The sequence below is a fragment of the Kitasatospora sp. NPDC001309 genome (assembly GCF_042896295.1).
Classification (GTDB): domain Bacteria; phylum Actinomycetota; class Actinomycetes; order Streptomycetales; family Streptomycetaceae; genus Kitasatospora.
This window is the reverse complement of the sequence record NZ_JBIAXC010000026.1, coordinates 1-55,795: the sequence shown is the minus strand read 5'-3', so window position 1 is coordinate 55,795 and position 55,795 is coordinate 1. Positions and strand designations below refer to the sequence as shown.

The 55,795-nt window shown below is 73.0% G+C and carries 53 protein-coding genes and 3 pseudogenes (1 of these 56 cut by a window edge); 21 read left to right on the top strand and 35 right to left on the bottom strand.

The window, feature by feature from the left end:
• From ACFY2K_RS24780 to ACFY2K_RS24770, 3 genes are all read right to left on the bottom strand, one after another.
• Positions 1–1,370, bottom strand: the 5' portion of a protein-coding gene (locus tag ACFY2K_RS24780) for a SpoIIE family protein phosphatase (protein ID WP_387714087.1). Its footprint begins 1,195 nt before the window's first position; only the first 1,370 of its 2,565 coding nucleotides appear in the window; the start codon lies at positions 1,368–1,370; its stop codon lies beyond the left edge, outside the window.
• A 43-nt stretch (positions 1,371–1,413) separates the two neighbouring features.
• Positions 1,414–4,806, bottom strand: coding sequence for a HAMP domain-containing protein (locus ACFY2K_RS24775; RefSeq protein WP_380529828.1), 3,393 nt, complete (start codon positions 4,804–4,806; stop codon positions 1,414–1,416).
• 442 nt (positions 4,807–5,248) lie between these two features.
• On the bottom strand, positions 5,249–5,419 hold the full coding sequence (locus tag ACFY2K_RS24770; protein ID WP_380529829.1) for a hydrophobic protein: 171 nt from the start codon (positions 5,417–5,419) through the stop codon (positions 5,249–5,251).
• A gap of 221 nt (positions 5,420–5,640) precedes the next feature.
• Here ACFY2K_RS24770 and ACFY2K_RS24765 point away from each other — a divergent pair, with 221 nt between their 5' ends.
• From ACFY2K_RS24765 to ACFY2K_RS24750, 4 genes are all read left to right on the top strand, one after another.
• Positions 5,641–7,191, top strand: coding sequence for a threonine/serine exporter family protein (locus tag ACFY2K_RS24765; protein ID WP_387714082.1), 1,551 nt, complete (start codon positions 5,641–5,643; stop codon positions 7,189–7,191).
• A 68-nt stretch (positions 7,192–7,259) separates the two neighbouring features.
• Positions 7,260–8,195, top strand: coding sequence for a GDSL-type esterase/lipase family protein (locus tag ACFY2K_RS24760; protein WP_380528861.1), 936 nt, complete (start codon positions 7,260–7,262; stop codon positions 8,193–8,195).
• A 296-nt stretch (positions 8,196–8,491) separates the two neighbouring features.
• Positions 8,492–8,752 carry a GlsB/YeaQ/YmgE family stress response membrane protein gene (locus ACFY2K_RS24755; RefSeq protein WP_387714079.1) on the top strand — a complete coding sequence of 87 codons (261 nt, stop codon included), beginning with the start codon at positions 8,492–8,494 and terminating at the stop codon, positions 8,750–8,752.
• An 89-nt stretch (positions 8,753–8,841) separates the two neighbouring features.
• A complete protein-coding gene (locus tag ACFY2K_RS24750; RefSeq protein ID WP_387714076.1) occupies positions 8,842–9,525 on the top strand; it encodes a class I SAM-dependent methyltransferase in 684 nt (227 codons plus the stop codon).
• Positions 9,526–9,536: 11 nt separating this feature from the next.
• Here the strand turns inward: ACFY2K_RS24750 and ACFY2K_RS24745 are convergent, their stop codons facing one another.
• Both ACFY2K_RS24745 and ACFY2K_RS24740 read right to left on the bottom strand, forming a co-directional pair.
• Positions 9,537–10,286, bottom strand: coding sequence for a helix-turn-helix domain-containing protein (locus ACFY2K_RS24745; RefSeq protein WP_387714073.1), 750 nt, complete (start codon positions 10,284–10,286; stop codon positions 9,537–9,539).
• Complete coding sequence (locus ACFY2K_RS24740) at positions 10,283–10,792, bottom strand: hypothetical protein (protein WP_387714070.1); 510 nt, start codon at positions 10,790–10,792, stop codon at positions 10,283–10,285. The genes ACFY2K_RS24745 and ACFY2K_RS24740 overlap by 4 nt, the downstream gene beginning before the upstream one ends.
• Positions 10,793–11,016: 224 nt before the next feature.
• Here ACFY2K_RS24740 and ACFY2K_RS24735 point away from each other — a divergent pair, with 224 nt between their 5' ends.
• Positions 11,017–12,066: a hypothetical protein gene (locus ACFY2K_RS24735; protein WP_387714067.1), complete on the top strand. Its 1,050-nt coding sequence runs from the start codon at positions 11,017–11,019 to the stop codon at positions 12,064–12,066.
• A gap of 134 nt (positions 12,067–12,200) precedes the next feature.
• Here the strand turns inward: ACFY2K_RS24735 and ACFY2K_RS24730 are convergent, their stop codons facing one another.
• Both ACFY2K_RS24730 and ACFY2K_RS24725 read right to left on the bottom strand, forming a co-directional pair.
• Complete coding sequence (locus ACFY2K_RS24730; protein WP_387714064.1) at positions 12,201–12,614, bottom strand: cupin domain-containing protein; 414 nt, start codon at positions 12,612–12,614, stop codon at positions 12,201–12,203.
• Complete coding sequence (locus ACFY2K_RS24725; protein WP_387714061.1) at positions 12,611–14,119, bottom strand: MFS transporter; 1,509 nt, start codon at positions 14,117–14,119, stop codon at positions 12,611–12,613. The genes ACFY2K_RS24730 and ACFY2K_RS24725 overlap by 4 nt, the downstream gene beginning before the upstream one ends.
• A 91-nt stretch (positions 14,120–14,210) precedes the next feature.
• Between ACFY2K_RS24725 and ACFY2K_RS24720 the strand changes: the two genes are divergently transcribed.
• Positions 14,211–14,882, top strand: coding sequence for a TetR/AcrR family transcriptional regulator (locus ACFY2K_RS24720; protein ID WP_380588033.1), 672 nt, complete (start codon positions 14,211–14,213; stop codon positions 14,880–14,882).
• A gap of 89 nt (positions 14,883–14,971) precedes the next feature.
• Here the strand turns inward: ACFY2K_RS24720 and ACFY2K_RS24715 are convergent, their stop codons facing one another.
• Both ACFY2K_RS24715 and ACFY2K_RS24710 read right to left on the bottom strand, forming a co-directional pair.
• The gene (locus ACFY2K_RS24715; RefSeq protein ID WP_387714200.1) at positions 14,972–15,433 is read right to left on the bottom strand and encodes a carboxymuconolactone decarboxylase family protein; all 462 of its coding nucleotides are present in this window, start codon (positions 15,431–15,433) and stop codon (positions 14,972–14,974) included.
• 177 nt (positions 15,434–15,610) lie between these two features.
• Positions 15,611–16,756 (bottom strand): MFS transporter, encoded by a 1,146-nt coding sequence (locus tag ACFY2K_RS24710; protein ID WP_387714058.1) that lies wholly within the window; start codon positions 16,754–16,756, stop codon positions 15,611–15,613.
• Between the two features lie 259 nt (positions 16,757–17,015).
• Between ACFY2K_RS24710 and ACFY2K_RS24705 the strand changes: the two genes are divergently transcribed.
• A complete protein-coding gene (locus ACFY2K_RS24705) occupies positions 17,016–17,510 on the top strand; it encodes a MerR family transcriptional regulator (protein WP_387714055.1) in 495 nt (164 codons plus the stop codon).
• A gap of 113 nt (positions 17,511–17,623) precedes the next feature.
• Positions 17,624–18,529: a universal stress protein gene (locus tag ACFY2K_RS24700; protein WP_387714052.1), complete on the top strand. Its 906-nt coding sequence runs from the start codon at positions 17,624–17,626 to the stop codon at positions 18,527–18,529.
• Positions 18,530–18,599: 70 nt separating this feature from the next.
• Here ACFY2K_RS24700 and ACFY2K_RS24695 read toward each other — a convergent pair whose 3' ends face one another.
• Together ACFY2K_RS24695 and ACFY2K_RS24690 are read right to left on the bottom strand one after the other, a co-directional pair.
• Positions 18,600–19,256 (bottom strand): response regulator, encoded by a 657-nt coding sequence (locus tag ACFY2K_RS24695; RefSeq protein ID WP_380528875.1) that lies wholly within the window; start codon positions 19,254–19,256, stop codon positions 18,600–18,602.
• A 58-nt stretch (positions 19,257–19,314) separates the two neighbouring features.
• On the bottom strand, positions 19,315–20,325 hold the full coding sequence (locus ACFY2K_RS24690) for a sensor histidine kinase (RefSeq protein WP_380528841.1): 1,011 nt from the start codon (positions 20,323–20,325) through the stop codon (positions 19,315–19,317).
• Between the two features lie 303 nt (positions 20,326–20,628).
• Here ACFY2K_RS24690 and ACFY2K_RS24685 point away from each other — a divergent pair, with 303 nt between their 5' ends.
• The 7 genes and pseudogenes from ACFY2K_RS24685 (at position 20,629) to ACFY2K_RS24655 (ending at position 26,149) form a co-directional block, all read left to right on the top strand.
• A complete protein-coding gene (locus tag ACFY2K_RS24685) occupies positions 20,629–21,384 on the top strand; it encodes an ABC transporter ATP-binding protein (protein WP_380588015.1) in 756 nt (251 codons plus the stop codon).
• Positions 21,381–22,721, top strand: a complete 1,341-nt coding sequence (locus ACFY2K_RS24680) for an FtsX-like permease family protein (protein WP_387714048.1) — start codon at positions 21,381–21,383, stop codon at positions 22,719–22,721. The genes ACFY2K_RS24685 and ACFY2K_RS24680 overlap by 4 nt, the downstream gene beginning before the upstream one ends.
• A gap of 288 nt (positions 22,722–23,009) precedes the next feature.
• Positions 23,010–24,500 (top strand): D-alanyl-D-alanine carboxypeptidase/D-alanyl-D-alanine-endopeptidase, encoded by a 1,491-nt coding sequence (gene dacB, locus ACFY2K_RS24675; RefSeq protein WP_387714045.1) that lies wholly within the window; start codon positions 23,010–23,012, stop codon positions 24,498–24,500.
• Positions 24,497–25,084 (top strand): annotated as a pseudogene (locus ACFY2K_RS24670) (SMI1/KNR4 family protein); the annotation flags it as partial. The gene dacB and the pseudogene ACFY2K_RS24670, both read left to right, overlap by 4 nt.
• Positions 25,058–25,321 carry a histone-like nucleoid-structuring protein Lsr2 gene (locus ACFY2K_RS24665; protein ID WP_387714197.1) on the top strand — a complete coding sequence of 88 codons (264 nt, stop codon included), beginning with the start codon at positions 25,058–25,060 and terminating at the stop codon, positions 25,319–25,321. The pseudogene ACFY2K_RS24670 and the gene ACFY2K_RS24665, both read left to right, overlap by 27 nt.
• Before the next feature lie 171 nt (positions 25,322–25,492).
• Positions 25,493–25,630 (top strand): annotated as a pseudogene (locus tag ACFY2K_RS24660) (AAA family ATPase); the annotation flags it as partial.
• A gap of 63 nt (positions 25,631–25,693) precedes the next feature.
• Positions 25,694–26,149, top strand: a complete 456-nt coding sequence (locus ACFY2K_RS24655; protein WP_380528834.1) for a hypothetical protein — start codon at positions 25,694–25,696, stop codon at positions 26,147–26,149.
• A 300-nt stretch (positions 26,150–26,449) separates the two neighbouring features.
• On the opposite strand, the gene ACFY2K_RS24650 is transcribed toward ACFY2K_RS24655, so the two are convergent.
• The 12 genes and pseudogenes from ACFY2K_RS24650 to ACFY2K_RS24595 all read right to left on the bottom strand — a co-directional run bounded on the left by ACFY2K_RS24650 (position 26,450) and on the right by ACFY2K_RS24595 (position 35,645).
• Positions 26,450–26,629 (bottom strand): hypothetical protein, encoded by a 180-nt coding sequence (locus ACFY2K_RS24650; protein ID WP_380528832.1) that lies wholly within the window; start codon positions 26,627–26,629, stop codon positions 26,450–26,452.
• A 327-nt stretch (positions 26,630–26,956) separates the two neighbouring features.
• Positions 26,957–27,580, bottom strand: a complete 624-nt coding sequence (locus tag ACFY2K_RS24645; protein ID WP_387714041.1) for a hypothetical protein — start codon at positions 27,578–27,580, stop codon at positions 26,957–26,959.
• Positions 27,581–28,224: 644 nt separating this feature from the next.
• Positions 28,225–29,397: an enhanced intracellular survival protein Eis gene (gene eis, locus ACFY2K_RS24640; protein WP_380588006.1), complete on the bottom strand. Its 1,173-nt coding sequence runs from the start codon at positions 29,395–29,397 to the stop codon at positions 28,225–28,227.
• Between the two features lie 11 nt (positions 29,398–29,408).
• On the bottom strand, positions 29,409–29,942 hold the full coding sequence (locus ACFY2K_RS24635) for a MaoC family dehydratase (RefSeq protein ID WP_380588003.1): 534 nt from the start codon (positions 29,940–29,942) through the stop codon (positions 29,409–29,411).
• Positions 29,939–30,796 (bottom strand): HpcH/HpaI aldolase/citrate lyase family protein, encoded by an 858-nt coding sequence (locus ACFY2K_RS24630; protein WP_387714037.1) that lies wholly within the window; start codon positions 30,794–30,796, stop codon positions 29,939–29,941. The genes ACFY2K_RS24635 and ACFY2K_RS24630 overlap by 4 nt, the downstream gene beginning before the upstream one ends.
• Positions 30,797–30,804: 8 nt before the next feature.
• Entirely contained in the window at positions 30,805–31,008 is a 204-nt protein-coding gene (locus tag ACFY2K_RS24625) for an acyl carrier protein (RefSeq protein WP_380642648.1), read from the bottom strand.
• A 63-nt stretch (positions 31,009–31,071) separates the two neighbouring features.
• Positions 31,072–32,061: pseudogene (gene dmpG, locus ACFY2K_RS24620) on the bottom strand (4-hydroxy-2-oxovalerate aldolase); the annotation flags it as partial.
• An 8-nt stretch (positions 32,062–32,069) separates the two neighbouring features.
• Complete coding sequence (locus tag ACFY2K_RS24615; protein WP_387714034.1) at positions 32,070–32,804, bottom strand: acetaldehyde dehydrogenase (acetylating); 735 nt, start codon at positions 32,802–32,804, stop codon at positions 32,070–32,072.
• Positions 32,805–32,996: 192 nt separating this feature from the next.
• Complete coding sequence (locus tag ACFY2K_RS24610; protein WP_380587995.1) at positions 32,997–33,800, bottom strand: 2-keto-4-pentenoate hydratase; 804 nt, start codon at positions 33,798–33,800, stop codon at positions 32,997–32,999.
• Complete coding sequence (locus ACFY2K_RS24605; protein ID WP_380528820.1) at positions 33,793–34,560, bottom strand: NUDIX hydrolase; 768 nt, start codon at positions 34,558–34,560, stop codon at positions 33,793–33,795. The genes ACFY2K_RS24610 and ACFY2K_RS24605 overlap by 8 nt, the downstream gene beginning before the upstream one ends.
• Positions 34,557–35,057 (bottom strand): hypothetical protein, encoded by a 501-nt coding sequence (locus ACFY2K_RS24600; protein WP_387714031.1) that lies wholly within the window; start codon positions 35,055–35,057, stop codon positions 34,557–34,559. The genes ACFY2K_RS24605 and ACFY2K_RS24600 overlap by 4 nt, the downstream gene beginning before the upstream one ends.
• Positions 35,058–35,099: 42 nt before the next feature.
• On the bottom strand, positions 35,100–35,645 hold the full coding sequence (locus tag ACFY2K_RS24595; protein WP_380528816.1) for an ATP-binding protein: 546 nt from the start codon (positions 35,643–35,645) through the stop codon (positions 35,100–35,102).
• Between the two features lie 183 nt (positions 35,646–35,828).
• Here ACFY2K_RS24595 and ACFY2K_RS24590 point away from each other — a divergent pair, with 183 nt between their 5' ends.
• Both ACFY2K_RS24590 and ACFY2K_RS24585 read left to right on the top strand, forming a co-directional pair.
• A complete protein-coding gene (locus tag ACFY2K_RS24590; protein ID WP_387714028.1) occupies positions 35,829–37,205 on the top strand; it encodes a Tat pathway signal protein in 1,377 nt (458 codons plus the stop codon).
• Between the two features lie 42 nt (positions 37,206–37,247).
• The gene (locus ACFY2K_RS24585) at positions 37,248–37,736 is read left to right on the top strand and encodes an SAM-dependent methyltransferase (RefSeq protein WP_387714025.1); all 489 of its coding nucleotides are present in this window, start codon (positions 37,248–37,250) and stop codon (positions 37,734–37,736) included.
• Positions 37,737–38,055: 319 nt separating this feature from the next.
• Here the strand turns inward: ACFY2K_RS24585 and ACFY2K_RS24580 are convergent, their stop codons facing one another.
• The 7 genes from ACFY2K_RS24580 to ACFY2K_RS24550 all read right to left on the bottom strand — a co-directional run bounded on the left by ACFY2K_RS24580 (position 38,056) and on the right by ACFY2K_RS24550 (position 44,710).
• A complete protein-coding gene (locus ACFY2K_RS24580) occupies positions 38,056–38,496 on the bottom strand; it encodes a hypothetical protein (RefSeq protein WP_387714022.1) in 441 nt (146 codons plus the stop codon).
• A gap of 175 nt (positions 38,497–38,671) precedes the next feature.
• Positions 38,672–39,592, bottom strand: a complete 921-nt coding sequence (locus tag ACFY2K_RS24575; protein ID WP_387714019.1) for a helix-turn-helix transcriptional regulator — start codon at positions 39,590–39,592, stop codon at positions 38,672–38,674.
• Positions 39,593–39,601: 9 nt separating this feature from the next.
• A complete protein-coding gene (locus tag ACFY2K_RS24570; protein WP_380644826.1) occupies positions 39,602–40,426 on the bottom strand; it encodes an SDR family oxidoreductase in 825 nt (274 codons plus the stop codon).
• A 229-nt stretch (positions 40,427–40,655) separates the two neighbouring features.
• The gene (locus tag ACFY2K_RS24565) at positions 40,656–41,381 is read right to left on the bottom strand and encodes a siderophore-interacting protein (RefSeq protein ID WP_387714016.1); all 726 of its coding nucleotides are present in this window, start codon (positions 41,379–41,381) and stop codon (positions 40,656–40,658) included.
• 69 nt (positions 41,382–41,450) lie between these two features.
• Positions 41,451–42,623 carry a CopD family protein gene (locus tag ACFY2K_RS24560; RefSeq protein WP_387714013.1) on the bottom strand — a complete coding sequence of 391 codons (1,173 nt, stop codon included), beginning with the start codon at positions 42,621–42,623 and terminating at the stop codon, positions 41,451–41,453.
• A gap of 87 nt (positions 42,624–42,710) precedes the next feature.
• Complete coding sequence (locus ACFY2K_RS24555) at positions 42,711–43,235, bottom strand: MarR family winged helix-turn-helix transcriptional regulator (protein ID WP_387714010.1); 525 nt, start codon at positions 43,233–43,235, stop codon at positions 42,711–42,713.
• Positions 43,235–44,710, bottom strand: a complete 1,476-nt coding sequence (locus tag ACFY2K_RS24550; protein ID WP_387714007.1) for an MFS transporter — start codon at positions 44,708–44,710, stop codon at positions 43,235–43,237. The genes ACFY2K_RS24555 and ACFY2K_RS24550 overlap by 1 nt, the downstream gene beginning before the upstream one ends.
• A 222-nt stretch (positions 44,711–44,932) precedes the next feature.
• Here ACFY2K_RS24550 and ACFY2K_RS24545 point away from each other — a divergent pair, with 222 nt between their 5' ends.
• Complete coding sequence (locus tag ACFY2K_RS24545) at positions 44,933–46,162, top strand: hypothetical protein (protein WP_387714004.1); 1,230 nt, start codon at positions 44,933–44,935, stop codon at positions 46,160–46,162.
• Positions 46,163–46,255: 93 nt separating this feature from the next.
• Here the strand turns inward: ACFY2K_RS24545 and ACFY2K_RS24540 are convergent, their stop codons facing one another.
• The gene (locus tag ACFY2K_RS24540) at positions 46,256–46,825 is read right to left on the bottom strand and encodes a TetR/AcrR family transcriptional regulator (protein WP_380644820.1); all 570 of its coding nucleotides are present in this window, start codon (positions 46,823–46,825) and stop codon (positions 46,256–46,258) included.
• Positions 46,826–46,905: 80 nt separating this feature from the next.
• Between ACFY2K_RS24540 and ACFY2K_RS24535 the strand changes: the two genes are divergently transcribed.
• Together ACFY2K_RS24535 and ACFY2K_RS24530 are read left to right on the top strand one after the other, a co-directional pair.
• Positions 46,906–47,391 carry an FBP domain-containing protein gene (locus ACFY2K_RS24535; RefSeq protein WP_387714001.1) on the top strand — a complete coding sequence of 162 codons (486 nt, stop codon included), beginning with the start codon at positions 46,906–46,908 and terminating at the stop codon, positions 47,389–47,391.
• Positions 47,392–47,617: 226 nt separating this feature from the next.
• Complete coding sequence (locus ACFY2K_RS24530; protein WP_387713998.1) at positions 47,618–49,144, top strand: FMN-binding glutamate synthase family protein; 1,527 nt, start codon at positions 47,618–47,620, stop codon at positions 49,142–49,144.
• A 137-nt stretch (positions 49,145–49,281) separates the two neighbouring features.
• Here the strand turns inward: ACFY2K_RS24530 and galT are convergent, their stop codons facing one another.
• Complete coding sequence (gene galT, locus ACFY2K_RS24525) at positions 49,282–50,385, bottom strand: galactose-1-phosphate uridylyltransferase (protein WP_380644816.1); 1,104 nt, start codon at positions 50,383–50,385, stop codon at positions 49,282–49,284.
• A 257-nt stretch (positions 50,386–50,642) separates the two neighbouring features.
• On the opposite strand from galT, the gene galK reads away from it, so the two are divergent.
• Positions 50,643–51,785 (top strand): galactokinase, encoded by a 1,143-nt coding sequence (gene galK, locus ACFY2K_RS24520; protein ID WP_387713995.1) that lies wholly within the window; start codon positions 50,643–50,645, stop codon positions 51,783–51,785.
• 67 nt (positions 51,786–51,852) lie between these two features.
• Here galK and ACFY2K_RS24515 read toward each other — a convergent pair whose 3' ends face one another.
• The 3 genes from ACFY2K_RS24515 to ACFY2K_RS24505 all read right to left on the bottom strand — a co-directional run bounded on the left by ACFY2K_RS24515 (position 51,853) and on the right by ACFY2K_RS24505 (position 55,612).
• On the bottom strand, positions 51,853–52,659 hold the full coding sequence (locus ACFY2K_RS24515; protein WP_380407961.1) for a DeoR/GlpR family DNA-binding transcription regulator: 807 nt from the start codon (positions 52,657–52,659) through the stop codon (positions 51,853–51,855).
• 272 nt (positions 52,660–52,931) lie between these two features.
• Positions 52,932–53,972, bottom strand: a complete 1,041-nt coding sequence (locus ACFY2K_RS24510; RefSeq protein WP_387713991.1) for an ABC transporter permease — start codon at positions 53,970–53,972, stop codon at positions 52,932–52,934.
• Positions 53,969–55,612, bottom strand: a complete 1,644-nt coding sequence (locus ACFY2K_RS24505) for a sugar ABC transporter ATP-binding protein (RefSeq protein ID WP_387713988.1) — start codon at positions 55,610–55,612, stop codon at positions 53,969–53,971. Before ACFY2K_RS24505 ends, ACFY2K_RS24510 begins: the two co-directional genes overlap by 4 nt.
• Positions 55,613–55,795: the final 183 nt, after the last annotated feature.

Below are 55,795 nucleotides of genomic sequence, written 5' to 3'. Positions count from 1 at the left end.
GTGCCGTGCCGGCTGATGCCCACCTGGGCCCGGGCGGTCAGCGGCACCCCGTCGACCAGGGCGGCCAGCCGCATGTCCTGGGTACGGAAGGGCTCGCCGGTGGCGAAGACGTGCTCGACCATCTCGGCCAGACCGCCCGGTGCGGCCGCCAGCGGGTAGGCCTCCAGCAGTCGGCGACCCACGATGGCCACCGTCGGCCGGCCGGCGAAGTCCGCGAAGGACGGGTTGACGTGCCGGATCACGAACCGGGGCGGGAGTCCGTCGTGGTCCGGGGCGAGCCGCAGGACCAGGCAGGGGTCGAACAGTCCGTCGGCCAGCTGCCGCAGTTCGTCGAACTGGGCGTCCGCGGGATCGGTGGCGGAGAACTCCCGTCCGTCCCAGGACTCCAGGGTGGCGGCGGCCACCTCGGCGAGCGCCTCGAACTGCCGTTGCAGGGGCTGGGAGCGCTCGGGGAGTTCCTCGTTCCAGCAGAGCTCCAGCACGCCGATCAGCCGGCCGCCGACCCCGGCCGGCACGGCCAGCCGACCGCCGCGGACGTCGTGCTGGCCGATCGAGGGCAGCGAGGCGTCGGCGAGCACGGGGTAGGCGACGGTGCCTCGTTCGTCCAGCGCCCGGCGGGCCGGCGTGGGCACGCCCGGGGGTACGTGGCGCCAGCGGCGGGCCTCCTCCGGCTGGAACCCGGCGCTGCCCGCGAGGGAGAGCGAGAGGTCGGGATGGGCGGCCCAGACGGCCACCGCGGCCACGCCGAGCGGCCGCAGGGCGTGCTCCAGCATGGAGCGGGCCGCGCTCTCGGCGTCGCCGCCCGCGACAGTGTCGGCCTCGATGCTGCGCAGCCGGCGGGCGACCGGGTCCGTGGTACGGACGGCCGTACCGGCGACGAAGTCGCGGGCGAGTGCGGAGATCCGGTCGGCCGCGACCTGGTTGACCAGGTCGGCGGCCAGCGCCAGGGTGGTCACCCCGGCCTGCTCGGCGAGGCCCTCCAGCTGGCGGGCGGCCTCGGTGGGGCCGCAGCGCAGCCGTTCCACCAGGACGCCGACGGCCAGCTCGACCACGGCGCGGCCCGCCGAGTCGGCCTGGGCCTGGTCGAGTTCCCGGCGCAGCCACTCCACCGTGCTGGCGAGCCGGCCCATGGCGGTCGCCGTCGGGTCCGGGTCCGGGTCCGGGTCCGGGTCCGGGTCCGGGCCGCCCGGGGCTGCCGGGCGGGCCGTCGGTTCCGGACCGTACGACGGGGACGCCTCGCCGGGCGGGGCTGCGTCGCCGACCGGCTGCGGACCGGCCGGGGTGCGCTGGGCGCCGACCCTGGGCAGGACGGTGGCCGGGTCCGCCGCCCGAGCGCGATCGGCTGCGGGCTGCTCCGGTGGGTGCTGCACGGTGGTGGGCTCCTGGGTCGTGGACGGCGGCTCCGGACGGCGGCTACCGGGTGAGGTGGTGGGTGATCCGGTTGATCACCTCGTCCGCGTCCACCGGCTTGGTGATGTAGTCGCTCGCCCCTGCGGCCAGGCTCTTCTCCCGGTCGCCGAGCATCGCCTTGGCGGTCACGGCGATGATCGGCAGCCCCTCGTGCTCGGGCATCGCGCGGATCGCCGCGGTGGCCGTGTACCCGTCCATCTCGGGCATCATCACGTCCATCAGGATGACGTCGATGCCGGGGTGGGCGGTCAGCGACTCCAGGGCGGCGCGCCCGTTCTCGGCCTGGAGGACCCGCATCCCGTGCAGTTCCAGGATGCTGGTGATCGCGTACAGGTTGCGGTCGTCGTCGTCGACCACCAGCGCCGTACGCCCGGCGAGGGCCGGCCCGGTGGCGGGGCTCCAGGCCTGGACCCGGTCCCCGTCGCGGACCGACGGGAGCGCGCCGCCGGGGTGGTCGGCGCTCATGTGGAGGGCGATCCGCTCGCGCAGTTCGTCGAGGCTGGCGAGCAGTTCCAGCGGTCGCCCGCCTGGGCGGGTGACCGCGTCCGGGTGCTGGACGGCGACGCTCCGGTTGTTGTGCGCCAGCACCGGCACGGTGTGCAGCGCCGGGTCGCCCTCCATCTCGGACAGCAGGGTCGCTGCCGTGCCGTCCGGTAGGTCCAGTTCCAGGACGACGCAGTGGCAGGGGGCGGTGGCCAGCGCGGTGGCGGCTTCCTGGGCACCGACGGCGGTGATGATCTCGACCTCCCGGTGCCCGGCGGAGTAGCGGGCGAGGTCGGCGACGGCGTTCTCCGCCACCAGGGTCAGCAGCCCGCTGGGCCGCCCCTCGACCACCAGGAGCCGACGCGGCCGGCCCGCGGACGAGCGGTCGGCCGGTTCGTGGGCCTGGTCCGCGGCGGGCCGTGCGCAGACGCCGTCGTTCGGCTCCACGGCCGCCGTCGGGGCCTCGGGGACGGCGACCTCCGCGTGGACCACGGGCAGGTAGAGGGTGAAGACGCTGCCCCGGCCCAGGCTGCTCTCGACGGTGATCGCGCCGCCGAGCAGGTAGGCGATCTCCCGGCTGATGGACAGTCCGAGGCCGGTTCCGCCGTACTTGCGGCTGGTGGTGCCGTCGGCCTGCTGGAAGGCCCCGAACACGGTCTCCAGGTGCTGGGGCGCGATGCCGATCCCCGAGTCGGTGACCCGGAAGGCGAGCACCGGCACGCCGCGCCGTACGCCGTCGGGGAGTTCGGCCGCGGTGGCGGGCTCGATCCGCAGCTCGACCCGGCCGTGCTCGGTGAACTTGACGGCGTTGGACAGCAGGTTGCGCAGCACCTGCCGCAAGCGGTAGTCGTCGGTGCGCAGTTCGCCGGGGACCCCGTTGGCGGTGCGGACCGCGAAGGCGAGGTTCTTCTGCCCGGTCATCGGGCGGAAGGTGGCCTCGACGTAGTCCAACAGGGTCTGCAGCGGTACCGCGTCGACGCTGAGGTCCATCTTCCCGGCCTCGACCTTGGACAGGTCGAGGATGTCGTTGATCAGCTGGAGCAGGTCGGAGCCGGCCGAGTGGATGATGCCGGCGTACTCGACCTGCTTGGCGCTCAGGTTGCGGGTGGGGTTCTGCGCCAGCAACTGGGCGAGGATCAGCAGGCTGTTGAGCGGGGTCCGCAGTTCGTGGCTCATGTTGGCGAGGAACTCGGACTTGTACTTCGAGGCGAGGGTCAGCTGGTGGGCACGCTCCTCCAGCTCCTGGCGGGCCTGCTCGATCTCCAGGTTCTTGGTCTCGATGTCCCGGTTCTGGGCGGCCAGCAGCTCCGCCTTGTCCTCCAGTTCGGCGTTGGAGAACTGGAGCTCCTCCTGCCGGGCCTGCAACTCGGCCGACCGGGCCTGGAGTTCGGCGGTGAGCCGCTGGGACTCGCCGAGCAGCTCGTCCGTCCGGGCGTTGGCGATGATGGTGTTCACGTTGACGCCGATGGTCTCCATCAGCTGGTCCAGGAAGTCCCGGTGGACCTGGGTGAACGGCAGTACGGAGGCCAGCTCGATGACGCCGAGGACCTGCCCCTCGACCACGATCGGCAGCACGATGAGCGACAGCGACTCGGTGCGGCCGAGGCCGGAGGAGGCGGCCAGGTAGCCGGGCGGCAGGGCGCCCACCGCGATGGTCCGCCGGCTGCGCGCCGCCTGGCCGACGAAGGACTCGCCCAGCCGGAAGCGGGTGGGCCGCTCGCCGTCGGGGAACGCGTAGGAGCCGACCAGTTGGAGCACCGTCCCCCCGCCGCCGTCCTCGGCGAGGTAGAACGCGCCGCACTGGGCGCCGACCAGCGGGGCGAGTTCGTCCATCACGGACTCGGCGACGACGCCCAGGTCGCGTCGGCCCTGCATCAGCGCGGAGAACCGGGCCAGGTTGGTCTTCAACCAGTCCTGTTCCTCGTTGGCGCGGGTCGTCTCGCGCAGCGACTCGACCATGAAGTTGACGTTGTCCTTGAGGTCGGCGACCTCGCCGGAGGCATCCACGGTGATCGAGCGGGTCAGGTCGCCGGCCGCGACGGCGCTGGTGACCTCGGCGATCGCCCGGACCTGCCGGGTCAGGTTGCCCGCCAGCTCGTTGACGTTCTCGGTGAGCCGCTTCCAGGTGCCGGAGACGCCCCCGACCTTGGCCTGCCCGCCGAGCCGGCCCTCGGTGCCGACCTCCCGGGCCACCCGGGTCACCTCGTCGGCGAAGGAGGAGAGCTGGTCGACCATCGTGTTGATGGTCTCCTTCAACTCCAGGATCTCCCCGCGCGCGGTGACGGTGATCTTCTGCGAGAGGTCGCCCTCGGCCACCGCGGTGGCCACCTGGGCGATCGCACGGACCTGGCCGGTGAGGTTGCCCGCCATGGAGTTCACCGAGTCGGTGAGGTCCCGCCACGTCCCCGAGACGCCCTCGACCTTGGCCTGCCCGCCGAGCCGGCCCTCGGTGCCGACCTCCCGGGCCACCCGGGTCACCTCCCCGGCGAAGGAGGAGAGCTGGTCGACCATCGTGTTGACGGTGTTCTTCAACTCCAGGATCTCGCCCCGGGCGTCGACCTCGATCTTCTGCGTGAGGTCGCCGCGGGCCACCGCCGTGGTCACCTGGGCGATCCCGCGCACCTGGAAGGTGAGATTGCCGGCCATCGCGTTGACCGAGTCGGTGAGGTCCGCCCAGGTGCCCGACACGCCCGGCACCTTGGCCTGCCCGCCGAGCCGGCCCTCGGTGCCGACCTCCCGGGCGACCCGGGTCACCTCCGAGGTGAAGTGCGACAGCTGGTCGACCATCCCGTTGAACACCGAGGCGATCTCGCCCAGCAACCCGTGCTCGTCGTCGGGCAGCTTCGTGCTGAAGTCACCGTCCCGGACGGCCGTCAACCCGGCGAGCAGCTGGCGCAGTTCGGGCTCGTTCACCAATGCCGTCTCCGGCTCGCCCGCTGGGCGCTGCCGTGGGCCGTCGGTCGTGGTCGGGACAGCCATCGAACGTCGCCTCCGTAGAACGCGGGGCCTCGGCCCGGCATCCGGTCGTGAACACCGCCGGGCGGACCGGACGTGGCCGGTCCGCGCTCCGGGTGCGGTGGGTACCCCGACGGAGGCTACCCCAGCGGCCGTTCCGCCGGGAACGGCCGCCACCAGGCCGGGAGAAGCCGCCGGAGACGCCGGCCCGGCCCTCCACCGGACCTCCACGCGACCGGGGCGCACCACCCCGTCGGGCGGGGGTACCGGAGGTCCCGTCATACCGTCGCACGGGAGCCGCTGCGGGCCCGCCCGCCTGGGCGCAAGGACAACGGGGCCGCCCGACCGGACGGCCCCTCGGCGCGGAGCGGCCGACCGCCGCCGGCCGCTCCGTGAGCGGCTACCAGCGGTACCAACGGCCCCGCGCGCCGGTCGACGAGGTCCCTCGGGCGACGAAGCCGAGCAACCAGACGACCAGCACGATGACGGCTGCCCACCAGAGCACCTTGAGAGCGAAGCCGGCACCGAACAGGATCAGTGCGAGCAGAAGCACCAACAGCAGCGGGAGCATGTCCGGCCTCCTCGGTCGGGGTTGTGTGCCCGGCCTTCTGCCCCCGGATCGCGAAAGAATGCCCCGGTTCGCGACATGCCCGGGCACCCACCCGACAGCCGACTCCGTCAGGGCGCGCGGATCTTTCCGCACTCCGGGTGTGACGTTCACGAAGTGATGGCCTTGGGTAGTCGAATGGAAGCCGAAAGTAGCCGAATCTGGGGGGTGGTCAGGGAGCGACGATGCCGGAACACGAGGAGAGCGGTGCGCGGGCCGACACGGGCGGGCCGAGCGCGCCGGACGGGCCGCGGGTGCCGCCGCAGGGCGGACCGGGCGCAACGGAGGAGGGCGATCCCCTCTCCGGAAGACCGCCCCGGCCCGCGGGCGGCGCGGTCCGCTGGCCGGAGCAGATGCTGCCGCTGCTGCGTTCGCCGAACTCCGCCCACCCGGCGGCCGGGCACGGCGAGGAGGAGGACGAGGGTGCGGCCGATCCGGGGCCCGCCGTGGTCGCCGCCGTGCTCGGACTGACCCTGCTGGTCGGCGAGTTGATGCTGACCTGCGGTGAGGGCGCCGAGGACGTCGAAGCGGCCATGCTCGCCGTGGCGCGAACGTACCGGGTCCGTCCCTGCGACCCCCAGGTCGCCTTCACCCGGGTCGCGATCTCCTACCTACCGGGGCAGGGCGACCCGCCGGTGACGGCCGAGCGCTTCGTCCGCCGCCCCACCGGGGACTACGCCGGGCTGGCCGCGCTGTTCCGGCTGGTCACCGAGATCACCGCGGGCGGGCTCGCCGTGGACGACGCCCACCGACGACTGCGCGCCGTGCGCCGGCACTGCCGCCACTACCCGGCCTGGGTCCTGGTGCTCTCCTCCGGACTGCTGGCCGGCGTCGCCACCCTGCTGGTCGGCGGCCGGGCCGACGCCCGGGCCTGGCTGGTGTTCGTGAGCGCCGTGGTCACCACCATGGTGGGCGGTCTGCTGGCCGCCCGGGTCGAACGGCACGACCTGCCGGAGTTCTACCGGATCGCGGCCGCCGCGACCCCGGCCGCGGTGGTCGGCATCCTGATGTCCTTCAACCACCTGCAGCTGCGCGGCTCGGTGGTGATCACCGGCGGGCTGTACGCGCTGCTGCCCGGCTGGCCGATGGTCGCGGCCGTGCAGGACGGCCTCGCGGGCTTCTACCTCACCGCCGCCGCCCGGCTGCTGGAGGTGCTGTACCTCCTGGCGGGCGTGGTCGTCGGGGTGATGACCGTGCTGTACATCGGGGTCAACAACGGCGCCGACCTGGCCGCCCAGAGCGACCCGGCCGCCCCCGCCAACCCGCCGCTGCAACTCGCGGCCGCCGTCCTGCTCGCGCTGACCTTCGCGGTGCTGCTCAACACCGAGCCGGCCACCCTGCCGGCCGTCCTGGTCAACAGCGCCGCGGGCTGGACCACATACTCCGTGCTGGCCGACGCGGGCGCGGAGCCGATCATGGCCACCGGACTGGCCGCCGTCCTGGTCGGCCTGTCCGGCCAGCTGATGGCCCGCCACCGGGGCAGCTCGGTGCTGCCGTACGTCACGGCGGCCCTGGGGTCGCTGCTGCCCGGTTCGCTGCTGTACTTCGGGCTGCTCGCCTTCGTCCGCGGCGAACCGGAGGCCGGGCTCAGCGGCCTCGGGCACGCCACCGCCACCGCGCTGTCCCTCGCCATCGGCGTCAACCTGGGCCGGGAGGCGGCCCGCCTCTTCCTCCCGGCCCGGCCGTCCACCCCGGCCGCCCCGGCCGCCCGCCACCGGGGCCGCCACCGACGCTGAGCCACGCCCGAGGCGTGTGGGAGAGTGAGTTGATCATTCCGAGTGAAGTGAAAGGCCACGGCGTCACGGTGACCGAGTCCCAGCCCCACCTCCTGTTCTCCTTCGGCACGCTGCTGGACCGGCAGGTCCAGACCGCCCTCTTCGGGCGCACCGTCGCTACCACCCCGGCCGCCCTGGCCGGGTACGCGACCAGGCCCCTCGCCATCACCGACGAGGCCGTCATCGCCACCAGCGGCCAGGACGTGCACCTGACCCTGGAACGCAGGCTCGGCAGCACGGTCGAGGGCGCCGTCCTGCGGCTGACCGACGAGGAGCTGGCCGCGGCCGACGCGTACGAGGTCGCCGACTACGCCCGGCGACAGGTCCTGCTCACCTCGGGCGAGACCGCCTGGGCCTACCTGGACGCGAACCCGCTACGCTCGGCGGCACGCATCGTCATCGTCGGCGACAGCATCGCCTACGGGCGCTGCGACCCCCAGGGCGGCTGGACCGGGCACCTGGCGGCGGCCCACATCGCGGCGAACGAGACCCAGAACCGGGTCTTCAACCTCGCCGTCCCCGGCAGCACCCTGGCGGACGTCAGCGCGCAGACCCCCGCGCTCCTACCTCCCCGTCACCCGGACACGCTGATCGTGGCGGCGGGGATCAACGACTCCGCCGTGCCGCTCGCCGGGCCCGGCGACGGCCACGACGGGCTCGCCCACCTCACCGCCCACCTCGACTCGCTGGCCGCGACCGCCCGGCGGCACAACGCCCGCCTGGTCGTCGTCGGGCCGGTCTGGCTCGACGAGACCCGCACCGGCGACTACGAGGGCCTGCGCTTCACCACGGACCGGGCGCTCGCCCTGCGCACGGCCCTGCGGGCCTGGTGCGCGGACCACCACCTCGACTTCCTCGACCTGTGGGAGCCGCTCCGCGACCAGCCCCACCTGCTCGTCGACGGCCTGCACCCCGACGCGGCGGGACACAAGGAACTCCACCGGCACCTGGACGCCCTCGGCTGACCGTCCAACGGGCCCGTGCGTCCCCCGGGACGCACGGGCCGCCCGGCCGCCGGGTGCGGTCGTCACGGTGGCCGGGCTCTGAACTGTCGGCGGCGGCCCGAACGGCGGCCCCGAGGGGAGGAGGCCGTGCCGTCCGGGCCGTTCCCTGCCGACCCGTTCCTCGTGTGACCCCGATCCGGCCGGCCAAACCCCCCGGCCCGAAACTCAGGGCGACGGGCATGACGTCCCAAGGACGGGGCAGACGGCGGGCGTTGGCGAAGAACGACGAAGAACGACAACGACCCGAAGGAGAGACCATGACGATTCTGTGGGCCCTGGTCGCGGGACTGGTGGTAGGCCTGCTGGCGAAGCTCGTGCTGCCCGGCCGCCAGCCCGTGCCCCTGTGGCTGACCATCCTGGTCGGCGCGGCCGGAGCGGTGCTCGGCAATGCCGCCACCTCGTACTTCGGAGTGCGGCACACCGGCGGGATCGACTGGATCCGGCACCTGCTCCAGGTCGGCGTGGCCGCGGTGCTGATCGCGCTGGTCTCCCCCGCCTACGCGGGCCGGCGCCGCTGACCCGCGGCGGCCGCTCCCCCGCGCTGCCGGCGTGGTGGGCGAGCGATTCGTTCAAGACCTCACGGCGACCGCCCCCGAGACTGGCCCTCATGACCGATCGCGCCTTCACCCCCGCCGCCGGCCGCCTCGCCCCGCTGCGCCTCTACGACCCCATCGTCTCCCCCACCCGCGAACGCCTCTGGCGCAGCCTGCTCGCCATGCACGCGGCCCCGCGCCCCGAGGACGTGATCGTCGACGTCGGCTGCGGCACCGGCTCGCTGGCCCTGCTCCTCAACCGCGTCGAGCCGCGTGCCCGCGTCATCGGCGTCGATCCCGACCCGGGCACGCTCGAACTGGCCCGCCGCAAGGCCGCCGCCACCGGCCCCGGCTCCGACTCCGGCCCCGCGCCGGTCCCCGGCCCCGAGTGGCTGACCGGCATGGGCGACGCCGTCGCCGATCTGGTCGGCACCGGGGCCGCCGACACCGTCGTCTCCAGCCTCGTCCTGCACCAGTGCCCCGTCCCCATGAAGCGGGCCGTCCTCGCGTCCGTGCACGCGGCGCTGCGCCCCGGCGGCAAGCTGGTGATCGCCGACTACGGGCGCCAGCGCACGACGGCCATGCGCCTGGCCTTCCGCATCGTGCAGTTGGCGGACGGCAAGGAGGACACCCAGCCGAACGCGGACGGCATCCTGCCGCGGCTGATCGCCGAGGCCGGGTTCCACGGCGTGCGCGAGGCCGAGACGGTCGCGACGGTCACCGGTTCGATGTCGATCTACGTGGCCCACCGCGGGTAGGCCGGGCGCGCCTAGGCCCACCGCGCGTAGGCCGGAAGCGAGCAGGCCGCCGGGCGCGAACCGCTCGGGCCCGGCGACCTTCGGCCCGGGCCCGAGGCGCGCAGCACCGGCAGCACCTGCGACGGCGTGAGCCCGGTCATCTCCCGCATCTGCCGGGTGAAGTGCGCCTGGTCCGCGAAGCCGCCCGCGACCGCCGCCTCGGCGAGCGTGCACCCCTCGCCCAACGCGTCGGCCGCGCGGGCCAGCCGTAGCCAGATCCGCCAGCGCGCCAGCGGCACCCCCAACTGCCGCCGGGCCAGCGCCCGTAGCCGCTGCGGCGAGAGCCCGACCTGCGCGGCCAGCCCCGGCAGCGCGACCCGGTCGCCCGCGAGCGCCTCCATCGCCGCCCGCAGCCGGGCGTCCACCTCGGCCGACGGCAGCACCCCGGACGGACGGACGTCCTCCTCCGTCAACTCCCGCCACCGGGGCGCCACCCGGACACCGTCGACCTGCTCCGCCCGCAGGCGGTCCGCGAACACGCAGCGCGGGCCGACGTAGAACACCAGCACCCGGCGGGTCGGCGCCATCCGGTGCCGCACCATCGGCGCCACCACCACCGCCTCACCCCGGTGCCTGACCCCGGCGCCGTCCGCGATCGTCACCTCGCCGCCCGGCGCCGCCACGGCGACCTGGAACGCGGCGTGCCGGTGCGGCGCACTGTCCGCCAGCGGCCCCTGGTACAGCGCGTAGCCCGGCCCCACGACGAAGCGCGGCTCCGTCAACCGCGCACGCCGGGACCGGCGCCGAGGCGGCCGAGCATCGCCATCACGGTGATCCGCATCTGCTTGTCGTTCGTCACCGCGCAGTGGGCCTCGACGCCCCGCTCGTCCGGTTCCTCGGTCGGGTCGACCAGGCCCAGCCGGATCAGGTCGACGGCGTACTCCCGGCACCGGGCGTAGCTCTCCGCGGCACTCACCGCCTCGACGTGGTCGATGCGGCTCGGATCCCCGGCGCGCAGCAGCGCCGGGGTCGGTACGGGCCCCAGCACCTCCCCGAGCCACTCCGAGACCCTCTCCCGGGAACTGCCGCGCTCCAGTTCCGAAGCGGACGCGGCGGTGAGCGCCAGGTGGACGAGGAGCAGCCCGAACCATCGGGCGACCTCGGCCGGAGGGGTGTCCTCACCCGCCGGCGGCATCACCGCCTGGTACAGCCCGGCCACGTCATCGGCACTCACGGCGGCGATGACGGCCTTGACGGCGCTGCCGAGCGCAGCCTCGTCGGTGCTCACGTCAGTGGTCCTCCCCACAATCGGCAGCCGCCAACTTACCGCCTCCGCCCGGGGATCGGCGCGACCCGGCGATCGTTCACCCCCCGGGCCGGACGCGCGTGCGAGGAGCAGCGGAAACCCGGACGGTCCTTCGATGCGCACACCGTTCACGGCTCCGTACCCGAACGGTACGATCTTCACCGAACGCACACCTGTGCGAAGAAGTTCCGTGGAGAAGCAGGTACATGTCCCACCCGTTCGTCATCGTCCCCCTCGTCATCCTCCTCGTCAGGCTGGGCCTCTGGCTCAACAAGCGCCGCAAGGCCTCCAGGGGGCTCGAAGCGGCCGCGGCGGGTCTGGTGCCGCGCGCCGAACTGGTCGAGGTGGGCGACGAACCCACCAACCCGGCGGCGCGGGCGGCGCTGGACGCGGCCAGGGCCGGGGACTGGCGCCCGGCCGCCGCCCACCTCTCGGGCGGCGACGGCGACTGGAGCACCCGCTACTCCCGGATGGGCCCGTTCAGCCGCCTCGCGGCCACCGACGACGGCTGGCTCCGGGACTGGCGCGAGGAGCAGCCGGACAACCCCCAGGCCGCCCAGGTGCACACCGAGGCGCTGGTCAAGCGGGCGTGGCAGATCCGCACCGCGAAGTACGCCTCGCAGGTGACCCGCGAGCAGGCCATGGGCTTCCACCAGGTGCTGCAGGAGGCCGAGGAGGTGTCGTACGAGGCGGTCCGGCTCGCCCCGGCCGGGGACCCGAACGCCTGGGTGGCACAGCAGTCGATCGCGATGGGCCAGGGCTGGTCGCACGAGCGCTACCGCGCGCTGTGGGCCGAGATCGTGGCCCGCGAGCCCCACCACATCGGCGCGCACACCTCCGCCCTGCAGTACTGGTGCGAGAAGTGGCTCGGCAGCAACGAGTTGATGCACGAGTTCGCCGACAAGGCGATCGCCGGCGCACCGGCCGGCAGCCTGCTGACAGCACTCAAGCTGCGGGCGTACTGGGAGCAGATCCTGCGCGACAGGTCCGCCTCCTCGCTCTACCGTTCCCCCGCCTACACGGCCGCCGTGGACGCGGCCCTGCTCGACCTGGCGGCCGCCGATCCCGCCCACCCCGGCATCGTCGCGGCGCGCGGCTGGATCGGCCACGCCCTGATCGAGAACGGGCGCCCGGCGCAGGCCCTGGACCTCTTCCGCGGGATGGGCCGGGAGATCGCCGGCCCGTGGCTGTACTACGGGAACCCGGCCGCCGTCTTCGACTCCGCCCGCACCAAGGCCGCCCGCGCCGCAGTCTGACGATCCGTCATCCGACCCGGACGCCGCAGGTTGCCACACGACGGCCCTCCACCCCACGGGCGGAGGGCCGTCGCCGCGTTCCAGTAACCCTCCCGGGATCCGCGCCGCGGCTACCGGCCACCCCGGCCCGGCGGTCAGCCCTCGGCGCCCCGCCGCTCCAACCGGGTCCCCGCCCGCAGCGTGATCGACATCAGGTCGCTGGGGCCGTCGAGTTCGAGCCGGTGCCAGCGGCCGCGCGGGACGACCACGGCGCTCCCGGCCGCCAGCCGCACCAACTCCTCGGCCGCTCCGGGCTCGACCGGCCGGAAGAAGACCCGGGCACCGCCGGCCAGGCAGCACACCGCCTCCTCCGCCTCCGGGTGCATCTCCCAGTGGTCGGCGTGCACGTCGGCGTCGGTCTCCACGTGGAACGCCGCGACCTGCCAGGCGCCCTCGGTGCCGGCACCACCGCCGGCCATCCGCCGTTCGGTGGACCGCAGTTCGCCGTCGGGGCGGAAGTGCAGCGCCGAGGCGAACAGGTCGACGACGGCGATCGGGGTGGTGGTCATGAGGAGGTTCCTTCCAGTCGGAGTTCTTCGTGGCGTTCCCCGGCGACGAGCGGACGCCCCTCGGGCACACCGGGCCGCCGCCGGGGCAGGACGGTGACGGCGACGACCGCCGCCAGCGCGAACAGCACGGCGCCGGCGGCCAGCCCGAGGGCGTACCCGGCGTCCAAGGCGGCCCGGCCGGTGGCCGATCCGGCGGTCGAGCCGGCAGTCGATCCGGTAGTCGAGGCAGCGGCCGAGGCGGTGCGGTGGGCGGCGAGGGTGGCCAGGGCCGCCAGCCCGACGCAGCCGCCGAGTTGGCGCGAGCTGCTGAGCAGGCCGGAGGCCGCCCCGGCCTCGCGGGGTGCGACACCGGTGGTCGCGGCGGCGGCGACGGGGGCCAGCACCAGCCCGGTGCCGAGGCTGGTGACCAGGGACGGGCCCAGGACGTCGCCGAGGAACCCGCCGTCCGGGCTGATCAGCGCGAACCAGCCCAGCCCGGCGGCGGCCAGTACGGCCCCGGGCACCAGGGCCACCCGCGGGCTGCGGTGCGCGGTGATCCGGGTCGCGAGCAGCGAGCCCGCCACCAGCCCGGCGGAGAACGGCAGGAACGCGGCCCCGGTGGCGGCGGCGCCCAGGCCGAGCACCTGCTGGAGGTGGAGCGAGACGAAGTAGAAGGCCGCGAACTGCCCGGCGGCGGCCAGGAACACCAGCACGTTCGCCCCGGCGACCCAGCGACTGCGCAGCAGCCCGAGCCGCAACAGCGGTGCGGGGGAACGGAGTTCGGTGACCACGAAGGCGACCAGCAGCGCGACGGCAGCGCCCAGCGCGGCCAGGGTGGCCGGCGAGCCCCACCCCCGGCTCTCGGTCCGGACGACGCCGAACACCAGCAGCCCGACTCCCCCGGTGGCCAGCACCGCGCCGAGCACGTCCAGCCGTTCCCGCCGGACGGGCTGCGCCCCGGCCCCGATCCCCCGGGGCAGCAGCGCGAGCGCCGTCGCCACGATCGGCAGGTTGACCAGCATGACCCAGCGCCAGCTGGCGTACTCGGTCAGCACCCCGCCGGCCAGCACTCCCAGCGCGCCCCCGGCGGCGTTGGCGGCGCTCCACACCCCCAGGGCGCGGACCCGCCGGGGGCCCTCGGGGAAGGCGGTGGTGAGCATCGCCAGCGCGGCGGGAGCGGCCGCCGCGGCGCCCACGCCCTGCCCGGCCCGGGCGGCGACCAGCTGCCACGGGTGCTGGGCCAGCCCGCCCGCGAGCGAGCAGAGCCCGAAGACGGCCAGCCCCAGCACCAGCAACCGCCGCCGCCCGTACAGGTCGCAGGCGCGGCCGCCCAGCAGTAACAGCCCGCCGAAGGTGAGCGCGTAGACGTGGACGACCCAGGAGAGGTCGAGCGGGGCGAAGCCCAGGCCGTCGCGGATCGCGGGCAGCGCGACGTTGACCACCGACATGTCGAGGGCGAAGACGAACTGGGCGACGGTGACCGCCGCGAGCACCAGGCCGGGTCGGCCTCGCGAGTTTCTGTACATGTAAGGAAAGTACCCTCGGAGGCTCTCCCCTGTCGAGCCGCACAGGGCGGGCGAGGCACCACGGACCCCCCGGACGGGGCATGATGAGGGCATGCAGCAGCCCTCCCCCACTCCCCGCAAGGCCACCGGCCGTCCTCCCCGCATCTCCCGGGAGGAGGTCGTCGAGACGGCCCGCCGGATCGTGGCCGAGGAGGGCGTCGAGCGACTGACCATGCGCCGCCTGGCCACCGACATCGGCAGCACCCCGATGGCGCTCTACCACCACGTGCGCAACAAGGAGGAGTTGCTCGTCCTGCTGCTCGACGACTACGCCGCCCGCACCCTCCACCCGGTCGAACTCCCGGCCGACCCGCGCGAGCGCGTCCTCACCGCGGCCGCCGCGATCCATGACGCGCTCGCCGCCTGCCCCTGGATCGTCGAAGTCCTGGCCGCCGACGACCTGTTCTCCACCCACGCCCTCTGGTTCGTCGAGCAGATCGTCGACGGACTGGTCGACTGCGGCCTGACCCCGGAACGCGCCGCCCAGGGCTACCGCGCGATCTGGTACTACACCGCCGGGGAGATCGTGGTCCGCACCACCGCCGCCAGGCGCCGCACCGCCGACGACCGCCCCACCTACCGCGAGCAGGTCTTCGCCGGCCTCGACCCGGCCGTCCACCCCCGCCTGGCCCAGGTCGCCGGCCACTGGGAGGCCCTCACCGCCCAGGACACCTACCGCGACGGACTGCGCGCCCTGGTCTCCGGCCTCCTCGCCGCCGGCTGAAACACGGCCGCACGCTGAAACACGGGACCGGCCCGCCGGGCGAAACGCCCGACGGGCCGGTCCCGGGCCGGAGTTCAGACCCTCGGAGTTCAGGACCAGGGGTCGGTGAACGCCTTCCCGGGGACAGGCTTGGCGATCAGCGCGATCGCCGTGAAGAAGTTCACCTGGCCGATCGCCAGCATCAGCGTGGCCAGCGCCTTCTCGTCGTAGTGCGCGGCGACCTCGGCGTACAGCTCGTCCGACACCCGCTCGCCGTCCGGGTTCGGCCGCAGGACGGCGTCCACCAACGCCAGGGCCGCCCGCTCGGGTGCGGTCAGGTACGGCGAGTCCTGCCAGCTGGCCACCGAGGTGATCCGCTCCTCCGACTCACCGGCCTTGCGCAGGAACCCGGTGTGCAGGACGGTCAGGTAGGTGCTGCCGGCGAGCTGCCCGGCCCGCAGCTGGACCAGGCTGACGGTGCCGCGCGGGAGCGAGCGGTTGCCGACCGCCCGGAACAACGCGGCCGACACGTCGGCGAGTTCGGGGACCAGCGCGCTCGGGTCGGTGGCCATCCGGGGGCGCAGCGGGATCTCGGCGGTGATCGAGCGGGCAGTGCGGTCGGCGCGGTCGGTGCTCGGGTCGGTGCTCAGGTCGGTGCTCATGGTCGTGTTCCTCTCAGGTGTCCGGTGTGCTCTCACCGACCCGACGGATCCCGGCGCCCGAGTGTGACAGCGCGACGAGAAAATCCTTCAACCGCGCTCCCCACCGCGCCCACCGCCGTACCCCCCGTCGTGCCCCGCCCGCATGCTCAGCACCGCGCCCACCAGCAGCAGGCCGATCAGCGCGAGCAGCGGAACCGTCCACGCCCCGGTGGAGCCGTGCAGGACGGCGAGCAGCGCCGGGCCCGCCGCGGAGATCAGGTAGCCGCCGGTCTGGGCCATCGTGGACAGCGCCGCGACGTGGTCGTGGTCGGTACCCCGGCGAGTGAACAGCACCCCGGCCAGGGCCTGCCCGCCACCCATGCCGATGCCGAGGATCCCGGCCCAGACCGGCGCCCCGGCGGCGGGGGCGAGCAGCAGGCCGAGCAGACCGAGCACGCAGACCGCGACCACCCCGAGGATGTGCGGACGCTGGTTCCGGCGGGCGGCGGCCAGGACGGGCGCGAGGAAGCCGCCGACGGCGAGGCCGAGGATCATCACGGCCTGGTCGGTGCCGGCGGTGGTCCGGCTCACGCCCGCGCCGACCAGGATGGTGGGCAGCCAGGCCAGGGTGGCGTAGAAGACCAGGGTCTGGATGCCGAAGTAGGCGGTCAGGCTCCAGGCCAGCGCCGTCCGGCCGACCGGCCGCCGCACCACGGGGGCGACCGCCGACGGGGAAGGCCGCGGGCCCCGCAGCTGCGGGGCCGTACCCACCACGGCGAGCACCGCCGGGACGACGGCGAGCGCGATCGCCGCCTCCCAGGACCACGCGCCCGCGACGGGCGCGACCAGCGCGGCCACCACGGCCGAACCGGCGCCCATGGACAGCGCGTAGACGCCCATCATGGTGCCGATCCGCCGGGGCGCGAAGCGGGTCCGGACGAACACCGGGATCAGCACGTTGACCACCGCCACCGCGGCGGCCACCAACGCCGTCCCCACGTACAGTCCGGGCATCCCCAGCGTCCGCACGACCGCCCCGCCGACCAGCAGCACGCTCGCCCAGAACAACCCGCGCTCCTCGCCGAGCCGCCGCCGGGCCAGCGCGCCCAGCGGCGCGAACAGGCCCATGCAGAGCGGGGGTATCAGCGCCAGCACGGTGACGGTGCCCGCGCCCCAGCCGGCCACCGGGGCGAGCGGGCCGACCTGCCCGAAGGCGACCCGGCTGTTGAGGCTGAGCAGGACGAAGCCGAGCACCAGCAGCGCACCGGAGGCCGGCGCCGCGCGAGTCGGCGTCGGTGTCGCTTCCCCTGTCCCTGGCGGTGTCGGTGTGGTCGTGCTGACCGTTGCGGCGGTCGGAGAAGGCATGGGCGGATACCCTTCGCATCACGGAAGTTAGGCTTGCCTAAGCGTTCTCGCTCAAGTGCGCTTGAGTGCAAGCGGGCGGTGCAAGCGGACGGTGCGAGCGGGCGGTGCGAGCGACTGCGCAAGCGGCGAGCCCGGAAAGGAACCACGGATGTCCGACCTCCACTCCATCACCGAGGTCTCGGCGGCCTTCGGCCTCTCCGTCCCCGCCCTGCGCTACTACGAGGAGTGCGGCCTGGTCACCCCCACCACCCGCCGCGGCCGGGTCCGCTACTACGACCGCGCGGCCCTGGAACGCCTCGCCCTGGTCCAGCTCTGGCACGTGGACGGCATGATCCCGGTGGCCGGCACCAGCGCCGTCCTCGCCACCGCACAGGCCGCCGAACGCCGGGCCCTGCTGGAGGCCCAGCGCGCCGGGATGCTGGCCCGCGCCCGCCGTCTGGAGCACGCCGCGGCCGTCCTGACCCACATGCTCAACTGCCACCGCGACCAGCCGCTCACCTGCCCCACCACGCTCGCCCACATCCACGCCCGGGTCGACGCCGCCCTCACCGGCGAACCCCTCGCCGACGGCTTCCTCCCGCCCCTCTCGGACCCGACCCCCTCGGACCCGACCCCCTCGGACCCGGCCCCGCAGCAGGCCTGAGCGCCCCGGGAGGTGCCGTCCCCGCCCACCGCCGATACTGGGGTCGCAGTCCCGAGGCGGCCCCGGCGGCCGGGTACGGCCCTCCCCGCGCCGCGGAACCCGAGGAGCTCCCCGTGTCCGAACCCCCGCCGGCCGGCGCCACCGGCCCCGGCCCCGTCGACCCCACCGGCCCCACCGGCCCGGTGGTCGTCGGTTTCGACGGCTCCCCCGAGAGCCTCACCGCCACCGAGTGGGCCGCCCACGAGGCGCAGCGCCGCGCCGTCCCCCTGGAGGTCCTGGAGGCCTGGCCCTGGCCCAAGCGGGACGTGGTCGGCAGCGACCAGACCTACCACCGCGCCCTGGCCCACCTCGCCGAGCGCGAGTCCGCCCTGACCGCCCTGGTGCCCGGCCTCCCCGTCGCCTCCGCCGCCGTGTCCGCCGACCCGGTCGAGGCCCTGGAGGCCGCCTCGCACCGCGCCGCCCTCCTCGTCCTCGGCTCCCGCGGGCTCGGCACCCTGCGCGGCTTCCTGGTCGGCTCGGTCAGCCAGGAGGTGCTGCGCCGCTCCGCCTGCCCGGTCGTCCTGGTCCGCGCCGACCACGACGAACCGGACGGCCCGGTCACCGTCGGCCTCGACCTGACCCACCCCGCCGAGGAGGTGCTGGAGTTCGCGTTCCGGGCCGCCGCCCTGCGCTCCGCTCCCCTACGCGTCGTCCACGTCTGGTCCCCGCCGGCCGGCAGCGAGTACATGGCCTTCGACGCCATCGGCGGCCTGGAGCGCGAGGTCTCCGGCGTCGAACGGGACGGCCTCACCTCCGCCCTGGCCCCGCTCCGGAGCCGCAACCCCGACGTCGAGGTCACCACCGACCTGGTCCGCGGCAAGCCCGCCGTCGAACTCGTCGACGCGGCCGCCACCGCCCGCCTCCTGGTCGTCGGCCGCCGCCTGCGCCACCTCCCCCTCCGCCACCACCACCTCGGCCCCGTCGCCCACGCCGCCATCCACCACGTCCACTGCCCCCTCGCCGTCATCCCCTACGGCTGACCACCGGCGACCACCCGCGACCTCCGCAAGCCGACGACAGCGCCGCGCCACGCGCAACGGCGTCGAAGTCCTAGTTGTATGCGAACCAGGTCAGGATGGCCTTCACCCGCCGGTTGTCCTCGCCGGAGGGCATGCCGAGTTTCAGGAAGACGTTCCCCACGTGTTTGGCCACGGCGGCGCCCGAGAGGAACAGCTCCGCCGCGATCTCCGCGTTGGAGCGGCCTTCGGCCATGAGGGCGAGCACCTCCTGTTCGCGGGTCGTGAGCCGGGCGAGCGGGCCCCGGGGCGGGTCGGCGCGGGTGACGTGGCGAACCACCTCGGGGTCGATCACCACTCCGCCGTCGGCGACCGTCTCGACGGCCCGCAGGAAGTCCGCCACTCTGCCCACCTTCTCCTTGAGCAGGTAGCCGACCGCCCCGTCGGCGCCCGGGCCGTTCAGGAGTTCGCGCACGTACGGGCCCGTGACGTAGGCGGAGAGGACCAGGACCGGCAGGTCCTGGTGCCGCGACCGGATGTCGATCGCGGCCCGGAGTCCGTCGTCGGTGTTCCCGGGCGGCATGCGGACGTCCGTGATCACCAGGTCGGGGGCGGCTCCGGCGGCGGCGAGTTCGTCGACGGCGGCGACCAGTTCGTCGGCGTCCTCGCATTCGCGGATCACGTCATGGGCACTGGAAACCAGGATCTCCCGGATTCCGGCGCGAATCAGCAGACTGTCGTCCGCCAGGATGATTCTCACAATCGATTTCCCATCGCTTTTCCCGGTCGAATTCCTTCGTCGAATTCCGTCACCACGGGGGTTGGGCCGGGGCGGATGCCACGACCTCCGTTCCGCCGCCCGGCGGGCTGATGATTTCGAGGTTCCCACCGACGCTCCGCATCCGCTCACGCAGCCCGGAGAGCCCGGATCCGGTGCTGATCCGCGCGCCGCCGGCGCCGTCGTCGCCCACCCGGACGCGGACGCCGCCCTCGGTGCACCGCAGCTCGATCCGGGCGCGGCCGACGCCCGCGTGCTTGGCGATGTTCGTCAGGGCCTCGGAGACCGTGAAGTACACGGCCGCGGCGATCGGCGAGGAGAGCCGGGCGTCCGTACCGGTGCTGGTCAGTTCGACCTGCAACGGTGATCTGGCCACCAGTTCCCGGACGGCGGCGACGAGACCGAGATCGCTCAGTTCGCTGGGGTGGATGTCGCGCACCGTCTCCCTCAGCCGTTCGAGCGCGCGCTCGGCCTGGGCCTGGGCCTGGCGGGCCAGCTGGACGATCCGTTCCTGGTCGGTGGCCGTCGCCGCGGCCTCCAGGATTCCCAGGCGCATGACGAGCGCGACGAGTTCCTGCTGGGCGCCGTCGTGCAGGTCGCGCTCGATGCGCCGGCGCTCGTTCTCGAAGGCCGCCGTCAGCGAGGCCCGGCTGACCCGGAGTTCCTCCAGTTTCGCGAGCAGGTCGGGGTTGCGGCTCCCCGAGAAGGCCCGCAGGAGCAGGTCGCGGAGCAGGGAGACGCCGGCCAGCGCGCCCACGGTGACCGCACCGAGGGCGAATCCCGCGGGCACCGCCACAAGGGTTTCCCACAGGGCGGCCGGGGTGAACGGGCCGACTTCCGCGGCGATGCCGAAACCCCAGAGGACGGGGGAGAAGACCAGTGCCAGCGCGCCGAAGAATCCGAAGAAGCCCACCAGCAGCGAGAGCGCGGACAGGAGCGCGGCGGTGACGAACACCGGGAGGTCGGTCCGCCACACCGACCGTGTCCGCAGCCGACCGGCGACCCACTGCGGCCAGCTGCGGTCGGCGGGTCGCAGCGGCATCGTCCGGACTCCGCACCACTGCGCCCTGGAGCGGTCCAGTTCGGCCACCACCGGAACCGAGACCGGCGCAGCGAGAACGGAAATCAGGAGAATCGGAAAGGTGGCCGCTGCGACGAATTCGGTCAGCAGTCTCCGGGCAACACGAATCTGCGCCATGATCAATATTTTCGCACAGTTCGGATCGGTCGGGCGGTAGATCCAGGTCTACCTCCGAGAGCAGTGCAGGCTCCCGTGCACTCCACTGCCCGGCCCTGCTTTCCTTGATTCATGCCATTTTCCACTACCACTGCCACTACCACTCCCGTGCCGTGCATTCGTCTGCACGGCCTTCGGACGGAATTCCCCATTCCCGGCCGCCGGGGCGAGACGACGCGCGTCCTGCACGACATCGACCTGGAGATTCCCGAAGGCCGGCTGACCGCCGTCGTCGGCCCCTCCGGTTCGGGCAAGTCGACGCTCCTGCTCTGCACGGCCGGGCTGGAGCCGGCGACCGCGGGGTCCGTCGAGATCCTCGGGACGGACGTCCGCTCGCTCAGCCCCCGCAAGCAGGCCGCGTTCCGCAGCGAGAACATCGGCTTCGTCTTCCAGGAGTACAACCTCGTCAGCTCGCTGACGGTCGAGGACAACATCGCCCTGCCGGCGCGGCTCGCCGGCCGCCGGGTGCCCAGGGCTCGGGTCGAGGACGCCATGGCGCGGCTCGGCATCGCCAAGCACGCTCGGCGACGCCCCGACCGCCTCTCCGGCGGCGAGCGCCAGCGCGTCGCGGTGGCCCGGGTGCTGGCGAACCGGCCGCGGATCGTCTTCGCCGACGAGCCGACGGGTGCGCTCGACCTCAAGTCGGGTCATGTGGTGCTCGACTGGCTGCAGGCGCTCCCCGCGCAAGGGAGCACCGTCCTCATGGTCACCCACGACCCCCATGCGGCCGCGCGGGCCGACCAGGTCGTGGTGATGGGGTCCGGGCGGGTACACGCCGTCATCCCCGGTGGCGACTCCCGCGCGGTGGGCGACGCCGTCCTCGCCGCGCAGTCGGCGGACGAGGCGGGCGGGGAGCAGTCGTGATCCGGCTCGTGCTGTCGGACATCCGCCGGCAGGCGTCGATGTGGTGGTGGACGCTCCTGTGCGCCACGGTCGGCGCGGCGTGCTCGGCGGGCTCGGCCATCGCGATGTTCACCGCCGTCTCGGCGGCGCGGGCGGCGGGTGACGCACGGATGGTCTCCGCGTCGATCGCCCTCGGCGGCAACATCGTCTTCTTCACCGTGCTCGCCGCCGTGGGCATCGTCGCCTCCGCGGTCGGTCTGACGCTGACGACCCAGCGGCGCGAGCACGCCCTGTGGGTGATCCTCGGGATTCCGCGCCACCGGGTCAGGTTCGTCCTGCGGACGGAGACGGTGCTGCTGGGCGCGGTGGCCGGCGCGCTGGCCGCACCGCTCGCCCTGCTGGTCGCGGGTGTCACCCTCGCGCAGTGGAAGGGGACGGGACTCGACCTGCACGGGGCCTCGGTCGGGTTCCGGTTCTGGTACGTCGGCGTGAGCGTGCTGTGCGGACTGGTTCCGTGCCTGCTCGGCGGCTGGGGCGTCACCCGGCGGGCCGCCAGGACGCCGGAGATGCACGCCTTCCGGGACGTCTCCGATCCCCCGGCACGGCCCGGCGTCGCCCGCGGCGGCCTCGCCCTGTGCCTGCTCGCCGGCGTGGTCGGGATGTGGATCCCCGGCCTGGGCCTCGACCTCAAGGGCGGGCTCGCCCAGCGGACGGCCTTCGCGTTCGCCGGGAACCTCTTCCTCGTCTGCCTGCTGCTGCTGATGGGGCCGTGGGTGCTCACCCCGCTGATGAAGCTCTGGACGGCGCTGGTGCCCTCGCGCGGCGTCGCCTGGCACCTTGCCGTGCAGTCGTGCCGGGCCCGCGCGGCGAGGAGCGTCACCACGGTGCTGCCCTTCGCGCTCTCCCTGTCGTTCGTCGGCCTCTTCCTGGTGATGGGGGAGGTCATGCCCGGAGGCAGCGCCGGGCTGGACGACATCCTGGTCGTGCTGGGCTGGGTCTTCGTCGTGTCCTGGGTCGGGGGCCTCGCCGTGATCGCCCTCGTCGGGCGGGAGCGCGCCCGTGACTCCGCCGTCGTGACGGTGGCCGGTGCGCGGCCGGGCGTGGTCACCCGGTCGATGGTCTACGAGGGGGCGATCTACGCGGGAACGGCGATCGTCTTCGGCGCGCTGTTCGTCGCCGTGTCGAGCCTCACCATCGCCCTGGGCGCCCGGACCGACGTCGTCCGCGTCCTGGCTGGCCTCCCCTGGGCCACGCTCGGGGCACTCGCCGCCGGGACGCTGGTCACCACCTGCCTCGCGCTGGTCCTCCAGGCGGCCCGGGCGTCGCGCACGGTCGCGGTCCGGGCCCTGCGCTCGTGAACCGACGTACGGGAACACCCGCAACGGCAGCATCGCCCTCGGCCAGGGCCTGAAGTCCTCGCCACCACGCAACAACCAGGCCGGAAGCGCTCGATCGAGCGCGAAAGTCGAACAGGAAAGAACGAATAACGAATGTCGAGCAACTCCCCCTCCGGAAGCAGGACACCTCGGGCACGGCGGCGTACCGCCCTGGCGCTCGCCGCCTCGATGACGGCCGCCGTGGCGATGACGGCGTGCTCCCACGACTCCACGGACAACCCAGCCCCTCCGGCACCGGGCGCGACACGGGTGAGCGCCGACCTGCAGAAGCTCATGAGTACCGCGCCGTGGTCGTCGGGCCGGTGGGGCCTGCAGGTCGCCGATCTGCAAACGGGGAAGGTCGTCCAATCCAAGGGCGCCGACTCCCAGTTCATGACCGGTTCGACGGCCAAGACCTTCGCGGTCAGTGCTGCGCTCGACGTCCTGGGTGACGACCACCGCTTCCGTACGCCCGTGGTGCACTCGGGTACGGTCTCCGCGGACGGTCGGCTCTCCGGCGACCTCATCCTGGTCGGGAGCGGCGATCTGGCACTCGGCGGGCGGACCACCCCGTCAGGCGGACTGGACGTCCCCGACTTCGACCACTACGACGCCAACGCCGTCCCCGGCATGGCGACCGTCACCGGAGAGGATCCGCTGGCAGGTGTCGACGAACTGGCCCGACAGGTCGCGGCCAGTGGAGTCCGCCACGTCGACGGCGACGTGGTGATCGACAACCGGCTCTGGGACCCGGTGTCGATCGGCGGGCTGCCGGTCACCCCGACCGTCGTCAACGACAACCTGATCGACGTGCTCATCACGCCGGGCGCACCCGGCGAGCCGGCCAAGGCCGACTGGCGCCCGAAGACAGCCGCCTTCGACGTCGACGCGCAGGTGACGACCACACCCGCCGGAACCAAGCCGACGGTGACGACCGAAAGCGTGAGCCCCGGTCACATCCGGGTCCGAGGCTCCGTCCCCGCGGACGCGAAGGCCCCCTTCGTGACGACCTACCAGGTCCCCGACCCGGCGGCGTTCGCCCGCACCGTCCTCATCGAGGCACTCGCCAGAAACGGCGTCGGCGTATCCGCCCCCTCCCTGGGAGCGAACCCCGACGGCAGGCTTCCACCGTCGGCGGGAGTGAACTCGCTGCCCGTATCGGCGACCTACACCTCTCCGCCCTTCAAGGAGTACGCGAAGCTGATCAACAAGGTCAGCCACAATCTCGGGGCGAACCTCCTGCCGCCGCTGATGGCGGCACACAACGGGCAACGAACCTACGCGGACGGCATGCGGATCGAGAAGGAGTTCCTCACCCGCTCAGGTGTGGATCCGCATGCGGTGAGCCTCGTCGATGCCCAGGGCCTCCCCGACGACAAGGCGACACCGACCGCCCAGGTGGCGCTGCTGCGGCACCTGGCACGACAGGACGACTTCGACGTCTTCTACGACTCCATGCCGAGCATGGGCGTCGACGGTTCGCTCGCCGACGTCATCGAGCACACCGATCCCGCCGCAGGACACATCCGCGCGAAGACCGGCACCCTGGTCAGCTCCTACCAGGGCAAGCTGGCCCTCGGCACGAAGGCGCTCGCCGGCTACATCGACGCGAAGGACGGCCACCGCTACGCCTTCGCGATCTACGTGAACAACATCCCCGTGCCCAGCGACTCCGTGAGCGACGCCATCGACCTCGCGCTCAAGGCCAACAAGCACCTGGGAGCGATGGCCGCCGCCATCTACCAGTCGCCCAAGGCATGAAGGCCATCCCGACCCCCGGGCCGGGCGTCCTTGTCAGTGGCCACCCCTACGGTTCTCCCATGCGTGTTCAGCAGCCGTCGCACACGAAGGGCACTCCGATGGGCCAGGCAGAGGACGTCCGGGAGGCATGGGCCCGGGTGGCCACATGGATCGAGCGGAACGACCCCGAGGTCTTCGCCACCCTCGGCGGTCCGGGGAACCAGGAGGCCATCGACCGGGCCGAACTCCACATGGGCCTGGAACTGCCGTCGCAGGTACGGCAGTGGCTCCTGGCGCACGACGTGGATGCCGACGAGCGCACCGATCGCCGGGAGACCCTGGTGCAGCGGGGGTGCGACGTGCCCCTGCCCGGCGGGTACCACCTCCTGCTCGGCCTGGAGGACATCCAGCGGGTCTACCTCCGGCAGCTGGCCTTGGAGAGGACGGACCCGCCGGAGGACCCCGACTACCCGCTCTGGCGCCAGGAGTGGCTGCCGATCGCCGCCGAGCGCGACGGCTTCTACGGGACGTTCCTGGACACGACCAACGGGACGATCGGAACGTGGGCCGAGGCGTCCATGCCGGAGGAAGGGGTGTACGCCTCGCTGTCCGCCTACTTCCACCAGGCGGCGGATCTACTGGAAGGCGTCAGCACCGGAGACTGGAGCGGCCCCGGCGCACCCGCCCGTCCCCTCAAGCACGACGAATCCCGCCCCGAGGACGAGGCGATACGCCGATGGGCCCACACCCACGGCCTCATCGTGAACGACCGCGGACGGATCCCCGCATCCACCCGCGAGGCCTACGAGGCCTCAGGGGGTTCCGCAGGGACACCGCACTGACCGTCGGTCCTGCGAGACCGCCACCTCAAGGACGGCGGTGTCCGCCATGCCGTACTCGCCATCGCCCGACCTCACGACCTCCCCCGCACCAGCCGGCACGGACACCGGCCGTGGAAGACATTCCCTGGTTCGAACACGAGACGGACGAACTAACACCCGTCCAGCAGGAATTCGCAGCTGTCGTTTGGAGTCTGGACCAAGACCTCCACCGACCCTCGGCTCTGCGCGGCGATCGTCGATCAGCCGACCCTCAACGGCACAACCATCGAGACCGGCACCGAGTCATACCGCCTCGCGCAGACCGGGGCAACGCAGCAGTCAGGGCAGCGAAAATCTCCCGGCCATCAACGCATTCCGTGGCAGGCTGGGGGCATGGCGCCCCTGGACGATCAAGAACTGAGCACCGCGATTCAGGATGCGGACTCGCCGGCCTGGTCCGTCCGCGGGGCGGCTGGGCGGCAGCTCGCGGGTTCGGACAGGACCGAGGAAGCGGCGGACGTCATCCACCGCCTTCTCCTGGACGCCCAGGACACTTGGGTCATCCAGGAAACGGCCGAGGCATTGCTCGAACGCAAAGACACCATCGGCCTGCGCCACGTCCTGCTGGCCTACAGCCAGGCGGGCAACTACGACTCGGTGGACCATCTCGGTGCTGCCCTGGACTGCAACCCCGAATGGATGACGACCGAAGGCGCGGACCGGCTGATCAAGCAGTACCGAGAGCTGGCAACGGACCCCGACGCCGGGGTCCGCAGCGAAGCCCAACAGATCCTGGCGAAGCTGCGGCCCCGCGAGGAATGGGCGCGCGACTCAGAGGCCGACTCCTGACTCTCCATCAATCAGGTTCGGCTGGGGCCGCACGAAGCCCGATGCCCACGCTTGCGCTTACACATCAGGCGGCCCTGCTCCATCACCGCATCCCGATGTCATACGGGGACGCGGACCCGCCGTGGTCGTCGTCGCGCCCCACGTCACACACGCACCTGGCATGAACTGCGCCAGGCTCCCGGCGCCGACCGGACTGCCGGTATCAACACGGAAGCCGCTCTCCGATGCGCCCCCTGCCCGGTACCACGTCACATCGAAGTTGTCCGGGGGAGGCCGGGGTGCGCCAGGCCTCCCCCGCCCTTATGCGGCGGGCCAGTTGTGGTGCGCCAGGCCGCCGAGGTTGAGCTTGCTGCTGGGGGCGTGCCACCGGCCGTAGCCGTAGGGGTCGCCGCGCTGGGACAGCAGGATCTTTCCGTCGGGGGTGCGGGCGATCACGTGGACGTCGACCACCGGCGGCGGGGTGGTTGTGCTGCTACTCATGCTCTCTCACTTCCCTGTGGGGTTTTGGTGTCCGGCGTGGTCGTGCTGGGTGAGGTCATGGCACTCCTGCCGTAGGGGTACGGGTGTCGTGGAGTCGGGGCTGCGCGTCGAGGGCGTCGTACGAGCTGGCTGGGTGACGCGGAAGTACCGGTGCCCCCAGTGTCCGTGCTCGGTCTGCGGACGGGGCCAGCTCTCGGCGGATCACCCGAGCGGGTGACGGTGGAGGGGTCGGACGCCCTTCCGGGCGCGCTGTCGGCAGTCGCGCGGAACCAGCAGGGCCGGTCCCCTGCCAATGGGGCGGGGCGGCGGGATCAGGGGATCAGGGGATCAGGGGATCAGGGGGATCAGGGGGATCAGGGGGATCAGGGGGATCAGCAGAGCGAGTACCTGTTGCCGGAGGTCTTCGACGTCCCGTCGGCTGGGTGCCTCGATGGTGAGGCGCAGGACGGGGTAGACGTTGGAGGGGCGGAGGTTGAACCAAGTGGCGGGACCGTAGGTGACGGTCGGTCCGTCGAGGTGGTCTCCCTGGTGGGCAAAGTGGCCTTTCACGGTTTCGAGCGTGGCTTGGGGGTCGGGCACGGTCAGGTTGATCTCGCCGGAGGTCACGTACCTGGTGAACGGGCTCAGCAGGCGGGAGGCGGGCAGGGGTTGGTGTCCGAGGGCTGCGATGGTGTGGAGGGCGGCGAGGGGGCCGGAGTCGGCGTGCCAGAAGTCGCCGAAGTAGTAATGTCCGCTGCTCTCCCCGCCGAGGGCGGCTCCGGTGGCGAGCATGGCGTGCTTGAGGTGGGAGTGGCCGACGCGGGATCGGATGAGTCGGCCGCCGTGTTCGTGGATCATCTCGCGGGTGCCGGCGGAGGTGAGGACGTCGTGGGCGATGGTGGCGCCGGGATGGTGGGTGAGGTAGCGGGTGGCGAGGAGGGCGCAGGGCGTCCAGGGTGAGCCACTGCTCACGGGGTCGGGCCGCGTGCTCGGTGAGCCAGGCCTTCGCTCCGGGGGTGGTACGGGCGGCGGCGATCTGGGCGCGGAAACGGGCGAAGGGATTGTAGGAGGGCAGGGTGAAGTCGGTGGGTGTCGGAAGACGGTGGAGATCGCGCAGGATCCTGGCAGCCTGCGCCGGGTTGGCGGGACCGCCGGCGCCGAGGTCTGACCAGAATGTGACGGGGCGTCCGGCAGCCGTAACGGGTGCGGGTCGGCGCGGTAGGGGGACGGGGATGTGGTTGCCGTACAGCCAGTAAGCGCCACGGATCTCGTTGAGTGCGCTGGTCTCGGTTCCGGGCTGGTGGATCCGGGCGACGATGCCGCCCGGCAGGCGCCAGATGCCGTTGTCCAGTGCGCGAATCAGCAGGGCACCGGTGGCGTCGATGCCGGTCTGAGCGCAAGCGTCCATCAGGGCCCGCTGTGTCGCCTCGCCGCTGAACGTGACGGTGGTGGCCATCAGGTGCTTCTCCTGATCGGGTGGTCGCCGGATGCATGGCCTGGGACCCACGCTGTGTCACAGGCGATCGGCGGCCGGACGCGGGACGCGGACGATCCGGCGTTGACCGCGGAGGATTTCCGCGCCCGGCGCGGTCGGGAGGAGCTCGACTCTGCGGGTGTCAGAAGTGCTCGGGAAGCCATGGTTCCTGGCCGCTGGTGGCCCGCACGAGCGTGGTCAGCGCCTTCTCGCAGCGGGTGCGGACGCCGGACAGGCGGGCCGCGGCGGGGCTGCGGTAGCCGCCTGCGTACCAGACGGCGAACTGGCCTCGGGTGAACGCCACGGCGCCGTCAGTGCGTACCGGTGTGAGGTCGGCCGACCCCGCGCAGATCCGCAGCAGGTAGCGGTGGCTGGAGCCGGGCCGCTCGTCGCCGATCTCCACCGGGATCTCCAGGTCGAGGTCGGCCGGCCACCCGCGCAGCCGCAGGGCGGCCTGGACGTCGAGGATGCGCAGCATCCAGGGGTGCCAGGCGTCGGCGACCACCCGGTGGCGGTGGAGGTTGTGCAGCAGCAGCGGGTAGGGCGGCAGCGCGCCGCGCCGGAACTGCACGGTCTGGGCGCGGCTGTTGTGCCGGCCCAGGAAGGCCAGCATCGCGGCCGCGCAGTCCGGGTCGGAGGACCAGAAGTCGTGGACCACCAGCTCCATGCCGTGCCGGTCGCCGCGCTTGGTCGTGAGCGAGACCCAGCCTGCCACCGGTTCGCCGGGGCGGGTGAAGCGGTAGGTGGTCAGCGCGTTCTTCGCGGTCGTCCACGTCGACCACCAGTCGGGGCGCTGGACGGGGCCGTTCCACTGCCGGGCGAGTTCCTGCTGGAGGTCGAGGGCGTCCTTGGTGAGGCCGTGCTCGATGTCGAGGTCCCCGGTGGGGAAGGAGCGCTTGAGGTCGTCGGGGCTGACCGCCCAGCCGAACACCGGGACGGGAGCCTCCCAACCCATGCGGCGCGCGTAGCCGTTGGAGATCGTGGAGATGGTGGAGATCACCGCGCCGCGCTCGCGCAGGGGCCGCAGCCGCTCGTGGACCATGCGGGCCGCGAGGCGGGCGCCGCGTTCCTCCGGGGCCACGCTCCCGACGGCCAGGCACGCGGTGGGCACCGCGGTGCCGCCGAAGAACTGGGAGGTGAGGATGCCCAGGCCTCCGGCGACGACCCGGCCGGCGCGCACGGCGACACGGACGTCGGCGTGGCCGCGCAGGTGGGTGATGTCGCCGACCGGGTGACCGAAGGAGCGGGCGGCCAGCTCGTCGTACTCCTGGGTGAGGCCGTCGTCGGCCTGCACGAAGGCGATGTCGTCCTCCATCGCGGCGCCTCCTAGTAGTTGGCCGGGCCGCGGACGGCGTCCGGGTCGGTGGGCACGAGGAAGGTCCGGGTGAAGCCGACGACCCGCTTGCCGTCCTGGTTGAGGCCGGCGGTGCGGCAGGTCACGATGCCCTCGCCGGGGCGGCTCCTGGACGCGCGGCGGCCGATCACCTCGGTCTCGGCGTAGAGGGTGTCGCCGACGAAGACGGGGTTCTCGAAGCGCACGTCGTCCAGGCCGAGGTTGGCCGGGGTCAGGCCGCTGACCGCCCGCACCGTCATCCCGGCCACGTAGGTGAGCGTGACGCCACTGCACACCAGGATCCGGCCCCACGGGGTCTTGGCGGCGTAGTGGGCGTCCAGGTGGATCGGCGCGGTGTTCCCGGACAGCGTGGTGATCAGCGTGTTGTCGGTGTCGGTGATCGTACGACCGGGCCGGTGCTCGATGAGCAGCCCTTCGGTGAGGTCGTGGTAGCCGGGACCGACGACCTCGCGGATCCGGTGGGCGTCGATCTCGCGGTAGCCGGGCGGCAGGGAAGCGGTGCTCACCGGGCGGGCTCCTCTCGGGTGCCGGCCGCCTCCAGGACGGAGCGGGCCATGGTGAAGAACGGGCGCCCGACCATCTGGCCGCCGACGGAGGTGATGTTGTTGCCGCTGTCCTGGGCGGCGACGACCGCGCGGGCGTGGGCGATCTCCTCCTGCGAGGGCGTGAAAAGCTCGGTGATGACCGGGAGCTGCCCGGTGTGGATGGCGCCCTTGCCGTGGAAGCCGAGCGCCTTGGCGCGTTCGGCTTCCACCCGCAGGCCGTCCGGGTCGTCCATCTGGAAGTAGGGCGAGTCGATCGCGGCCAGGCCGGCGGAGGCCGCGCTGTTGGCGACGACGGAGCGGGCGTGGAGCATCGGCTCCCAGCCCATCCCGCAGCCGAGGGCGGCGGCGTAGTCCGCGGTGCCGAACACCAGCCCGGAGATCCTGGGCGCCCTCACGATCGAGGGGAGCTTCTCGATGGCGCGGGGCGTCTCGATCAGCGCGAACAGGAAGGGCCGGTAGTCGGCGGTGTCCAGGACGCCGGCCACCAGCTCGATGTCCCGCGCGGACTCGACCTTCGGCACGAGCACGACGGCGGGCTTGGCGCCCCAGCCGGACATGGCGGCCAGGTCCTTGATCCCGTCGAGGAGCACGGGGGCGTTCATCCGCACGCCGAGCAGGCACGGGCTCGTGGCCTGGTTGTCGAAGAACCGCTCGGCGATCGTGCGGGCGTGCTGCTTCTTGGCGGGGGCGACGGAGTCCTCGAGGTCGACCAGGGCGACGTGGGCGCCGCTGGTCTTCGCGGTGTCGTACCGGTTGACGGCCGGCGCCGGGACGCTGATCCAGGCCCAGGTGGACCGCAGGAGCAGAGTGCTCATGGCCGCGGTCACCGGCCCTGGCGCTTGGACGCGACCAGCTGCACGAGGCCGACGAGCGTGCGGGCGTCGGTGATCTCGTCCTCGGTGACCTTGGTGCCCAGGTTCTCCGAGAGCATCACGGCCAGCTCGATGACGGACAGGGAGTCCAGGCCGATCGCCGCAAGGGTGGCGTCGGCGGCCAGCGCGTCGGGGTTGACCCGCAGCTCGCACACCAGGAGGTCTTCGAGGTCGGGGTCGATCACGGGGGCGGCGGGGTTCTCGTTCACGGTCTGCTCCTTCACGCGGCGGGCGGCTTGGGGGATGAGGTCTTCCTGACCGGCGATCACGTGGCGCCGGCCGAGTTCGTCGAACAGGTCGCCGGGGTCGACGCCCTCGGCGGCCGCGACCTTGAGGACGCGGTTCTTGAATCCGGAGAACACTCCGGCGCGGCCGCTCATCACGGCGACCGAGTCGGTGTAGGGCGGGGCGCTCATCAACCGGTGCTCGGCGACGTCGGCTGCGGCCAGGACCTTCTTCACGTCGATGCCGGTGGGGTGGCCCAGGCGTTCGAGGACGGCGACGAGGACTTCCAGCTGGGTGTTGCCGGCCCCGGCACCGAAACCCCGCGCGCAGGCGTCGATGATTCGGGCGCCGGCCTTCACGGCGGCGACCGAATTGGCGACGGCCATGCCGAGGTTGTTGTGCCCGTGGAAGATCACCGGCACGTCGACGGCCTCGGTGATCGCGGTGATCCGCGCCGCGACGTCCTCGGGCAGGAAGTACCCGGCGGAGTCGAAGATCCCCACCGCAGTCGCGCCGAAGCTGGCCATCAGGGCGCACTGCTCGGCGAGCCGGCCGGGGCTGGCCATGTGGCTCATCATCAGGACGCCCTGGCCTTCGCCTCCGTGTTCGGCGACGAAGCCGAGGTGGCGTTCGGTGACGTCGGCCTCGGTGCAGTGCGCGGCGATCCGGAACACCTGCGCGCCATGCCGCAACGCGCCGCGCAGGTCGTCGCTGGTGCCCCAGCCGGGGCCCATGAACACGCCCATCCGGGCGCGGGTCAGGGCCTCACGGACGGCGGCCAGCATCTGGGAGTCGGTGAGTTTGGCGCGGCCGATCTGGAGCGAGGAGGCGCCGAGACCGTTGCCGTGGCCGACCTCGACCACGGGCACGCCGGCCCGGTCGGCGGCCGCCGCGTAGTCGCGCAGCTGGTCGGCGTCGAGCTGGTGCCCGACGGCGTGGTGGCCGTCGCGCAGGGTCGGGTCGTGGACCAGCACGGCGGGCATGGACGTGGTCATGCTCGGGTTCCTTCCGTGAGCAGGGAGGTGGCGCGCAGGTCGGCCAGATGGATTGCCGCGGCGTTGATGATGTCGAGGTTCCCGGCGTGCTCGGGCAGGCGGCCGCCGCTCGCGGACACCTCGACGGTGACGCCGATGCTCTCGCGGGTCGCCTCGAAGTCGGTCACCCGGTAGCCGGGCGCGAACCGGCGTACCTGGGCGGCGGCGGCCTCGACGAGGTCGCGCACCACGTGCGGGTCGACGTCCGGGGCCAGGACCGTCATGTGGACGCGGAACGGCGGCGGCGGCAGGGCGGGGGTGACGTTGACCATCACCTTCGCCTCCGGTGTCCCGGTGAAGGCGCGCACGGCGTCCTGCGTGGTCGCGATGTACTCGTCCAGGTTCAGGCGGGTCGCGCGCCCCGCGCTGCGGCTGGCGCCGGTGCACACCACCTCCATGTAGGCGGGCGTCCGGTGCCGGGCGAGGGCGTGCAGGACGGGGACGGCCGCCTGGCCACCGCAGCTGATCAGGCTGATGTGCCGGTCGGTCAGTGCCTGGGCACCGTTGACGGTGGGCACCGCCGGGGTGCCGCTGTTGTGCGGGGTGAGGTCGATGCACACGGCCCCGGTGGGCTCCAGCAGCCGCCAGTACTCGGCGTGGGAGTCGGCGTTGGACGCGTCGAAGACCAGGTCGAAGGTCTTCCCGGAGTCCAGCAGGGCCGCCGCGCCGCCGTCCGTGGTGGCAAGGCCCATCTCGCGGCCCGCGCCAGCCCGATGCTCGGGCTGCGGCCGACGACGAGGCCGCAGTCCAGGTACGGAGACCGGTGGATCTTGTGCAGCAGGTCGACGCCGATGAGACCGGCCCCGAGGACGGCGACGTTCAGCACGGGGTGCTCGGACATGCTTCTCCCCAGAGGAGAACGAGGGTGGACGGGATCGCGGGCGTCACAACGCCCGGAAGCAGACCGGGGCAAGGCCGGCGCAGGAGGCGCTGACCGTCGTCGCGGCGGTGAGGGGGATGCTGGCGTGCACCGAGCCGGGCAGGACCACGTCCCCGGCGCGCAGGGCGCCTCCGAGGGTGGCCAGGCGCCGGGCGAGCCACAGCAGGGGGCGGAGCGGGTCCCCGAGGACGTCGCGGCCGTGGCCGGCCGCGGCGTGCTCGCCGTCGACGCGGACCTCGACGAGAGCGGCGCCGAGGTCCGGCAGGTCTTCGGCGGGCGACGCGGGCCCGAGAACGAAGCGGGCGGCGGAGGCGTTGTCGGCGACGCTGTCCTCGAGGCCGATCCGCCAGTCGCCGTAGCGGGTGTCGATGACCTCCAGGGCCAGGAACACCTCGGACACCGCGGCCTGGGCGGCGCCGAGGCCGATGTCGTCCCCGGTGAGGTCGGTGCCGAGCCGGAAGGCGATCTCCGCTTCGACGCGGGGGGCGATCAGCCGCGTGGTGGAGAGTCCGCCCCCACAGGCGACTTCCATGTCGGCGAGCAGGACGCCGGAGTCGGGCTCGCTGACGCCCATCTGCTGCTGCATGGCGACCGAGGTCAGGCCGATCTTGTGCCCGACCGGCCTGCCACCGGCGGCGGTCCGCAGGGCCGTGCCGTGCTGCTGGATGCGGTACGCCGTTTCCAGCGTCAGGCCAGGGAGCTGCCGGGCCATCGGGAAGGTCGGAAAAACGGAGAGCTCGGCGGCACGCAGTTCACGCGCCGCCGCCTCCTCCGTGGTGGTCGCGCTGGCCGGGCCGGGCTCACTCATCGGTCCTCCCGGACCGCTGGACGGCGTAGTGCTCCAGCAGGGGCGCCAGGTAGTCGACGTGCTCCCCGTCAAGCCGGGCCAGGTCGCCGGGACAGGCCAGCAGGGCGAGCTGGTCCAGCTCGGCGGCGCGGCCCTGCGCGACCTCGGCGTCTACCAGGGTGGCGTACCCGCCGAGGAGACCCTGCTCGGGCAGCGGCGGCGCGAGGTAGTGCACGCCGACGTTGCCGTGCTCCCCGACGGTGACCGCCAGTCGCACGAGCCCGTCCGGAGCCGTGTCGAAACCGACTTCCTCGGCGAGCTCCTTCGCGGCCTGGCGCCGCAGCTCGCCCTCGTCCAGGACCCGGTCCTGGAGCGGGGGTTCGACGTTGCCGCCCGGCAGCTGCCAGCGCCCCGGTGCGGCGGTCGAGGCGGACATCCGCCCGACGACGATCCGGCCGTCCTGAACGGGCTGGGCCACGGTCACGAACACCGACGAGACGAGCGGGGCGCCGGGCACCCGCCGCAACGCGAAGCGCCGGTAGGTGGTCCGCGCCCAGGACAGCCGCACCGCGGGACCGTCCGCTTCCAGGGCCGTGCACACCACGGCCGGACCGTCGAACAGCGAGGGCTGTGCGCTCACCGCCTTCTCCCAGACGCGGTCCACGGCCGCCTGGTGTTCGGCGGCCAGCGCGGGGACGGGGGCCTCTACGAGCAGGAGGGCGGCGGCGTCGAGGACCCGGACGGGCCGGACGCCGGCGGGGATGGTGGAGTAGGTGTTCAACTCGGTTTGTCCCTTCGGGTGTTCTGGGGCATCAAGGCCATGCTCCTGTCCAACATCGTTGCGGATCGGAAGGTGGTGGTGCCGGCCTTCTGAGGTGGTGACCGGCGGCCGGCACGGGTTTCGGTGAGCCGCGCGCTCGCGGCGACGTCGCGCAGTGGGTGCCCGGGGCTGCGCCAGAAGGTGACCGCGCGTCCGAGGGCGATCCGGACCTGGTCGTAGTACGGGGCCACGGCGGCGACCCGGTGCTCGTGGAGCAGCCGGGCGCCGCGCAGCAGGGCCCCTGCCTCGTCCGCGTCGGCATCCACGAGGGCGAGCGCGTTCGAGGCGGGCAACCACCAGGTGTGGTGCGGGTGTTCGCCGACCAGCTCGGCCTGGGCGGGGTTGTCGCCGGTGTCGGCGCAGACCTGGGTCAGGGCCGCGTAGGCGGACGCGACCTCGTACCTGCGGCCCTCACTGGTGATCCTGGTCAGCGTTCTGGTGCGCGGTCCGACGCTCACGGCGCAGTCCTCCGGTACGAAGTCGATGGGCGGATGGGGTGGTTACGCCGCCGGTATCCGGTCGAGCTCCGACTGCCGACCGGGCCGCACACCAGCAGCGGACCGGTGCCGCCCAACCCGCACGGCGGCGCCGGTGCACCCCACCACGACCTGCGACTCGACCTGCCTACCCGCGACCGATGCGGGGACGGGCCGCGCCGCATCGGGCAGGTCGAGTTCGGCCCACACCACCTTGCCGTCCGGCCCCTCATCGACGCCGAACCGGTCGACCACCCCGGCCACCAGCAGCAGACCCCTGCCGCTGGTGGCACCCTCCCCCGCCTTCCGGGGCTCGGGCCTACCGGGCCCGGGGTCGGCGACGGACATCCGCAGCACCCCGGTCGGGGAGAGGCGCAGAGCGGCAGTCAGCTCCACGTCCGACCGGCCCCCGTCGCAGCCGTGCACCACGGCGTTGGCCGCGATCTCGGACATCACCAGCCGGGCGTCCTCCACCCGCTGATCGGTCAGACACAGGCCGAACATCGGCAGCTGCTTCGTGACCCAACGGCGAACGGCGCCGATCTGCGCCAGTTCCGCGGGGAACCTCATCGTGACGGTGTGTGGTCTCGGCTCCATGAGGGGCGCCTCACTCACTCGGGTCGGGTGCCAGGGCATGTCGTACGGCCTGAAACGGCCTTGCTGATACAGGAAACCGTTCATGGTCGCTAGGAGTAAGGTGTTGGCGACCGTCCGCTGTTTAACGTGTTTAGCGGCACCGCCAGGGAGACCCCGATGGGGCGTACTCGTCAGCCCAACGAACAGTTGGGCCAGCTCATCCGTGAATCCGGTCGACCCAACGAAGCCCTCGCCCGGGCCCTGTGCGCGGTCGCGGCCGCCAACGACGACCCCGCGCGGCCGAGTCGATCATCCGTCACCCAGTGGGTCCGCTACGGCTGGACCCCGTCCGGCAACCTCCCGCAGTACCTCGCGGAAGTCCTCACCAGGTGGCTGAACCGGGACGTCACCCTGACCGCGATGGGACTCGGCGAGGAGGAACCGGATCTTCGGGACTGGGACTTGGATACGCTGAAAGCCCTGGCGGCTCTTGGACGGATCGACGTTGACGTGGAACGCAGACAGCTCCTCCGCACCCTCCCGTACTCGCTCGGAGCATTGACCATCCCACCCAGCAGCTGGTGGGAGCACATGGCCCGCACCGGCAGCCGCGACACCAGCCGGCACCGCGCCGGCCAGGCCGATGTGGAGGCCGTGCGGGAGATGACCGGGCTGTTCTCCCAGCTCGACCAGCGCCGCGGCGGCGGACACGGCCGCACGGCGGTCGCCCAGTACCTCCTCACCGACGTCCACGACTTCCTCCGCGGCACCTTCGCCTCCGACCAGGTGCGACGCGACATGTTCTCCGCGGCCTCCGAACTCGCCTACCTGGCCGGATGGACGGCCTTCGACAACGGCGAGCACCCCACCGCCCAGCACTACTACACCGTCGCCGTGAAGCTGGCGGCCGAGGCCGACGATCCCGCCATGGCCGCCCACGTCCTGCGCGCCATGGCCCACCAGGCGGTCGACCTCGGAAAGCCGGGCCACGCCGTCAGGGTCTCGGAAGCCTCCATGTCCGGCGCCCGGTACGCACTGGCGAGCCCACGCGAGCGCTCCCTCCTCGGCGTCGTCCACGCCCGCGCACTCGCCGCCGCCGGACGCGCCCCCGAGGCGAACGCCGCGCTGCTCCAGGCCGAGCGTGACCTGTCCGCGGCCTCCCCCGGTGACGACGAACCGGCCCGGGTCTTCTTCTTCGGCGAGGCATCCCTGGCCCATGAAACGGCGTCGGCCCTGCGGGACATCGGCGACCTGAACGGCGCGGCCCGGGAGTTCGAGCGCAGCGTCGCGACCCGCAAGGCCTCCGCGTTCACCCGCACCCACGCCGTCACCCTCGGCCACCTCGGACTCGTGAAGGCCCAGCAGCACTCCGTCGAAGAAGCCTGCGCGATCTGGGCGCGATCGCTGGACGCGATGCAGAGCGTGCGCTCCGCCCGCACCCGCGACGTCGCCCTGCAGATCCGCGGAGCGCTGTCCGCCTACCGTGGCCGCAAGGTCCCGGTCATCAACGCCGTCGACCGGCGCGCCGCCGACTACCTGGCGGCCACCGCCTGACCCGCTGACCTGGCGCGGTCCGTTCACAGGAGGGGAAACACAGTGACCGAAGTCTTCACCGTGGAGGCACTCGGGTACGTGGTGGGGGGTCGCACCGAGCCCACAGACGACTACTGGGGAGGCACCCGCGCCGTCATCCGGCTCGACGGCGACCGCTTCCCACCGGAGGCCACCAAAGGGCTGGAGGCGTTCTCCCACCTCGACGTCATCTTCCGCTTCCACCTCACCGACCCGACCGACCTGAACTTCGGCGCCCGCCGCCCACGCGACAACCCGCAGTGGCCCGAGGTCGGCGTCTTCGGCCACCGGAACATGCGGCGCGTCAACTGGCTCGGCTCCTCCCGCTGCCGGCTCCTCAAGGTCGACGGCCTGGACCTGCACGTGGAGGACCTGGACGCCGTCGACGGCACCCCGATCCTCGAGGTCAAGCCCTGGTTCGAGGAGTTCGGCCCCCGCGGCAACACCCACCAGCCCGCCTGGACCACCGAGATGCTCCACGACTACTTCGCCCCTGGCCCCACCACACCCTGATCCGGGCCTCAGTCACCCCGGGCCCCGGCGGGCCGCTGGACTCGAAGGACCAATGGCCCGCCGTGGCCCGCCGCCCTCCCCAAAGTGGGCGGAGCCAGGACCGCAGCCAGGGCCCGCCATCACCGGGAACGTGCAGGCGGAAGGCGTAGCAGGCGAGGAGAGAGCGAGGCCTGAGAGGGAAAGTAAGGAACTCCACACCGCCGGCGCGAAGGCGCGATCGGCGAGTTCGCCCGTCCGCCGACGACTCCGGAACGCCGGCCGCGGACTCCGACCGCACTGCTGGACTGCCTTGATCAGCGCGGCGTCCCCGGCCCGCCGCTCAGGCCTCCGGGGCGAAACCTCCACGCACACGGAGTGGCAGGCCGGAGATCTCCAGGTCCCCGTCGACCTGACCGACCAACCAGCTGGGGACGTCCTGGTCGAACTCCTCCCAGGCAGCCCACTGGCGGAACCAGACGCCGATCCCCCAGGAGCCGTCCGCACGGGGGATCAGGAAGCAGGCGTCGCCTTCCTGGGTGTTGGCCCACAGCACCATCCCGCGCTCACGGGGGTAGAGGTCGTACGGAATCCTGTCCGGCACCAGCGCCTGGTACAGCGGTCCCATCGCGTTCATCAGATCGAGCATGGTGTACTCGGGCGCTTGCGGGTGCAACACCGACAGAAAGTTCCCGACCACGCCGGGACCGTAGGCGGCGACGAACCGCTTGTACTCCGACGGCAGTTCCCCGGCCACCTCCTCGATGGCCGTCCACGCCTCCACGTCCGAGTAACCCCGGGCGGGACCGAAGCATCGTTCGACATCCTCAGCGGCTACCACGAAGGCCCTCCCCGTTCTCTCGTCCTGCCCGGCCCGCACAGTATGGAGCACCTGATCGAACCGGCCGACCGACGGTCCTGCCGACGAGCAGATCCAGCGAGCGGATCCAACCAGCGAGTTAGTGGTCGTTGTGACATTGATCGGTCTGTCCGTTGCGCGCTTCGAGCTCGGCCGCCGTCGCCTGTCGGGTGGCCGCCCACGACGCCAGGAGCGTCAGGTTGTCGGCGGTCGGTGTGCCCGCGGGTGCGGTGTAGACGTTGAGGTGCAGGCCGGGTTCGGCGGGCAGTTCCAGGGTCTCGACGTCCAGGTCGAGCCGGCCCACGATCGGATGGCGCACTCGCTTGCGGCCGGACCGGTGCAGCCGCACGTCCTGGGATGCCCACCGCTGCCGGAACAGCTCGCTGGACGTCGACAGTTCGCCGACGAGGGCGATCAGTTCCTCGTCGTGCGGATTGCGGCCGGCTTCCATGCGCAGCTTCGCGGCCACGGCACCGGCGATCTGGTCGTAGTCGACGAAGAGCTCTCTGGCCGCCTCGGGGTTCAGGTAGACGAACCGCGCCGTGTTCGCGGGCCGTCGTGGGTCGGCCAGCACCGGTGAGTAGAGCGCGCGGGCGAGTTGGTTCATGGCGAGCACGTCGTAGCGGCCGTTGCCGATCCAGGCCGGCGCACCGGAGATCGCGTCGAGCACCTGTTGCAGCGTCGAGCGCACCGTCACGGCAGGCCTGCGTCGGCGTGGGCCGCCGGGCACCGCGGATCGGCGCGCGAGGTGGAACAGGTGGTCGCGCTCGGCCTCGTCGAGTTGCAGGGCGGAGGCCAACGCGTCGAGCACACCGTCGGAGGCGCCGGCGAGGCTGCCGCGCTCCATTCGCGCGTAGTAGTCGACCGACACCCCCGTGAGTAGCGCCACCTCCTCGCGGCGCAGTCCTTTGACCCGACGGTTGCCGCCGTAGGCGGGCAGGCCCGCCTGCGCGGGTGCGATGCGGGCGCGGCGCGAGCTGAGGAACTCCCGGATCTCGGTGCGTGGATCCATCGTGGCCATCCCGTCACCCTAAGCCCGTACCGCGGCCGGAGGGGTGCCCGTTGCGGTCGTCGCGATGCCGCCGTCCACCGGGATGACGGTGCCCGTGAGGTAGGCCCCGGCCCGGCTGGCGAGGAACACGGCGACACCCGCCATGTCGTCGTCGCGGCCGAGCCGGCGCAGCGGGGCCGCCGCCGCGATCGTGTCGCCGACGGCATCGATCGTGGACGCCGTCATCCGCGACGGGAACACTCCCGGCGCCACCGCGTTCACCGTGATGTGCTGTGGGCCCAGCTCTCGGGCGAGCACGCGGGTGAGTTGGTGGAGTGCCGCTTTGCTGGCTGCGTACGAGTAGGTGGGCGCCTCGGCGACGTGAAGGGCGGCGATGCTGCCGATGTTGATGATCCGCGCGGGGTCATCGGCGGTGCCCGCCCTGCGGAGTGCCGGGAGCAGCGCCTGCACCAGCCGGAACGGCGCCTTGAGGTTGAGGTCGATCACCGCGTCCCAGGCCTCGTCCGGGAACGTCTCCAGCGGTTCGCGCCACATCGCTCCCGCGTTGTTGACGAGGATGTCCAGGCGTTCCGAGTCGGCCTGGACGAGGTCGGCGAGGCGTCGGCACTCGTCGTGCCTGGACAGGTCGGCGGGGATCGCTCGGACGTCGCCGAAGGCGGACAGGAGGCGCTGTGCCTCCGCGCACGCGTCCGCGTCGCGTGAGCTGATGACGACGCGGGCGCCCGCCTGGAGCAGGCCGCGCGCTGTCATCAGCCCGATTCCCCGGGTGCCGCCGGTGACGAGGGCGTACTTCCCCCGCAGATCGAAAAGTTCTGCGTGGGTGGTGAACTGGTCGTCCGCCATGGATCTCCGTCCCTTCTGCCGTGGAAGAACGCGCCGACACGGTCGCGCATGCGGGGCAGCCCAAGTTCACCGATGGGGGTGGGGCTGCGGCATGTGTCCAGGCTGACAGGCGTTCCGGACCTCGGGGAGACCCTGGTGTTCCAGGTACTGCGAGAGCACCCCTCGCCTGCTGCACGCAGACGTGCGGCCCGGCCGGAGTGACCGTCCTCCGGCCGGGCCGCACGGGTTCTCAGGGCCGCCAGTAGCCGAGGGCGTGAGTGCGCGGCTTGGGGACGTCGAGGTCGCGGCGGACGAAGCGGGCCAGGTCGCGGGTGGTGGCGGTGTCGCAGGCGATCCACACGTAGGCCTCGGCCGGGTCGCCGAGGAGGTCGGGCAGGGCGGTGCGGACCTGGGCCGCGAGGCGGGCCCCGGCGTTCTCGCGGGGGACGAACCGGAGGTCGTGGTGGTCGCGGCCGGTCCGGGCGAGCGGTAGGTGCTCGTCGCTGCCGTGCTGGGTCTCCAGCCAGACGGTGGCCGGCACCTCGGGCAGTGCGCGCAGCAGGGATCCGATCGCGGGGGCGGAGGCCCGGTCCCCGACGAGGAACATCCGGGCGGGCGTCGGGTCGGGGGCGGCGAACGCGGACCCCTGGACGGTGGCCTGGATGGTGTCGCCGACGCCCGCCGTGCTCGCCCAGCGGCTGGCCGGGCCGTCGTGGAGTGCGAAGTCGATCCCGAAGGCGCCCCCGGCGGGGTCCGGGTCGACCAGGGTGTACGCCCGCTGGTGCGGGCGCCCCGCGTCCGGGAACCAGAGCCGCACCCACATGGTGGGGTGCACGCCGGTGGACCCGAGCATGCCGCCGTCCGCGAAACTCAGCCGCCGGCAGTGCGCGGTGACGTCCTCCGCCCCGGTGACGGTGAACTCGAAGTCCCGCCCCCGCATCATCCTGAGGGCCATGCCCTCCCAACCCCGCCCCATGGCACTCCCTACTCTACGAAGACAGTGAAAACGGTGAAAACAGTGAGAACGGTGAACTGGACCAGCGGATCAGGCAGTTGAGGCCATGGCGGACCGCCGCGCCAGGGCGTCCGACATCCGCACCGTCGCGTACAGCGAGGCGGCCAACGCGAGGGTGAGCGCGGCACCGCCGGCGAGGAGGGTGCCGGAGGAGACGGCCTTCGGGCTGCCGGCCTCGGTGCGGGCCGAACCGGAGATGAACGGCATCACGGCGAGCACCGCGACGCCGAGGGCGACCTCGCCCCAGACGACCTTGGGGAAGTGACGGAGCGTCAGGTGCAGCAGTGGGCCGGTGTCGTCGGCGCCGCGGGCCCGGACGATCCGGGGCATCAGCCAGAGCTGGTTGAAGGCGCCCGCCGCGACCAGCGCGGCGACCAGGAGCACCTTGACGAGCAGGGCGACGCCGTAGCCGGTGGTCCAGAGCTGCGAGATGCCGCCGACGTGCTTCCAACTGAGCCACAGTCCGGAGACGGTGACCGCGCCGACGCAGACCATCGCGACGAGGCCGAAGCGCCGCCACACGTCCGCCCAGAGCAGCCCGGCGCCGTCGCCGAGGCGCCTGCGGGTGCCGGCGAGGGCGACGAGCAGGGCCAGGCCGCCGAGCCAGACGACGCCGGAGACGATGTGGGCCTGGCCGAACACCAGGTTCAGCCACGCGTCCAGGCCGGCGGGAGCGGTGGTCGGCACGGCGCCGACCAGGGTGACGGCGAGGGTGAGAGGCAACGCGGCGAGGGCGATCCGGTCCACGTGGCGGCGGGCGGCCGGTACGGCGAGGGCGAGCAGGGCGACGGCGGCCACGACCAGGACGGCGTTCTGCAGCAGGTACACGGTGCCCTGGGCGATCCAGGCGCCCTTGGCCGCAGGCGCCCGCAGGAAGTCCAGGATCCGGTCCGGGGCGAGCGCGTCGCCGAAGGGCATCCCCTTCCCGGCCCGGGCCACCCGGGCGGCGAGCTGGAAGTAGCCCGCGACCAGCAGGACGGCGCCGGCCCCGACCAGGTAGCCGGCGGCCCTTCTTCGCAGCACCTCGGCGTCCTGGGTGCCCGTTTCCGGGGCCCGCAGGACCGGGCGCACGGTGGTCGCATAGGTGACGGTGGCTCCGACGGCCCCGCTCAGGCCGAGGAAGTACCCGGCCTTGGTGAGGACCCGCCAGAGCTGGGGCATGGCGTATCCGGCCGTGGTCGCGGCCAGGGAAGCGGTGTGCATTAGGTGAGGCTAACCTAATTTCACCCTGCGGTCACCACACCGTCCCCCACCACCCGCGGGAGCCGCCCGCACACCCGGCCACCCCGCTCAGCCCAGGAGCTTCGCCACCACCCGGTCGAGCGCCCGGAGATCCTCCGGCGGCAGGGCGAGCAGCGCGTCCGGCGGGGTGGTGAGGATGCCGGTGGCGAGCGCGGCCTTGGCCTCGCCCTCCTCGGTGAGGTGGACCAGCTTGGAGCGCCGGTCGGCGGGGTTGGTGATGCGCTCGGCGAGGCCGCGCCGCACCAGGTCGTCGACGATCACCGTGGTGTACGGCGGATCGGCGGTCAGCCGTTCGGCCAGTTCCCGCAGGGTGATCGGGCCGCCGGCGAGGCGGCGCAGCGCCCGGACCCGGCCGAAGCTCATCCCGAGGGCCTCGGCGACGGCCTTGCGACGGTTGTAGCGCTCCAGGACGAGCGCGTTCATCCCCTGCCAGACCCGGCCCGCGGTCCCGGGATCGACCCGGCCCGCGGTCCCGGGATCGACCCCGCCCGCCGTCCCGGGATCGACCCCGCCCGCCGTCCCGGGGTCGACCCCGCCCGCCTCCGGGTGTCCGCCGGTGTCACTGCGCCCCATCAGGCGTCCACCTTCTCCTTCGCCGTCCTGCTCTCCTCGCCGGCCTCCTCGCCGGCCTCCTCGGCGGCGAGCCGCGCCGCCGTGCGCTCGGCCGTCGCCCGGGCCCAGCGGCCGGAAGTGAGCGTACCGGCGACCAGCACGACGGCACCGCAGCCGGCGATGATCCACCACGCCGTCCGCGCCGTCCCGGTGAAGGCCGCGGGGTCGGAGTGCGCCGCGCCCGCCATCAGGGCGCCGATCACGGCCACGCCCAGCGACTGGCCGACCTGTCGGCTGGTGGAGGCGACGGCCGCCGCCACCCCGGCCTGGGCGCGGGGCATCCCGGACACGGCGGTGTTGGTGATGGGCGCGTTGACCAGGCCGAATCCGATGCCGAACAACAGGAAGGCGAGCACCAGCAGACCGGTCGACAGGTGCTCGGAGTAGCTGACCGCCTGGATCACGGCGCTCGCACTCAGGGCCGCCCCCGCCAGCAGCAGCGGCGTCCGTGGGCCTCGTGCGGCCACCATCCGGCCGGACAGCGGGCCGGTCACCAGGGCCATGACGGCCATCGGGAACATGTACAGCCCGGCGTGCAGTGGCTCCAGCCCGCGGACGTCCTGGAGGTAGAGGGAGCTGACGAACAGGAAGCCGCCGAGACCGGCGAAGGCGGCGACCGCGATCACGGTGGCGCCCGCGAACGGCGCGGAGCGGAAGAACCTGAGGTCGATGAGCGGGTCGGTGCGCCGGGGCTCGTACCGGAGCAGGCCCAGCAGTGCGGCCAGCGCCGCCGCCGTGCAGCCGAGCACCACGGGCGAGGACCAGCCGCGCTGCGGCGACTCGATGATCGCGTAGGTGAGTCCGGCGAGCAGCACGACGACCAGGGTCTGGCCGACCGGGTCCACCCGGCGGGCTCGGGCCGCTCGCGACTCCGGGACGTAGCGGCCCGTCAGGACGAAGGCGGCGAGGGCGATCGGGACGTTGATCCAGAAGATCGCCCGCCAGCCGGCCGACTCCACCAGCGCCCCGCCGAGGATCGGCCCGGCGGCCATGCTGATGCCCACGACGCCGCCCCACACGCCTATCGCGCGGGCCCGCTGGCGGGAGTCGGTGAAGGTGTTGCTGATGATCGACATGGCGACGGGGTTGAGCATCGAGCCACCGACCGCCTGGAGCATGCGCGCCACGATCAGCCAGCCGAGCCCGGGGGCCAGGCTGCACAGCAGGGAGGCCGCGCCGAACACCACCAGCCCGATCCGGAAGACCCGGCGCCGGCCGATCCGGTCGGCGGTCGATCCGGAGAGCATCAGCAGGCTCGCCAGGACCAGGGTGTAGGCGTCGACGGTCCACTGCAGCCCGGACACCGAGGTGTGCAGGTCGCTCCGGACGGCGGGCAGGGCCACGTTCAGGATGGTGATGTCGAGACTGACCATCAGCAGGCTCATGCAGCAGATGGCCAGCACGAGCCAGGGCCGCGGACGGGCGGCGTCGGGCATGGGAACACTCCCCGGGTTAATTGTGTTGGTGTAATCATTGTGCTCACACAACTAACCCGGAGGCAACTTCCCCGAGGACCGACACCCTGGACCAGCACCCGGGACCGACACCCTGGACCGGCACCCGAGCCCAACTCCCGGGCGAGCAAGTCGGGATACGGTCTCCTCCTGCGCCCCGACTCCCGATATAACGGGGACGAAGGGGATCGAGGAGGTTGCAGCATGCAGGCGAGGAAGCAACACGAGAAGGCCGGGCACGCCCCGCGCGACCCGAGCCCGGCCCACCGGGCCGGCGCACGAGTGGGGCCGGGGGCCGGGGCCGTGTCCCCGCAGGCCGCCGTGGACCTCCAGCGCACCGTCGGCAACGCGGCGACGGGCCGTGCGCTCCAGCGGGTCCCGGGCGGCCACCGGCCGGTGGTGCAGCGGATGCTGGACGAGAACAACGTCGAAACCGCGTGTGCGGCGGGCTCGTTCGACGGGCAGACCGTCACCCTCGGCAAGCGGTCGGCCGACCTGCGGAAGATCGTGTGGCAGGACCACTTGGACGCCATCTCGGCGATCTGCAAGAAGCACCACTACACCATCGCGATCCGGGAGACCGGCGAGTACTCGATCCGACGGATCGCGGAGGGCGCCAAGGCCAAGCCGCACACCATCCTGGAGAAGTCGATCAAGCCCGCCTCCGTCGACAAGAAGTACGGCACCGGCCCGGGGCAGGTCGCGGGCGACCCGGCGACGATCCTGGCCTGGCTGGACGCCAACGACCTGAGCGGCTTCGTCGGCCACTGGAACGACCAGGGCCTGGCCGGCGTACGGATCGACAACCCGCCCCCGACGCTCGCCGCCGGGATCGTGCACACCGGCGCCAACGGCGAGCCGTACGTCCCGCTCGACATGCAACAGGCGGGCGGCGGACCGGCGTTGACGGCCCTCAAGGCCGATCCGAACTGGAAGCGGTACCTCTACACCGGGGACTACGACCTGCACGAGGTGTACTCCGCCCAGGGCGGCACGGGCGGCGGCCAGATCCCGGAGGCGACCATGGAGAAGGCCAAGCTGCTGAACCGGCTCAACGCGGGGATCGCCAGGAACACCCAGCAGGAGCCGGTGGCCCGGCACGGCACGGTGGCCCTGGAGCACGGCCGGCTGCACACCCAACCCGGCTCCGACTACGCCATGTTCCAGCACGGCGACCAGGCCACCTACCGGATGAACCAGTACCTGGAGTCGACGGTGGCCCGGTTCGCCCAGCAGCTGGTGCGGGCCGTGGCCACCGAGGCCGACGAACCGCTCGCCTGGTGCCGGATGGGCACCTGGTACGTCACCAGGAACCGCGCGGAGCACAAGGTGCTGCGCAAGCGCTGGGGCTTGAAGGTCCCGCACACCTGGGAGGACGAGAACGTCGAGCGCACCGCCGAGGGCGGCTACCGCACGGCCCACTACACGGCCTGACCCCGCCCGCGCCGGACCTCACCACCCCCACCGAGGACCCGCCGAGGACCCGCCGACGACCCGCCGGAGGCCCAGCGGCGCCCCCGCCCGCCGTCAGGCCTTCGGCCAGTTGCGCAGCAGGGCGTCGAGGGCGTCCAGGATGCGGGCCCAGGTGTCCTCGGCGGTGCGCGGGGTGTGCTGGAAGCCGCCCGCCCGCTCCAGCGCGACGTAGCCGTGGAAGGTGCTGCCGAGCAGGCGGACGGCGTCGGTCTCGTCGGGCTCCGCGAGGTCGTAGCCGCGCAGGATCGCGCGGGTCATCTGCGAGTGCCGGACGGCGGCGCTGCCGAGCGCCGTCTCGTGGTCGAGTTCGAGCTGGGCGGCGGCCCAGCGGCCGGGGTGCTCCCGGGCGTAGTCGCGGTAAGCGTTGGCGAAGGCCGCCAGGGCGTCCTTGCCGGCCCGCCCGGCCAGGGCCGCGGCGGCCCGGTCGGCGAGTTCCTCCAGGGCGAGCAGGGCGATCCTGGTCTTGAGGTCCTGGGAGTTCTTGACGTGCGAGTACAGGCTCGCGTCCTTGACGCCGAAGTGTCGTGCGAGCGCGGAGACCGTGACCTTGTCGAAGCCGACCTCGTCGGCCAGTTCCGCTCCCGCCCGGGTGAGTCGTTCCGCGTTCAGCCCTACGCGTGCCATCTGCTTCCTTCCATTTCCTTCCATCGCCTGAGCCGATTATACATTTGCCTAATACTCCTAGGTAATTTACGTTGACTCCTATGCAGCCGATGACCGAACCCCAGATCCGCTCCGCCTTCCTGAACTGCAGCAAGGGCGAGGCCAAGCGCCTGCACGTACCCCGCAACCTGTCCGAACTCGACTGGGACGACCTGGACTTCCTCGGCTGGCGCGACCCGCAGGCACCCGACCGCGCCTACCTCGCGGCCGAACTGGACGGCCGGACGGTGGCGATCGCGCTGCGCTCCTCCGGTGCCGCCTCCTGGCAGGCCCGGCGCAGCATCTGCTCGCTCTGCGTCACCACCCACTCCGGCGGCGTCTCGCTGCTGGTCGCCCCGCTCGCCGGGAAGGCCGGCAAGCAGGGCAACTCGGTCGGCGCGTACATGTGCACCGACCTCGCCTGCTCGCTCTACGTGCGCGGCAAGCGGGACGTCGGGGTCAAGCTCCACGAGTCGCTCACCACGGAGGAGAAGATCCGGCGCACCGTGGCCAACCTGGCCGCCTTCGTCGCCAAGGTCACCGCGTGACCGGGGGCTCGGCCCCGCCCCGCGCGGGTTCGCGGCCGGGCTCCCGGCCGGGCGCCGCCGCGAACCCGCCCCCTGCCCGCAGGGCGCCCGGGGAAGCCTCCTACGATCACATCGGATCCCCCGGCGGACGCCCGGCCCTCCCGGCCGCGCGCCCACCGCCCCACGCCCTGCACCACAGGACGACTCCACCGACGGCGATGGGGTCGTGCACCGAGGAGGAACGTCCATGCAAGCCCGGAAGATCGGCGCAGCCGCCGCGACAGCGGTGGCGCTTCTGGCTGCCCGCGACCTCATCCAGAAGAAGCACGCGCTGCTCCGGAACTTCCCGGTGCTCGGGCACGCCCGCTACCTGCTGGAGACGATCGGCCCCGAGCTGCGGCAGTACATCGTGACCTCCAACGAGGAGGAGCGTCCGTTCAGCCGCGACCAGCGCACCTGGATCTACGCCTCCGCGAAGGAGCAGAACAACTACTTCGGCTTCGGCACCGAGGTCGACGTCGAGCACGTCCAGGGCCACGCCTACGTCAAGCAGCGCACCTTCGCGGGCGCCCTGCCCGACCTCCACGACCCGCAGTCCCCGCTGCCCTCGGCCAAGGTGCTCGGCGGGCCGCGCGGCCGCGCCAAGGCCTTCCGCCCGGCGAGCGTGGTGAACATCTCGGCGATGAGCTTCGGCTCGCTCTCCGGCGCCGCCATCACCGCCCTCAACAAGGGCGCGGCGGAGGCCGGCACCATGCACAACACCGGTGAGGGCGGGCTCTCCCCGTACCACCGCCAGGGCGGCGACCTCGTCCTCCAGCTCGGCACCGCCTACTTCGGCTGCCGCAACGAGGACGGCACCTTCAACCTGGACAAGCTCAAGGACATCGTCGCCGGCGCCCCGGTCAAGGCGATAGAGATCAAGCTCTCCCAGGGCGCCAAGCCCGGGCTGGGCGGCATGCTGCCGGGCGCCAAGGTCACCCCGGAGATCGCCGCGATCCGCGGCATCCCGGTCGGCCAGGACTGCGCCTCGCCGTCCCGGCACAGCGCGTTCGGCGACGTCGACTCGATGCTGGACTTCGTCGAGCTGATCGCCGCCGAGACCGGCCTGCCGGTCGGCATCAAGAGCGCGGTCGGCGACCTGGGCTTCTGGCAGGAGCTCGCCGCGCTGATGGAGCGCGGCGACCGCGGGGTCGACTTCGTGACCGTCGACGGCGGCGAGGGCGGCACCGGCGCCGCGCCCCGGATGTTCGCCGACTCGGTCTCCCTCCCGTTCCGGATGGGCTTCTCCCGGGTCTACGGCACCTTCGCCGAACTGGGCCTGACCGACGACCTCACCTTCATCGGCTCCGGCAAGCTCGGCCTGCCCGAGAACGCCGCGGTGGCCTTCGCCCTCGGCGCCGACATGATCAACGTGGCCCGCGAGGCCATGCTGTCGATCGGCTGCATCCAGGCCCAGAAGTGCCACACCGACAAGTGCCCCACCGGCATCGCCACCCAGAACCCCTGGCTGGCCCGCGGCCTGGACCCGGCCTCCAAGTCCACCCGCGCCGCCGTCTACCTGCGCACCCTGCGCAAGGAACTGCTCAAGGTCTCCTCCGCCGTCGGCGTCGCCCACCCGGGCCTCATCACCGCGAACGACATCGAGATCATGAACGGCGACTACGAGGCCCGCACCCTCGGCGGCGTGTACGGCTACAAGGACGGCTGGGGCGAGCTCGGCCCCGAGCTGGCCGCGGGGATCACCGCCCTGGTCACCGCGAAGCCGGCCGGCTGACCGGCCCCGGCGCCGACCCGACCTGACCTGACCCGCGACACCCGTACGGCGGCCTCCCACCCCCACCAGGGGCGGGAGGTCGCCGTCGCGTCCGGGGCCCGGAACCCTCCGAGGCCCGGAACCGTCCGGGACCGGGATCAGGCGGGTGCGGCGGCCCGCAGCCGCTCGGCGGCGCCCTCCGGGCTGACGTCGGTGACGAAGGCGTCCAGCCCGGACTCCACCCCGGCCAGGTACTTGAGCTTGCCGGGCGCCCGCCGGACGGTGAACAGCTCCAGGTGGAGCGCGAGTTCGGCACCGCCCTCGCCCGGGGCCTGGTGCCAGGCCGCGATGTACGGGGTGCGGTTGCGCGCCCCGCCCGGCCCGGCGGGGAACAGCGCGTCGAAGCGGCGCAGCAGGTCGAGGTAGAGGCCGGGGAACTCGGCGCGCTCGGCCTCGTTCAGTGCGGTCAGGTCGGGGACCCTGCGGTGGGGGTAGAGGTGGACCTCGTACGGCCAGCGGGCGGCGAACGGGACGAAGGCCGTCCAGTGCTCGCCCCGGAGCACCACCCGCTCGGGGGAGCTGCGTTCGACGGCCAGCAGGTCCTCGAAGAGGTTGCGGCCGGTGCGGGCCCGGTGCGCCTCGGCCCGGGCGGTCATCCGGGCGGTGCGGGAGGGAACGAACGGGAAGGCGTAGATCTGCCCGTGCGGGTGGGCGAGGGTGACCCCGATCTCCTCGCCGCGGTTCTCGAAGCAGTACACCTGCCGTACGCCGGGCAGGGCGGAGAGCTCCGCCGTCCGGTCGGTCCAGGCGTCCAGGACGAGGCGGGCCCGGGGTTCGTCGAGGTCGGCGAAGGAGGCGTCGTGGTCGGAGGTGAAGCAGACCACCTCGCAGCGGCCGACGCCCGGCCGGAGGGTGTGCAGGGGTTCGTCCCGGGCCGCGACGTGGTCGGCGGAGCCGGTGGCGAGCGAGGGGAAGCGGTTCTCGAACACCGCGACCTCGTAGTCCGGCGCCGGGATCTCGCTGAGCCGTCCGTCGCGCGAGGGGCAGAGCGGGCACTCCCCGGCAGGCGGGAGGTAGGTGCGCTGCTGGCGGTGCGCGGCCACCGTCACCCACTCGCCGAGCACCGGGTCGAGCCGGGTCTCGGACAGGCTCGCGGCCGGTTCGAGCGGCCGCTCGTCCGGGACCTCGCGGAGCGCGCCCGGCCCCTGGTCGAAGTAGACCAGTTCGCGGCCGTCGGCCAGCTTGGTGGCGGTTCTGTGCACCGCTGTACTCCTTACGCGTGGGGCCGTCGGGCCCGGCACTTTCGAGCTTCAACAGATTCAAACAGAGACGATCGCTTGTCAACAAGCATCGATGCTGGTGGCGGCAGCTTCCGGCCGCCGGCCCGACCCGAATGAACACGGACATCGCAGATATTGACCGTGGGGGCGGTCATGTTTGATTATGTCGGAATTCACTCCCGCATGCCGGTGCAGACCGACCGCGGGGCCCACCGCGCACGCCAGGCATGGAGCTGCAGATGATCGACGAGGCCACCGAGTTCGAGGCCGTCCACGGCGTCCGCCCGGACGGCGTCTGGGCCGCACCCGGCCGGGTGAACCTGATCGGTGAGCACACCGACTACAACCACGGCTTCGTCCTGCCCATCGCCCTCCCCCACACCACCCGGGTGACCGCCCGCCGCCGCGAGGACGGCCGGCTGCGGCTGTTCAGCGCCCAGGGCGGCGGCACGATCACCGAACTCGCCCTGGACGGTCTGGAACCCGGCGTGGTCACCAGCTGGGCCGGCTACCCGGCCGGCGTGTTCTGGGCGCTCGCCGAGGCCGGGCACGCCGTCGGCGGGGCCGACCTGTACGTCGACAGCGACGTGCCGAGCGGCGCCGGCCTCTCCTCCTCCGCCGCCCTGGAGTGCGCGACCGCCGCCGCCCTGAACGACCTGTACGGCCTCGGCCTGAGCGCCCCGGAGCTCGCGGTCCTCGCCCAGCGGGCCGAGAACGCCTTCGTCGGCGTGCCCTGCGGTGTGATGGACCAGATGGCCTCCTCCTGCTGCACGGACGGCACCGCGCTGTTCCTGGACGCCCGGACGCTGGAGCAGCGGCACGTCCCGTTCGACCTCGCGGCGGCCGGCCTGCGGCTGCTGGTGATCGACACCCGGGTCAAGCACGACCTCGGCGACGGCGCCTACGCGGCCCTGCGGGCCGGCTGCGAGCGCGCCGCCGAGCTGCTCGGCTTGCCCGCGCTTCGCGACCTCGAAGCCGCCGACCTCGGCCCGGCCCTGGACCGGCTGCCCGGTGAACTCCGGCCGCTGGTACGGCACGTGGTGACGGAGAACGGGCGCGTGCTGGAGGCCGTCGACCACCTGGTCCGCGGCGACCTCGCGGCGCTCGGGCCGGTCCTGACGGCCGGGCACGCCTCGCTGCGCGACGACTTCCGGGTCTCCTGCGCCGAGACGGACCTCGCGGTCGAGGCCGCCGTCGCCGCCGGGGCGCTGGGCGCCCGGATGACCGGTGGCGGCTTCGGCGGGTCCGTCATCGCCCTGGTCGGCGCCGAGCAGGTGGCCGAGGTCTCGACCGCCGTGACGGCGGCCTTCCACGCCGCGGGCTTCGCCGCCCCCGTTGCCTTCACCGCCGTCCCCTCGGCGGGCGCCCGCAAGGTGGGCTGAGCACCCGGCCCACCCGGGGCCGCCAGAAGGGCCCGGGTGGGCCGGAAGGACCCGGGATCAGCCGGGCTCAGCCCGTGGTCGGGACGACGAGGAGCTCGCCGACCGCCTCGGCGAGCACCCCGCGGGCCGCCGCGGGCAGGGCGTCGTCGGTGATGAAGCAGTCGACCTCCGCCAGGGTCGCGAAGCTGCTCAGACCGACGACGCCCCACTTGGTGTGGTCGGCCACCACGACGGTGCGCCGGGCGGAGGCGATCAGGGCCCGGTTGGTCTGCGCCTCGGCCAGGTTGGGCGTGGTGAGGCCGGCCTGCTCGCTCGCCCCGTGCACGCCCAGGATCAGCAGGTCCACGTGCAGCGACCGGACGGTCTGGTCGGCCAGCGCCCCCACCAGGGCGGCCGACCGGGTCGGCGACCCGCCGGTCAGCAGCAGGGTCGGGACGTTCTCCCGGCCCTCGCTCCCCGCCGCCCACAGCAGGTCGGCGATCCGCAGCGAGTTGGTCACCACCGTCAGGTCCGGCACGTCCAGCAGCCGGGAGGCGACCGCGTAGGTCGTGGTACCGGCCGACAGGGCCACCACGCTGCCCGGTTCCACCAACCGCACCGCGGCGTCCGCCAGCGCGGCCTTGGTGCCCTCCTCCAGACCGGACTTGGCGTCGAAGCCGGGCTCGAAGGCGCTGGCCGTCCCGGTCGCCACCGCGCCGCCGTGGACCTTCTCCACGGTGCCCTGGCGCACCAGCGCGTCGAGGTCCCGGCGGATGGTCATGTCGGACACGCCGAACTGCTCGACCAGCTCGGCGACCCGGATCGCGCCGGTCCGGCGGATCGCCTCCAGGATCAGGGCCTGGCGCTGGGCGGCGAGCAACGTCTGGTCAGCCACGGAGGACCTTTCGATCGAACGAGCGCGTACGGCCGGGGCGTCCCCGTCGGCGACCGGCGACGCGGCCGGAGCCTGCGTGATCCATTATCCCCGGCCCCGACGGCCCCCGGGCCCGGTAGCGGGCAACGCGGGGGCGGCGAGGCGGCGGCGCGGGAGCGCACCCGGGTGGGGGGCCGGGTGCGCTCCCGCCCCCGTCCCGTGGGACGGACCGGAGGGACGATCCGTCCGGTCCGTCCCACGGGAGTACGAGGGGGAGGGGCGTGGGACGTACGTCAGGCCGGCAGCCCGACCGCACGCTCCCGGTTGCGACGCTGCTGGATCACCACCGCGGCCACCAGCAGCGCCCCCTGGGCGACGTTCTGCCAGAAGGCGTTGATGCCCTGGACGGTGAGCCCGTTCTGCAGCGCGCCGAGCAGCGCCACCGCCAGCAGGGTGCCGCCGATGCTGCCCTTGCCGCCCTTGAGGGCGCAGCCGCCGAGCGCGGCCGCGGTGATCGACTGGAGTTCCAGCCCCTCACTGCCGGAGACGGGCTGGCCGCTGCCGGTGCGGGCGGTGAGCAGCACGCCGGCCAGGGCGGCGACCGTACCGGAGAGGGCGTAGGCGGCGATCAGGTACTTGTTGAGGTTGATGCCGGCCAGCCGGGCGGCGGTGTCGTTGCCGCCGATCGCGTAGATGTTGCGGCCGATGTCGGTGTACGTCAGCAGGGCGTGCACGGCGACGGCGGTGAGGATCAGCAGCCAGACCATGGTGGGCAGTCCGGCGATCCGGCCCCGGCTGAGGAAGACGAAGACCGGGTCGTTGAGCACGTAGCCCTGGGCGCGGCCGTCCGAGACGAGCTGGGCGACGCCCTTGTAGGCGGCCAGCCCGGCAAGGGTGGCGATCGTCGGGTTGACCCGGCCGTAGACGATGACGACGCCGTTGAACAGGCCGATGCCCGCGCCGATGGCCAGCGAGGCGCTGATGCCGAGGAAGGGGTTGGCGCCGGTGGAGGTGAACGCCATGGCGCTGGTGACGGAGGCCAGACCGGCCTGGGAGCCGACCGAGATGTCGAGGCCGCCGCAGATGATCACGACGGTCTGGACGACGGCCAGCAGTCCGGAGATGGTGGCGGCCTCGGCGATGACCTGGATGTTGTCCCAGCCGACGAAGTTGGGGTTGAGCCCGCCGAACAGGGCGACGACGGCGACCAGGGCGCCGATCAGGCTGAGGTTCTGCCCGCCGATCGCGGCGAGCAGGGCGCGCGGGCCGCCGGACCGCACGGGCAGGGCGCCGGTGTCCGGCACCGGGGCGGTCGGGGGCGTGGCGGTGGTCATCGGGTCTCTCCGGTCTGGGCGGGGGTGGTGGCGGCGCGCTCGTCGGCCGCGGCACGGTGGTCGGCCGCGGCACGGTCGTCGGCGGCACCGAAGTCATCGGCACCGAGGTCGTCGGCCATGGCGAGGGCGAGGACGGCCTCCTCGGTCGCCTCCTCGCGGCTGAGCTCGCCGGTGGTGCGGCCGTTCTGCATCACCACGATCCGGTCGGCGAGGCCGAGCACTTCGGGCAGTTCGGAGGAGATGACCAGCACGGCGGTGCCCTCGCGGGCCAGGTCGGCGATGATCTGGTAGATCTCCGCCTTGGCCCCGATGTCGACGCCGCGGGTGGGCTCGTCCAGGATCAGCAGCTCGGGCCGGCGGGCGAGCCAGCGGGCCAGCACGACCTTCTGCTGGTTGCCGCCGGACAGGGTGCGCACCTCCGCCTCGACGGAGGGGGCGCGGACCCGCAGCCGGTCGGCGTACTCCTGGGCGAGGGCCTTCTCCTGGCGGTGCTTGACGAACCGCCACCGGCTGAGCCGACGCAGGCTGACCAGCGAGGTGTTGTCGCGGATCGTGCGCTGCAGGAACAGGGCCTGGGCCTTGCGCTCCTCGGGCGCCAGTCCGATCCCGGCGGCGATGGCGTCGCGCGGGCTGCGCAGCCGCAGCACCTCGCCGTTGAGGGTCACCGTGCCGGAGCGGATCGGGGCGTCCCCGGCCAGCGCGAGGGCGAGTTCGGAGCGTCCGGCACCGATCAGCCCGGCCAGGGCGACCACCTCGCCGGCCCGGACGCGGAGGCTGACGTCGCGGACGTCGTCGGTGGTGACCCCGTCGACGTCCAGCACGACGCGCTCGGTGGCGACCTGCTGGCGGACGAACAGCGAGGACAGGTCGCGGCCGACCATCAGCCGGACGAGCTCGCCCTCGTCGGTGGCGGCGGCCCGGACCACCCCGGCGACCCGGCCGTCGCGCAGCACGGCGATCCGGTCGGCGAGCCGGAAGATCTCCTTCATCCGGTGGGAGACGTAGACGACCGCGATGCCCTGGTCGCGCAGCCGTCCGATCAGCGCGAACAGCGCCTCGACCTCGTGCTCGGAGAGCGAGGAGGTGGGCTCGTCGAAGGCGATCGCGCGCGGTGCGACCGCACCGGTCAGGGCCCGCATGATCTCGACCAACTGGCGCTGTGCAGCGGTGAGTTCAGAGCCGAGCAGGTCCGGGTCGAGGACCTTGTCGAAGCCCAGGCGGGCCAGGTCGGCGGTGATCCGGCGGCGCAGCTCGGCGCGGTCCAGCCGGCGCAGGGCGGTGCGCGGCAGCGAGCCGGCGTAGACGTTCTCGGCGACCGGGACGTGCGGGATGATCTCGGGTTCCTGCGGGATGATCCGGATCCCGGCCCGGCGGGCGTCCTGCGGGGAGTGCAGGTCCAGGGGCTCGCCGTCCAGCAGGACACGGCCCTCGGTGAGGCGGTGGTCGCCGGTGAGGATGCGCAGCAGGGTGGACTTTCCGGCACCGTTCTCGCCCATCAGCGCGGTGACCTGGCCGGGCGGGAAGGAGAGCGTGACGTCCGTCAGCGCCTGGACGGCGCCGAAGCGCTTGGACACCCCTTCGGCGCTCAGGCCGGCGGAGCCGTCCGGCGGTGGGAGGGGCGAGGGTTCGGGTGGGGTCATCGGGGCCTCGTTGGCAGTGCGGTGCGGGCGGGGGTGCGGACGGGCCGCGGAAGCGGCGGCGACGCTGCGGCAGTGACGGTGCGGCGGCGGTGGGGGGGGGCCCCGCGGCGCCCCCCCCCCGCCCGCCCCCGGGGGGCGCGGGGCGCGGGGGGGCCCGGGGCGGGGGCCGCAGCAGGGCACCCC

Bases quoted from the DNA above. Each gene is read 5' to 3' on its own strand.
- ACFY2K_RS24770 (WP_380529829.1), bottom strand. From the start codon at position 5,419: ATGCTCCCGCTGCTGTTGGTGCTTCTGCTCGCACTGATCCTGTTCGGT.
- ACFY2K_RS24765 (WP_387714082.1), top strand. From the start codon at position 5,641: ATGCCGGAACACGAGGAGAGCGGTGCGCGGGCCGACACGGGCGGGCCG.
- ACFY2K_RS24755 (WP_387714079.1), top strand. From the start codon at position 8,492: ATGACGATTCTGTGGGCCCTGGTCGCGGGACTGGTGGTAGGCCTGCTG.
- ACFY2K_RS24750 (WP_387714076.1), top strand. From the start codon at position 8,842: ATGACCGATCGCGCCTTCACCCCCGCCGCCGGCCGCCTCGCCCCGCTG.
- ACFY2K_RS24735 (WP_387714067.1), top strand. From the start codon at position 11,017: ATGTCCCACCCGTTCGTCATCGTCCCCCTCGTCATCCTCCTCGTCAGG.
- ACFY2K_RS24730 (WP_387714064.1), bottom strand. From the start codon at position 12,614: ATGACCACCACCCCGATCGCCGTCGTCGACCTGTTCGCCTCGGCGCTG.
- ACFY2K_RS24725 (WP_387714061.1), bottom strand. From the start codon at position 14,119: ATGTACAGAAACTCGCGAGGCCGACCCGGCCTGGTGCTCGCGGCGGTC.
- ACFY2K_RS24720 (WP_380588033.1), top strand. From the start codon at position 14,211: ATGCAGCAGCCCTCCCCCACTCCCCGCAAGGCCACCGGCCGTCCTCCC.
- ACFY2K_RS24715 (WP_387714200.1), bottom strand. From the start codon at position 15,433: ATGGCCACCGACCCGAGCGCGCTGGTCCCCGAACTCGCCGACGTGTCG.
- ACFY2K_RS24705 (WP_387714055.1), top strand. From the start codon at position 17,016: ATGTCCGACCTCCACTCCATCACCGAGGTCTCGGCGGCCTTCGGCCTC.
- ACFY2K_RS24690 (WP_380528841.1), bottom strand. From the start codon at position 20,325: ATGCCGCTGCGACCCGCCGACCGCAGCTGGCCGCAGTGGGTCGCCGGT.
- ACFY2K_RS24665 (WP_387714197.1), top strand. From the start codon at position 25,058: ATGCCGGAGGAAGGGGTGTACGCCTCGCTGTCCGCCTACTTCCACCAG.
- ACFY2K_RS24655 (WP_380528834.1), top strand. From the start codon at position 25,694: ATGGCGCCCCTGGACGATCAAGAACTGAGCACCGCGATTCAGGATGCG.
- ACFY2K_RS24650 (WP_380528832.1), bottom strand. From the start codon at position 26,629: ATGAGTAGCAGCACAACCACCCCGCCGCCGGTGGTCGACGTCCACGTG.
- eis (WP_380588006.1), bottom strand. From the start codon at position 29,397: ATGGAGGACGACATCGCCTTCGTGCAGGCCGACGACGGCCTCACCCAG.
- ACFY2K_RS24630 (WP_387714037.1), bottom strand. From the start codon at position 30,796: ATGAGCACTCTGCTCCTGCGGTCCACCTGGGCCTGGATCAGCGTCCCG.
- ACFY2K_RS24615 (WP_387714034.1), bottom strand. From the start codon at position 32,804: ATGGGCCTTGCCACCACGGACGGCGGCGCGGCGGCCCTGCTGGACTCC.
- ACFY2K_RS24610 (WP_380587995.1), bottom strand. From the start codon at position 33,800: ATGAGTGAGCCCGGCCCGGCCAGCGCGACCACCACGGAGGAGGCGGCG.
- ACFY2K_RS24595 (WP_380528816.1), bottom strand. From the start codon at position 35,645: ATGAGGTTCCCCGCGGAACTGGCGCAGATCGGCGCCGTTCGCCGTTGG.
- ACFY2K_RS24590 (WP_387714028.1), top strand. From the start codon at position 35,829: ATGGGGCGTACTCGTCAGCCCAACGAACAGTTGGGCCAGCTCATCCGT.
- ACFY2K_RS24575 (WP_387714019.1), bottom strand. From the start codon at position 39,592: ATGGCCACGATGGATCCACGCACCGAGATCCGGGAGTTCCTCAGCTCG.
- ACFY2K_RS24570 (WP_380644826.1), bottom strand. From the start codon at position 40,426: ATGGCGGACGACCAGTTCACCACCCACGCAGAACTTTTCGATCTGCGG.
- ACFY2K_RS24565 (WP_387714016.1), bottom strand. From the start codon at position 41,381: ATGGGGCGGGGTTGGGAGGGCATGGCCCTCAGGATGATGCGGGGGCGG.
- ACFY2K_RS24560 (WP_387714013.1), bottom strand. From the start codon at position 42,623: ATGCACACCGCTTCCCTGGCCGCGACCACGGCCGGATACGCCATGCCC.
- ACFY2K_RS24555 (WP_387714010.1), bottom strand. From the start codon at position 43,235: ATGGGGCGCAGTGACACCGGCGGACACCCGGAGGCGGGCGGGGTCGAC.
- ACFY2K_RS24550 (WP_387714007.1), bottom strand. From the start codon at position 44,710: ATGCCCGACGCCGCCCGTCCGCGGCCCTGGCTCGTGCTGGCCATCTGC.
- ACFY2K_RS24545 (WP_387714004.1), top strand. From the start codon at position 44,933: ATGCAGGCGAGGAAGCAACACGAGAAGGCCGGGCACGCCCCGCGCGAC.
- ACFY2K_RS24540 (WP_380644820.1), bottom strand. From the start codon at position 46,825: ATGGCACGCGTAGGGCTGAACGCGGAACGACTCACCCGGGCGGGAGCG.
- ACFY2K_RS24535 (WP_387714001.1), top strand. From the start codon at position 46,906: ATGCAGCCGATGACCGAACCCCAGATCCGCTCCGCCTTCCTGAACTGC.
- ACFY2K_RS24530 (WP_387713998.1), top strand. From the start codon at position 47,618: ATGCAAGCCCGGAAGATCGGCGCAGCCGCCGCGACAGCGGTGGCGCTT.
- galK (WP_387713995.1), top strand. From the start codon at position 50,643: ATGATCGACGAGGCCACCGAGTTCGAGGCCGTCCACGGCGTCCGCCCG.
- ACFY2K_RS24510 (WP_387713991.1), bottom strand. From the start codon at position 53,972: ATGACCACCGCCACGCCCCCGACCGCCCCGGTGCCGGACACCGGCGCC.
- ACFY2K_RS24505 (WP_387713988.1), bottom strand. From the start codon at position 55,612: ATGACCCCACCCGAACCCTCGCCCCTCCCACCGCCGGACGGCTCCGCC.